This window comes from Polaribacter sp., assembly GCF_965660385.1.
Taxonomy (GTDB): domain Bacteria; phylum Bacteroidota; class Bacteroidia; order Flavobacteriales; family Flavobacteriaceae; genus Polaribacter.
The window spans coordinates 1-57,671 of the sequence record NZ_CBFHZT010000016.1; the positions used below are offsets into that span (position 1 = coordinate 1).

52 protein-coding genes (1 of these 52 running past the window's edge) are annotated in these 57,671 nt (G+C 30.8%); 24 read left to right on the plus strand and 28 right to left on the minus strand.

The window, feature by feature from the left end; translation table 11 throughout:
• The first annotated feature begins 193 nt into the window (after positions 1–193).
• The 3 genes from purN (at position 194) to ACTG3V_RS06695 (ending at position 2,173) form a co-directional block, all read left to right on the plus strand.
• Entirely contained in the window at positions 194–766 is a 573-nt protein-coding gene (gene purN, locus ACTG3V_RS06685) for a phosphoribosylglycinamide formyltransferase (RefSeq protein ID WP_439131373.1), read from the plus strand.
• Positions 759–1,394, plus strand: a complete 636-nt coding sequence (locus ACTG3V_RS06690; protein ID WP_439131374.1) for a ribonuclease H1 domain-containing protein — start codon at positions 759–761, stop codon at positions 1,392–1,394. Before purN ends, ACTG3V_RS06690 begins: the two co-directional genes overlap by 8 nt.
• Positions 1,395–1,513: 119 nt before the next feature.
• Positions 1,514–2,173, plus strand: a complete 660-nt coding sequence (locus ACTG3V_RS06695) for a hypothetical protein (RefSeq protein WP_439131375.1) — start codon at positions 1,514–1,516, stop codon at positions 2,171–2,173.
• A 121-nt stretch (positions 2,174–2,294) separates the two neighbouring features.
• Here ACTG3V_RS06695 and mgtE read toward each other — a convergent pair whose 3' ends face one another.
• The 5 genes from mgtE to ACTG3V_RS06720 all read right to left on the minus strand — a co-directional run bounded on the left by mgtE (position 2,295) and on the right by ACTG3V_RS06720 (position 7,838).
• Positions 2,295–3,644 carry a magnesium transporter gene (gene mgtE, locus ACTG3V_RS06700; RefSeq protein ID WP_439131376.1) on the minus strand — a complete coding sequence of 450 codons (1,350 nt, stop codon included), beginning with the start codon at positions 3,642–3,644 and terminating at the stop codon, positions 2,295–2,297.
• Positions 3,634–4,437 (minus strand): 16S rRNA (adenine(1518)-N(6)/adenine(1519)-N(6))-dimethyltransferase RsmA, encoded by an 804-nt coding sequence (gene rsmA / locus ACTG3V_RS06705; RefSeq protein ID WP_439131377.1) that lies wholly within the window; start codon positions 4,435–4,437, stop codon positions 3,634–3,636. The genes mgtE and rsmA overlap by 11 nt, the downstream gene beginning before the upstream one ends.
• Positions 4,438–4,441: 4 nt before the next feature.
• On the minus strand, positions 4,442–5,566 hold the full coding sequence (locus tag ACTG3V_RS06710) for a tetratricopeptide repeat protein (protein WP_439131378.1): 1,125 nt from the start codon (positions 5,564–5,566) through the stop codon (positions 4,442–4,444).
• A gap of 12 nt (positions 5,567–5,578) precedes the next feature.
• Positions 5,579–5,908, minus strand: coding sequence for a DUF4286 family protein (locus ACTG3V_RS06715; protein WP_439131379.1), 330 nt, complete (start codon positions 5,906–5,908; stop codon positions 5,579–5,581).
• 109 nt (positions 5,909–6,017) lie between these two features.
• Positions 6,018–7,838: a tetratricopeptide repeat protein gene (locus tag ACTG3V_RS06720; protein ID WP_439131380.1), complete on the minus strand. Its 1,821-nt coding sequence runs from the start codon at positions 7,836–7,838 to the stop codon at positions 6,018–6,020.
• 124 nt (positions 7,839–7,962) lie between these two features.
• Between ACTG3V_RS06720 and ACTG3V_RS06725 the strand changes: the two genes are divergently transcribed.
• Positions 7,963–8,106, plus strand: a complete 144-nt coding sequence (locus ACTG3V_RS06725) for a hypothetical protein (protein ID WP_439131381.1) — start codon at positions 7,963–7,965, stop codon at positions 8,104–8,106.
• A 65-nt stretch (positions 8,107–8,171) separates the two neighbouring features.
• Here the strand turns inward: ACTG3V_RS06725 and serS are convergent, their stop codons facing one another.
• Positions 8,172–9,446, minus strand: a complete 1,275-nt coding sequence (gene serS, locus ACTG3V_RS06730; protein ID WP_439131382.1) for a serine--tRNA ligase — start codon at positions 9,444–9,446, stop codon at positions 8,172–8,174.
• 109 nt (positions 9,447–9,555) lie between these two features.
• The gene (locus ACTG3V_RS06735) at positions 9,556–10,494 is read right to left on the minus strand and encodes a bifunctional riboflavin kinase/FAD synthetase (protein WP_439131383.1); all 939 of its coding nucleotides are present in this window, start codon (positions 10,492–10,494) and stop codon (positions 9,556–9,558) included.
• Between the two features lie 190 nt (positions 10,495–10,684).
• Here ACTG3V_RS06735 and ACTG3V_RS06740 point away from each other — a divergent pair, with 190 nt between their 5' ends.
• From ACTG3V_RS06740 to ACTG3V_RS06750, 3 genes are read left to right on the plus strand one after another with little or no spacing between them, the layout of a single operon-like run.
• Positions 10,685–13,552: a TonB-dependent receptor gene (locus ACTG3V_RS06740; RefSeq protein WP_439131384.1), complete on the plus strand. Its 2,868-nt coding sequence runs from the start codon at positions 10,685–10,687 to the stop codon at positions 13,550–13,552.
• A gap of 18 nt (positions 13,553–13,570) precedes the next feature.
• On the plus strand, positions 13,571–14,185 hold the full coding sequence (locus ACTG3V_RS06745; protein ID WP_439131385.1) for a hypothetical protein: 615 nt from the start codon (positions 13,571–13,573) through the stop codon (positions 14,183–14,185).
• A 14-nt stretch (positions 14,186–14,199) separates the two neighbouring features.
• Positions 14,200–15,102, plus strand: a complete 903-nt coding sequence (locus ACTG3V_RS06750; protein ID WP_439131386.1) for a hypothetical protein — start codon at positions 14,200–14,202, stop codon at positions 15,100–15,102.
• Positions 15,103–15,187: 85 nt separating this feature from the next.
• Here ACTG3V_RS06750 and ACTG3V_RS06755 read toward each other — a convergent pair whose 3' ends face one another.
• Positions 15,188–16,402 carry an aminotransferase class V-fold PLP-dependent enzyme gene (locus tag ACTG3V_RS06755; RefSeq protein ID WP_439131387.1) on the minus strand — a complete coding sequence of 405 codons (1,215 nt, stop codon included), beginning with the start codon at positions 16,400–16,402 and terminating at the stop codon, positions 15,188–15,190.
• 98 nt (positions 16,403–16,500) lie between these two features.
• Between ACTG3V_RS06755 and ACTG3V_RS06760 the strand changes: the two genes are divergently transcribed.
• Positions 16,501–17,820, plus strand: coding sequence for a serine hydrolase domain-containing protein (locus ACTG3V_RS06760; protein ID WP_439131388.1), 1,320 nt, complete (start codon positions 16,501–16,503; stop codon positions 17,818–17,820).
• Between the two features lie 95 nt (positions 17,821–17,915).
• Positions 17,916–18,263 (plus strand): phage holin family protein, encoded by a 348-nt coding sequence (locus ACTG3V_RS06765; RefSeq protein WP_439131389.1) that lies wholly within the window; start codon positions 17,916–17,918, stop codon positions 18,261–18,263.
• Here ACTG3V_RS06765 and ACTG3V_RS06770 read toward each other — a convergent pair whose 3' ends face one another.
• Complete coding sequence (locus tag ACTG3V_RS06770) at positions 18,264–19,226, minus strand: L-threonylcarbamoyladenylate synthase (protein WP_439131390.1); 963 nt, start codon at positions 19,224–19,226, stop codon at positions 18,264–18,266.
• 41 nt (positions 19,227–19,267) lie between these two features.
• The gene (locus tag ACTG3V_RS06775; RefSeq protein WP_439131391.1) at positions 19,268–20,944 is read right to left on the minus strand and encodes an RluA family pseudouridine synthase; all 1,677 of its coding nucleotides are present in this window, start codon (positions 20,942–20,944) and stop codon (positions 19,268–19,270) included.
• 428 nt (positions 20,945–21,372) lie between these two features.
• Between ACTG3V_RS06775 and ACTG3V_RS06780 the strand changes: the two genes are divergently transcribed.
• Positions 21,373–23,028: a glycosyl hydrolase 53 family protein gene (locus ACTG3V_RS06780; protein ID WP_439131392.1), complete on the plus strand. Its 1,656-nt coding sequence runs from the start codon at positions 21,373–21,375 to the stop codon at positions 23,026–23,028.
• A gap of 56 nt (positions 23,029–23,084) precedes the next feature.
• On the opposite strand, the gene ACTG3V_RS06785 is transcribed toward ACTG3V_RS06780, so the two are convergent.
• The 3 genes from ACTG3V_RS06785 to ACTG3V_RS06795 form a co-directional block, all read right to left on the minus strand.
• Positions 23,085–24,215: a PepSY-associated TM helix domain-containing protein gene (locus ACTG3V_RS06785; protein ID WP_439131393.1), complete on the minus strand. Its 1,131-nt coding sequence runs from the start codon at positions 24,213–24,215 to the stop codon at positions 23,085–23,087.
• A gap of 57 nt (positions 24,216–24,272) precedes the next feature.
• A complete protein-coding gene (locus ACTG3V_RS06790) occupies positions 24,273–26,696 on the minus strand; it encodes a TonB-dependent siderophore receptor (protein ID WP_439131394.1) in 2,424 nt (807 codons plus the stop codon).
• 494 nt (positions 26,697–27,190) lie between these two features.
• Entirely contained in the window at positions 27,191–28,039 is an 849-nt protein-coding gene (locus ACTG3V_RS06795; RefSeq protein WP_439131395.1) for an OmpA/MotB family protein, read from the minus strand.
• A 112-nt stretch (positions 28,040–28,151) separates the two neighbouring features.
• Here ACTG3V_RS06795 and ACTG3V_RS06800 point away from each other — a divergent pair, with 112 nt between their 5' ends.
• Together ACTG3V_RS06800 and ACTG3V_RS06805 are read left to right on the plus strand one after the other, a co-directional pair.
• Positions 28,152–29,135 carry an FAD:protein FMN transferase gene (locus ACTG3V_RS06800; RefSeq protein WP_439131396.1) on the plus strand — a complete coding sequence of 328 codons (984 nt, stop codon included), beginning with the start codon at positions 28,152–28,154 and terminating at the stop codon, positions 29,133–29,135.
• Positions 29,136–29,194: 59 nt separating this feature from the next.
• The gene (locus ACTG3V_RS06805) at positions 29,195–29,620 is read left to right on the plus strand and encodes a hypothetical protein (protein ID WP_439131397.1); all 426 of its coding nucleotides are present in this window, start codon (positions 29,195–29,197) and stop codon (positions 29,618–29,620) included.
• A 10-nt stretch (positions 29,621–29,630) separates the two neighbouring features.
• Here ACTG3V_RS06805 and ACTG3V_RS06810 read toward each other — a convergent pair whose 3' ends face one another.
• The 8 genes from ACTG3V_RS06810 to ACTG3V_RS06845 all read right to left on the minus strand — a co-directional run bounded on the left by ACTG3V_RS06810 (position 29,631) and on the right by ACTG3V_RS06845 (position 36,344).
• A complete protein-coding gene (locus tag ACTG3V_RS06810; RefSeq protein WP_439131398.1) occupies positions 29,631–30,401 on the minus strand; it encodes a class I SAM-dependent methyltransferase in 771 nt (256 codons plus the stop codon).
• A 5-nt stretch (positions 30,402–30,406) separates the two neighbouring features.
• Complete coding sequence (locus tag ACTG3V_RS06815) at positions 30,407–30,718, minus strand: cupin domain-containing protein (protein ID WP_439131399.1); 312 nt, start codon at positions 30,716–30,718, stop codon at positions 30,407–30,409.
• Between the two features lie 2 nt (positions 30,719–30,720).
• On the minus strand, positions 30,721–31,530 hold the full coding sequence (map, locus tag ACTG3V_RS06820; protein ID WP_439131400.1) for a type I methionyl aminopeptidase: 810 nt from the start codon (positions 31,528–31,530) through the stop codon (positions 30,721–30,723).
• A gap of 162 nt (positions 31,531–31,692) precedes the next feature.
• Positions 31,693–32,241: a thioredoxin family protein gene (locus ACTG3V_RS06825; RefSeq protein WP_439131401.1), complete on the minus strand. Its 549-nt coding sequence runs from the start codon at positions 32,239–32,241 to the stop codon at positions 31,693–31,695.
• A gap of 43 nt (positions 32,242–32,284) precedes the next feature.
• Positions 32,285–33,802: a 2,3-bisphosphoglycerate-independent phosphoglycerate mutase gene (gene gpmI / locus ACTG3V_RS06830; RefSeq protein ID WP_439131402.1), complete on the minus strand. Its 1,518-nt coding sequence runs from the start codon at positions 33,800–33,802 to the stop codon at positions 32,285–32,287.
• Between the two features lie 88 nt (positions 33,803–33,890).
• Positions 33,891–34,115, minus strand: coding sequence for a hypothetical protein (locus ACTG3V_RS06835; RefSeq protein WP_439131403.1), 225 nt, complete (start codon positions 34,113–34,115; stop codon positions 33,891–33,893).
• A 49-nt stretch (positions 34,116–34,164) separates the two neighbouring features.
• Positions 34,165–35,253, minus strand: a complete 1,089-nt coding sequence (locus ACTG3V_RS06840; protein ID WP_439131404.1) for a family 10 glycosylhydrolase — start codon at positions 35,251–35,253, stop codon at positions 34,165–34,167.
• 5 nt (positions 35,254–35,258) lie between these two features.
• Entirely contained in the window at positions 35,259–36,344 is a 1,086-nt protein-coding gene (locus ACTG3V_RS06845; protein ID WP_439131405.1) for a carbohydrate-binding family 9-like protein, read from the minus strand.
• 111 nt (positions 36,345–36,455) lie between these two features.
• Here ACTG3V_RS06845 and ACTG3V_RS06850 point away from each other — a divergent pair, with 111 nt between their 5' ends.
• Positions 36,456–38,201 (plus strand): aromatic amino acid hydroxylase, encoded by a 1,746-nt coding sequence (locus ACTG3V_RS06850; RefSeq protein WP_439131406.1) that lies wholly within the window; start codon positions 36,456–36,458, stop codon positions 38,199–38,201.
• A gap of 43 nt (positions 38,202–38,244) precedes the next feature.
• Positions 38,245–38,526 carry a rhodanese-like domain-containing protein gene (locus ACTG3V_RS06855; RefSeq protein WP_439131407.1) on the plus strand — a complete coding sequence of 94 codons (282 nt, stop codon included), beginning with the start codon at positions 38,245–38,247 and terminating at the stop codon, positions 38,524–38,526.
• Between the two features lie 6 nt (positions 38,527–38,532).
• Here ACTG3V_RS06855 and ACTG3V_RS06860 read toward each other — a convergent pair whose 3' ends face one another.
• The gene (locus ACTG3V_RS06860) at positions 38,533–39,483 is read right to left on the minus strand and encodes a GSCFA domain-containing protein (protein ID WP_439131408.1); all 951 of its coding nucleotides are present in this window, start codon (positions 39,481–39,483) and stop codon (positions 38,533–38,535) included.
• A 155-nt stretch (positions 39,484–39,638) separates the two neighbouring features.
• On the minus strand, positions 39,639–42,257 hold the full coding sequence (alaS, locus tag ACTG3V_RS06865; RefSeq protein ID WP_439131409.1) for an alanine--tRNA ligase: 2,619 nt from the start codon (positions 42,255–42,257) through the stop codon (positions 39,639–39,641).
• A gap of 160 nt (positions 42,258–42,417) precedes the next feature.
• Here alaS and ACTG3V_RS06870 point away from each other — a divergent pair, with 160 nt between their 5' ends.
• The 10 genes from ACTG3V_RS06870 (at position 42,418) to ACTG3V_RS06915 (ending at position 51,113) form a co-directional block, all read left to right on the plus strand.
• Positions 42,418–43,380, plus strand: a complete 963-nt coding sequence (locus tag ACTG3V_RS06870; RefSeq protein ID WP_439131410.1) for a M23 family metallopeptidase — start codon at positions 42,418–42,420, stop codon at positions 43,378–43,380.
• A gap of 115 nt (positions 43,381–43,495) precedes the next feature.
• On the plus strand, positions 43,496–43,825 hold the full coding sequence (locus ACTG3V_RS06875) for a MerR family transcriptional regulator (RefSeq protein WP_439131411.1): 330 nt from the start codon (positions 43,496–43,498) through the stop codon (positions 43,823–43,825).
• A gap of 136 nt (positions 43,826–43,961) precedes the next feature.
• Positions 43,962–45,776 (plus strand): acyl-CoA dehydrogenase, encoded by a 1,815-nt coding sequence (locus tag ACTG3V_RS06880; protein WP_439131412.1) that lies wholly within the window; start codon positions 43,962–43,964, stop codon positions 45,774–45,776.
• Complete coding sequence (locus ACTG3V_RS06885; protein WP_439131413.1) at positions 45,776–46,549, plus strand: SDR family NAD(P)-dependent oxidoreductase; 774 nt, start codon at positions 45,776–45,778, stop codon at positions 46,547–46,549. Before ACTG3V_RS06880 ends, ACTG3V_RS06885 begins: the two co-directional genes overlap by 1 nt.
• A gap of 28 nt (positions 46,550–46,577) precedes the next feature.
• The gene (locus tag ACTG3V_RS06890; RefSeq protein ID WP_439131414.1) at positions 46,578–47,294 is read left to right on the plus strand and encodes a VIT1/CCC1 transporter family protein; all 717 of its coding nucleotides are present in this window, start codon (positions 46,578–46,580) and stop codon (positions 47,292–47,294) included.
• Between the two features lie 285 nt (positions 47,295–47,579).
• A complete protein-coding gene (locus ACTG3V_RS06895; protein ID WP_439131415.1) occupies positions 47,580–48,332 on the plus strand; it encodes an SDR family NAD(P)-dependent oxidoreductase in 753 nt (250 codons plus the stop codon).
• 64 nt (positions 48,333–48,396) lie between these two features.
• A complete protein-coding gene (locus tag ACTG3V_RS06900) occupies positions 48,397–48,996 on the plus strand; it encodes a LemA family protein (RefSeq protein WP_439131416.1) in 600 nt (199 codons plus the stop codon).
• A 2-nt stretch (positions 48,997–48,998) separates the two neighbouring features.
• On the plus strand, positions 48,999–49,433 hold the full coding sequence (locus ACTG3V_RS06905) for a TPM domain-containing protein (protein ID WP_439131417.1): 435 nt from the start codon (positions 48,999–49,001) through the stop codon (positions 49,431–49,433).
• Between the two features lie 3 nt (positions 49,434–49,436).
• Entirely contained in the window at positions 49,437–50,243 is an 807-nt protein-coding gene (locus ACTG3V_RS06910) for a TPM domain-containing protein (RefSeq protein WP_439131418.1), read from the plus strand.
• Between the two features lie 18 nt (positions 50,244–50,261).
• Complete coding sequence (locus ACTG3V_RS06915; protein ID WP_439131419.1) at positions 50,262–51,113, plus strand: hypothetical protein; 852 nt, start codon at positions 50,262–50,264, stop codon at positions 51,111–51,113.
• Here the strand turns inward: ACTG3V_RS06915 and ACTG3V_RS06920 are convergent.
• The 5 genes in view from ACTG3V_RS06920 to ACTG3V_RS06940 are tightly spaced (at most 10 nt apart) and all read right to left on the minus strand, a layout consistent with a single transcriptional unit that may run on beyond the window.
• A complete protein-coding gene (locus ACTG3V_RS06920) occupies positions 51,099–51,479 on the minus strand; it encodes a DUF423 domain-containing protein (RefSeq protein WP_439131420.1) in 381 nt (126 codons plus the stop codon). The two genes, ACTG3V_RS06915 and ACTG3V_RS06920, sit on opposite strands and share 15 nt — an antisense overlap.
• Before the next feature lie 5 nt (positions 51,480–51,484).
• Positions 51,485–55,201 (minus strand): metallophosphoesterase, encoded by a 3,717-nt coding sequence (locus ACTG3V_RS06925; protein ID WP_439131421.1) that lies wholly within the window; start codon positions 55,199–55,201, stop codon positions 51,485–51,487.
• 10 nt (positions 55,202–55,211) lie between these two features.
• Complete coding sequence (locus ACTG3V_RS06930; RefSeq protein ID WP_439131422.1) at positions 55,212–55,802, minus strand: nucleotidyltransferase family protein; 591 nt, start codon at positions 55,800–55,802, stop codon at positions 55,212–55,214.
• Positions 55,803–56,825 carry an XdhC family protein gene (locus tag ACTG3V_RS06935; protein ID WP_439131423.1) on the minus strand — a complete coding sequence of 341 codons (1,023 nt, stop codon included), beginning with the start codon at positions 56,823–56,825 and terminating at the stop codon, positions 55,803–55,805.
• Between the two features lie 3 nt (positions 56,826–56,828).
• Positions 56,829–57,671: the 3' portion of a molybdopterin cofactor-binding domain-containing protein gene (locus ACTG3V_RS06940; RefSeq protein ID WP_439131424.1), read on the minus strand. 1,308 nt of this gene lie beyond the right edge of the window; 843 of the gene's 2,151 nt are visible here — the last part of the coding sequence; the start codon falls outside the window, past its right edge; its stop codon occupies positions 56,829–56,831.

Consider the following 57,671-nt stretch of genomic DNA (forward strand, 5'->3'; position numbering starts at 1 on the left):
TCTTGATGCAATGTCTGACATAATTTTGTGTTTTTTAAAATTTTAATCGGCGCAAAAATACGAATCTTTATAATTATAACTAATTTTTGTCCAAAAAATGATTACTAAAAGTAAATAAAAAAAATTAATCTCCCTTCAAAAATCATCAATTTGTTAATATTTATTCTTTTTTTTGTAGCTTAGAAATGTAGTTATGAAGCGTATTGTTGTTTTTGCTTCTGGTTCTGGATCGAACGCAGAAAACATTATAAATTTTTTTAATCATACTAAAACCGCTAAGGTTACTAAAGTATTGTGTAACAATGAACGTGCCAAGGTTTTTGATCGATGTAAAAGGTTAAATATTAGTGCTTTATTGTTTAATAAAGTAGATTTTGTTGCTTCGGATGTTGTACTTAATATCCTAAAAAAAGAAGCAGATTTTATAATTTTGGCAGGTTTTTTATGGAAAATACCTATTAAAATTATTGAAGCTTTTCCTGATAAAATTATTAATATTCACCCAGCATTATTGCCAAAATATGGTGGAAAAGGAATGTATGGGATGCATGTTCATAAAGCGGTTGCTGCAAATAAAGAATCAGAAACAGGTATCACAATTCATTATGTAAATGAAAATTATGATGAAGGTGCTATCATTTTTCAGGCAAAAACAACCCTAAATAATGATGATACACCTCAAACTATTGCTGATAAAATTCATAATTTAGAGCAGCAATACTTTCCTAAAGTTATTGAAGAAGTTATTTTATCTAAAAATGCCTAAAAAAAAGTTTTACGTAGTTTGGAAAGGGAGAAAAACAGGTGTTTTCACTTCTTGGAATGCTTGTAAACGTCAAGTTGATGGTTTTGAAGGTGCAGAATATAAGTCTTTTACTAGTTTAGACGAAGCAGAAATTGCATCAACAAAATTGTATAAAGATTACAAAGGTAAAAACACAAAACAACCGGTATTATCAAGTTCTGATAAAGCCAAATATGGAAAACCAATATTAGAAAGCATTGCTGTAGATGCTGCTTGTGCTGGAAATCCTGGGCAACTAGAATATAGAGGTGTTTTTACACACAACAAAAAAGAAATTTTCAGAAAAGGACCTTACCCAAAAGGTACCAATAATATTGGTGAGTTTTTAGCTTTAGTACACGGAATTGCGCTTTTAAAAAGTAAAAACAAAGAAAATATTCCTATTTATTCTGATTCTAAAATTGCCATGAGTTGGATTCGTCAAAAAAGATGCAAAACAAATATTACTTTTGATTCCTCAAATAAAGACTTGCAAGACCTTGTTAAAAGGGCAGAAACTTGGCTAAAAAATAATTCCTTTAAAAACCCCATTTTAAAATGGGAAACCAAAGCTTGGGGAGAAATACCTGCTGATTTTGGTAGAAAATAAAGCTAAACCTAACACTTGAAATTATCCTTTTTTACTATAGAGCAAAGATCTACATGATATGCGTTAAGTAACACTTTATTAGTTTTTTAACTTAGAGTTGAACTTAAAATAGAAATATTATGAAAACTATAAATTTAAATGCTATAAAGACGATTGTAATTTTATTAGCACTATCAACTTTGACCTTACTGTCTTGTAACAATATAAAAAAGAAAACAAATATAAAAGTAAAAGAAGGAATTGCAGATGCAGTAGAGAAAGAACAAGATAATACTGATATTGAAGCAAAGGATGAAAATATAAATGAAAATGTAGTAAAAACACGCAGTTATACAATGAAAGACAGAACCACACCTATTGTATATGATTTAGATATAAATGGAGTTGTAGGTTTTAAAGATTGGACAGATTTTACAGTAGTAAATTATGAATTACAAAATTTAAGAAATACGAATGTTGACACCACAAAAGTAAGACTTGAAGATTTAAATTACAGAATGGCTAACTTAAGAACTACAATTCCAGATTGGCTACAAACTGAGGAAGTTATGGAAGATGTTGCAGCTATTCAGAAAGAATATTTAAAGCTAATTTCAGATAAAGATGCCTCTGATGACGAAATGAAAGAAAATTTAGAAGAGGTTTTTGAAAAGTTTGACGATTTAAGAAAAGAATTAGACGAAACTGTAACGCAATACATGAAAATTCATGAACATGCAATTGAGGAGTTTAATGAAGAAATAAAAAATATGGATGAGATTATTGAAGATTATCAATAACCCCAATAATAAACATCTAAAGAAAAAGAATTGATAACAAGGTAGGCATAAAGTGTCTACTTTTTTTTATGTGTTTAATAGAAGTTAATTGCAGTAATACATTTGCTGAAACAAAATGCATTTAGATTCCTAAAATCATTTTAGCAATTAAAAAGTAGATTAAAATTCCGAAAATATCATTAGATGTGGTTATAAATGGACCTGTTGCAATGGCAGGATCAATACCTCTTTTATTTAAAAATAAAGGCACAAATGTACCAATTAAACCTGCAACAATAATAACTACAACTAGCGATGATGAAATTGCCAACGCTGTATTTACTTTACCTTCGTAAGCCCACACAAATAAGAATAAAAACAGTGCTAAAATAATACCATTTAAAGCAGCTAAAAGCATTTCTTTTATCAACCTACTGTTTATACTTCCTTTAACGTCGTCATTTGCTAAACCTTGTACAATAATTGCAGAAGACTGTACACCAACATTACCAGCCATTGCTGCAATTAGTGGCGTAAAGAAAAATAATGCTGCATATTTTGCAAAAACCCCTTGAAAACCTTCCATAATTAAAAAAGCACCAACACCACCAATTAAGCCTAAAAACAACCAAGGCAAGCGAGCTCTTGTGAGTTGTAAAATACTGTCATCAGAATCTACATCTTCTGTTAAACCAGCAGCTAATTGATAATCTCTTTCAGCTTCATCTTTCAATACATCAACAATATCATCAATAGTAATTCTACCCAATAATACATTATTGTCATCTACAACAGGTATGGCTTCTAAATCGTATTTTGCCATAATTTTTGCGACTTCTTCATCATCTTCGTTTACATTTACAGCATCAACCTTAGTTTTTAAAATGTCTGCTATTTGATGTTCAGATTTTGCAATAATTAAATCTTTTAAAGACAATCTACCTACTAATTTATCTTCTTTATCTACAACATAAATGGAGTGTACTCTTGTAACATCTTTGGCTTGCCCTCTAATTCTACGCATGCAACCTGCAACTGTCCAAGTTTCATATACTTTTACCAATTCTTTTGCCATTAATGCACCAGCAGTATTATCATCATAAGACAATAGTTCTTTGATATCTGCTGCTAATTCATCGTCTTCTAAAGCATTAATTACATTTGCTTGGCGTTCATCAGATAGTTCTCCAATAATATCTGCAGCATCATCACTATCCATTTCGCCAATTTCATCTGCAATTTCTTGAGCTGATAAGTTTTCAAGAATTTTTTCGCGAATATCATCTTCTAACTCCGTAAGAATTTCTGATGTTTTTTCGCTATCTAAAAGTTTAATAATGTAAATGGCTTCATCAAAATTTACCTCATCTAAAACCTCAGCAATATCTGCATAGTGAACTTCTTTAAACAATTTAGTAATGGCTACTTCGTTGTTGGCTTCTATGAGTTCACTAAGTTTTTCTAAAAAATCATCTGTAATTTCAAAAGTCATTTTCTGAGAGTTTTTTGGTGAGTGAAATAAATTCCAGAACCGATAATTGTTCAGGTCTTTTCGCAAAGATAGGGTCTTCTTTTAAAGAATCCGAAAGATTGAAGGACTTTAAGCTAGAACGTAACATTTTTCTGCGTTGATTAAAGGCGGTTTTTACTACACGAAAAAACAATTTTTCATCTACAGGTAAAGAGTAATCTTTTTTTCTGATGAACCGAATTACACCAGAATCTACTTTTGGTGGCGGATTAAATACAGTTGGTGGTACTGTGAACAAATACTCAACATCAAAAAAAGCTTGGGTTAAGACCGATAAAATTCCGTATACTTTGCTGCCCTCTTTTTCTGCAATTCTTAAAGCAACTTCTTTTTGAAACATTCCAGCAAATTCTGGCACAAGATCTCTGTTTTCTATTGCTTTAAAAACAATTTGAGAAGAAATATTATATGGAAAATTACCAATAATGGCCACTTGTTGTTGATTGAAAATTTGTTTGAGATTACTTTTTAAAAAATCGCCCTCAATAATTTCAAATTTTCCTTTGGATGTGTTTACTTGAATTTGTTCTACAGGAAAAACTTCTTTGAGGTATGTAACGGATTCAGTATCAATTTCAAAAACAGTAACTTTTGGTTTTTTTTGTAATAGGTATTTGGTTAAAACGCCCATTCCTGGTCCTATTTCTAAAATATTTCCATAACCATTTTCGGTTAAAGCATCAGCAATATTTTTCGCAATACTTTCATCAGTCAAAAAATGCTGACCTAAATGTTTTTTTGCTTTAACACTCATTTTATTATTTTAATTTTAAAATTATTTTTTGAGCCACCTCATTTTTTGGATTCAATTCTAACGATTTTTTATATGCTTTTACGGCATTTAAAGTATCTCCTATTTTTAACAAACCTTCTCCATAGCTATCATATGTGTTCCAAGCTTTTGGGTACAATTCTATGTTTAGTTTAAACACTTTTAATGCTTTTTCTGTTTGGTTTATATTAAGAAATGCATAACCTAAAGAGTTAATATAATTTTCTGAAATAGTATATGTTGAATTGTTAAGATCTTCATTTTTTACAATTTCAATAACTTCGTCTAAAGATTTACCCTCTTTTATCAGTTTCTCTAACTTTATTTTTTTATCAATTACGCTATCAATTGAAGAATAAGGGTTTTCAAGTTTGCTATTTATCAAGTTAAATAAAACATCAATTTCTTTTAACATGGCTTCAAAACCTCTTGATTGATCAATTTCTGTAATGTTTTTTAAACCATATGCAGCGTTTACAATTAAAGCAATTTCATCTAAATTAGCCTCAACATTTAAATTATTAAAAATATCTTTCTGCTCGTTTTTTTTATCATTTTTAGCTAAAATTACATTGGGTGTAAAGCCTAATTTTGTAGCTTCTATTAGCCCTTTTGCAAAATTATCGTAATTACCAGAGGTAATGCTTATAAAAACATTTTGTTCGTTCTTTAAATCTATTAATTTATTTCTAATTTTTTCTGGCATTAATTTAATATCTCCTGTAGATTGCAGGGTTTCAATGGTGTTGGTATTAAATTTTAGATAAGGATAATAGTAATTTAGCTTAAGCTGACTAAGAACGAGTGCTTTTAAATTTTTTTGTTGGGCAAAATTTGTTCTATACGTTTTGTATAGCTCAATATTGATGTTTAAATTTTTTATTTCTGTTTTTAAATATTGATAATCTTTGCTTAAATCTTGCAGAATTTGATGATAATAGGTTTTTCTTACTTCATCTTTTTTGCTGTTTTCATTTATATTATTGATTTGTAATGCAATTAAAATACCAATAACTACCAATATAATTTCTCCTAAAGCATAAAAGAAATAGTTTTTAAATTTATTTTCTTTTAAGAGTCTTTTTCGAATTTTTCTAAAAAACTTAATCATAGCCTAAATTAACTAATTGCTAACATTTGTAGGATAAAACTCTTTTATCAACTTTAATTCTGTTCTAAAAGCTAGCATTTTATCGCCAAATTTTTTTGCACTTTGTATTCTTAAAGATTCAGCATCATTTTTATAATAGTCTTCTAAATCTTCTTTAGAGTTTGCTGTATATTGAACAGAATAGGTTTTACCACCCATATCTTCATCAACCAAAACCTGTGTAAATTTTGCTGAAATAAATTTACCTGTATTTAATACATCTAAAATGTGTGTTTCCATCCAAGTTAGCCATTCTTCATGAACGGCATCATCAATATTTATAGTTACGTTATATATGTACATATTATGCTGAACTTGTTTCAGTATCTGTTAAATTAAACTTCTAAATTATGTTATTTTTCTTTTTTTTTGATTTATTTGATAGCTTTAAATCAAGAAAATTAACTAAAAACTAAATGGTATCTCCTCTTAACTTTCGGAATTTTTTTCGAGCATCAACTAAGTAGATGCTAGAAGGATGCTCAAAGATAATTTTTTGATAGTATTCTTTGGCTTTTTCCACATCATTTATATTAAAATTATAGAGTTCTGCCATCATAAAATACACATCATCTGTTAAAAAACCTTGATTATCTGCTGCAATAATTTTTTCTAAACTTGTAATTGCATCTAAATATTTTTGTTGTTTTGTAAGTAGTTTTGCTTGTAAAAACAGCACATCGTCATAAATAACTTCACCTGGTTTTGCACCAGAGAATAAGGTTGTTTCTGTTTGTTTTTTAGGCGATAATAAAGCGTCTAACTCTTGTAAGGCTTCTTCATCTTTATTTTGATACGCTAACAATTCAGCTTTGGCAAATTGCTTTAAACCAGAGGGTATAGAATCTACAGGTTCGTTGTCTGTAATCTTTAAAAATAAAGCTACAGCATCATTGGCAATTAGTTGTGTTGTAGAACTTTTAAGAACTTTTAGTTGTGCTTTTGCCCAATCAAAATCGCCTTTAAAGTAGCTAGTTTGTGCCACTTTAAAACGGGCTTCTTGTGCGAGTTCAGAGCCTTTTAACTGTGTTTGAATTTGTGAAAAGTAAATCAAAGCTTTGTTAAATTTTCCTCTAAATACTAAAACATCTCCAAGTTTTAATTTTATTCTGGCTTTTTTAAATTTTGATAATGAATAGGTTAATGCTTCTTCTAAAACAGCTGTTGCTTTTTCGGGTTCGCTTTTGCTAAACGTTAAATAATCTGCGTATTCTATTTGTAAATTAATGGTCTCTTGATTTTTACCAAATTCATTAAATAAGTTTTGAAATATAGATGCTGTTTCGTTGTTGTTTGTAGCCACTGCAATTTTAGCGATGTATAAATTGGCTTCGATTTTTTCTTGTTTCGAGGTCGATTTTTCATCAATAAAACTAAAACATTGTTGGGCAGCTTCATAATCTTTATTATCAAAAGAAAGTTTTCCTAAGCTAAAAATTTCAGATAAATCTGTTGGATTTCTTTGGTACAAAGCCTTTTCTTGAATCAAAGCTTTACTGTAGTTTTTTTGCTGTGCAAATAGCCAACTTAACAACATGTTCCATTCTTCTTTGGGCTTGCTTATGGATTTTCTTAATAAGGTTTTTCTGAATAAAATGTTGGTTTCATTTTCGGCATCATCTGTAATAAATCTGCTAGCATATCTTTGTACTAAGTTTAAATAACTACCGTTTTTATCGATTAAATTAATGTAGTATTCAAACATTTGCTTAAAATCGCCTTTTTCTCCATAAATCTGTGCAATTTGAAAATTATAATTCGCATTTGCATTTTGCTGCATAGCTTTTTGGTATGCTAAAATAGCTAAATCTAGTTTGTTATAATCTTTAAAAAGTCTACCTATAATTCCTCCATACGCAGCAGAAACATCTAAAGAATTTATAGCTTTATCGTAATTAATTTTGGCAAGTTCCTTACGTTGTTGCTTTTCAAAATTATATCCTAAAAATACATAGAGGTAATTTTGTGTTGGATTTTTTTTGATTTTTTCTGACAGTAAATTTTCAGCAATTAAAAATTGATCTGTTTGTTGATAGCAGGTAATTAATCGATTTAAATAAGTGGTATTAAAAGAGCTTTTATCATATAATTTTTTATAAATCTGAGTTGCTTTTTCGTATTCTCCTTGTCTAAAATAACTTTCTGCTAAGAAAAAATCATTTTGATTGTTATTTTCTTGGCATAAAGAAATAGTGGTATAACCTAGTAATATGATGAGAATAAATTGCTTCATAAAAATCAAAGATAATTAACATAAACGTTAAAATTTTATTAAACCAACCTTAATTCGTGCAAATCTTTGTAACGTTTTGGCACGGAAGTTGTCTATAGGATAAATAACCAATCAAAACACTATTATGAAAGAATTAACTAACAAGTACGAAAACGCAAAGCAAAACTCGATAGAGTTTATGAAAAACGGACAAATTAGTGCGTATTTAAACTCACTTTTAGAGATGAATAAATACAAAAGATTATTGGTTGCTGTTGTAGCAAATTAGTTTTTAGTTGATGGTTTTTGGTTCTTGTTTAAAACGATTGACTAAAAGCCCATAACTAATATCTATCAACCAATAAAATCAAATCCAGTATAAGGAATCAAGACTTCCGGAACTTGAATTCCATTTTCTGTTTGATAATTCTCTAAAATACCAGCTAAAACACGAGGTAAAGCCAATGAGCTACCATTTAACGTGTGTGCTAATTCACTTTTTCCTTCCTTATTTTTAAAACGCAGTTTTAATCTGTTTGCTTGAAAGGTTTCAAAGTTAGAGGCAGAACTAATTTCTAGCCATCTATTTTGGGCTGTAGAAAACAATTCAAAATCAAAGGTTAAAGCTGATGTAAACCCAGTATCACCACCACACAAACGCAAAATTCTGTAGGGTAATTTAAGTTCTCTTAAAATATTTTTTATGTGTTCTACCATTCCGTCTAAAGCCTTGTAAGAATTTTCAGGATGCTCCACACGCACAATTTCTACTTTATCAAATTGATGCAATCTATTTAAACCACGCACATGCGCACCATAACTACCAGCCTCACGTCTAAAACAAGGAGTGTAACCAGTTAAAGTAATAGGAAAATCTGTTTCTTGTATTAAATTACCACGAAACATATTGGTAATTGGCACTTCTGCTGTTGGTATTAAATACAAATCGTCAATTGTAGCATGATACATTTGCCCATCTTTATCTGGCAATTGCCCAGTAGCAGTTGCAGATTCTGTATTTACCAAATGGGGTACTTGAACTTCTGTGTAGCCTGCAGCTGTATTTTTATCTAAAAAATAGTTGATTAAAGCACGTTGTAAGCGAGCACCTTTTCCTTTATAAACAGGAAAACCAGCACCAGTAATTTTTGTGCCTAGTTCAAAATCAATAATATCATATTTTTTAGCCAACTCCCAATGAGGTAAAGCATTTTCTCCTAAATCAGGAATGGTACCTTCTTTAAAAATCTCTTCATTATCTTCTTCAGAAGTTCCTGCAACTACAGAGGCATGAGGAACATTTGGAATTTGGTATAACAAAGCCTGTAATTCATCAGAATAACCATTTAATTTTTCTGACAATTCTTTTCCACTTTCTTTTAACTGCCCTGTTTTTTCTTTTAAAACATTTGCTTTTTGTACTTGCCCAGTTTTGTACAAGTTTCCAATTTCTTTGGATATTTTATTAGATTCAGCCAAAGTATTGTCTAAGGCAACTTGAGTTGCTCTTCTGTTTTCATCAACAGTTAAAACGTTTTGAATAATAGCATCTGCATTGGCAAAATTACGTTTTGCTAATCCTTTTAAAACTGTTTCTTTATGCTCTCTAATAAATTGTACTTGTAACATTTTTGTAGAAATTTTAAGACTGCAAATATATAATTTAATTGCGATGAATGCACGAATAAAAAATCATCTTAAAAGCTAATTTTATTCTATTTTTTTAAGCTTTATAAAACTAGTGCAGCTTATTGTTTTTAATGTAATTTCTAGCAATTTGTTCATCTTTTTTAAGTTGAAGAATCAGTAATTCTAAAGTATCAAATTTTTCTTCATCACGTAAAAAATAAATCAGTTCAATGGTGAGATTTTGGTTGTATAAATTTAGATTAACATCGAAAAAATGCACTTCAATAGTTTGGTGATTTCCATTTACTGTTGGTCTGTTGCCAATGTTCATCATGCCAAATATCTCTTTTTTATTGATGGTTGATTTTACCACATAAACCCCTGTTTTTGGGATAAGTTTGTACGATTCTTTAACATCAATATTTGCTGTTGGGTAGCCAATTTTGCCACCCAATTTTTTTCCATTTACAACTGTTCCATTTAGCATATAATAATACCCTAAATAGTTGTTAGCTGTTTTTAGATTTCCAGCATGTAAAGCACGTCTAATTTTGGTAGAACTTACAGAAACATCGTCAATATCTTGTGCAGGAATTTCTTCTACAGTAAAACCGTATAAATGGCTATATTCTGTAAGTTGTGTGATATTACCTTCTCTGTTTTTTCCAAAATGATGATCATAACCAATAATTAATTTTGAAATATTAAATTGATTTACCAAAATATCACGAACAAACTCTAAAGCAGTAGTTCTAGAAAATTTTCTGCTAAAAGGATGAATAATTAAATAATCTAAGCCCGTTTTTTCTAGTAAAAATGCACGTTCATTGATGGTATTTATCAACTCTATAGAGGCATCTTTTTGCAATACCATTCTAGGATGTGGAAAAAAAGTTAACAAAACAGATTTTTTATTTGCTTTTTTGGCTTCTTTAACTAATTTTTCAATGATTTTTTGATGCCCATAATGTACCCCATCAAAGGTGCCAATGGTTACAAAAGTCTGATTATTAGAGGAAAATTCAGAAATGTTATGTACTATTTTCAACAACCCAATATTTTATATTACAAAGGTACAATAAAGGCTTTTTAAAAAGAACATTAACATTTACTTTTAAGGTATCTATATGATAAATTAGCTCTAGTTAATTTATTATAATCACAAATTAATAGATGATTTATTTAGAAATTCAAAAAAAGTCGTATTTTGCACTAACGTTAACAAATTAATTCAAATTATGATAAAAAAGATTTTATTAATTGCGTTTGTTGCTTTCAGTAGTATAGCAATGGTTGGGCAAACCACTGTTACTGGTACAGTTAAAGATGCAAATACAGGAGAAACGCTTCCTGGAGCAAACATTAAAATTTCAGGAAAGTCAGTAGGTACAACAACAGATTTTGATGGTAATTTTATACTAAAAGTTACAGATAATCCACCTTTTACCATCGAGGTTTCTATGTTAGGATTTCAAACAGCAATGATTGAAATTACCAAAAACAATCAAAAAATAGATGTAAAACTTAATGAAAACGAAACCTCTTTAGATGAAATTGTAGTTTCTGCATCAAGAACTCCTGAACGAATTATGGAGTCTCCAGTAACTGTTGAAAGAATGGATACCAGAGCCATTAAAAACACTTCTTCACCATCTTTTTATGACGGTTTAGAAAATTTAAAAGGAGTAGATGTTAATACGAACAGTTTAACATTTAAATCTGTGAATACTCGTGGTTTTGCTACATTCGCAAATACGCGTTTTATGCAGTTGGTAGATGGTATGGATAACTCTTCACCAGCCTTAAATTTTGCGTTAGGTAATTTATTAGGAATGTCTGAACTAGATGTAAAAACGGTTGAATTATTACCTGGAGCATCTTCTGCACTATATGGAGCAAATGCTTTTAACGGTATTATGTTTATGACTAGTAAAAACCCTTTTGAAGATCAAGGAATTAGCGTTTCAATTAAAGGAGGAGCTACCACCCAACAAGCTGCTGGAAACAATTTATATACAGATGTTAATTTAAGAATGGCTTATGCATTTTCAGAAAAGTTTGCTGCGAAAGCAACAGTAGCTTTTTTAGATGGTACAGAATGGTTTGCAACCGACTACAGAAATAATAGAGAGGGTACTGCTTTAGATGGTGATTATATTCCAGGAGATAGAAATTCTGATAGAAACTACGATGGTTTAAATGTATATGGAGATGAAGTTTCTACAAATATTAAAGGTGTTGCAGAAACCTTAGAGGGTTTAGGAATAATTCCAAATGGCGCTTCTGCTTTAATTCCAAGTGAGAATATTAGTAGAACTGGTTATGATGAAAGAGATTTGATGAACTATGAAGCAAAAAGTGTAAAATTTGGTGGTTCTTTAAACTATCGTCCTTTTGGTGATGATCGTTTAGAAGTAATATGGAACTCTAAATTTGGGGTTGGTAATACCATTTATCAAGGAACGAATAGATATAATATTCAAGACTTTTTTATGGAGCAACACAAATTAGAGTTTAGAGGAAAAAATTTCTTTGTAAGAGGATATTTAACAAGTGAAGATGCAGGTAATTCTTATGATACTCGTTTCGCTGCAATTAATATTAACAGAGCATGGAAAGATGATAATACATGGTTTGGGCAGTATGTTGGTGCGTATCTACAAAGTACGTTAGCTGGTGCCAATTCAGATCAAGCTCATGCTGTAGCAAGACAAACAGCGGAGTCAGGAAGATTTTTACCAGGTTCACCAGAATTTCAAGAGGCGTTTGATAGAGTTACTGCTGATCCAGATTTAATTACAGGATCAAAATTTCAAGATAACACAAAATTGTATCATGCAGATGCAAATTATAATTTACAAGATCATATAGATTGGGCAGAATTTCAAGTAGGTGGTTCTTACAGATTGTATTCATTAAATTCTAATGGAAGTATTTTTACAGATTATGATGGCCCAATTAATTATGATGAATTTGGAATATATACCCAAATGCAAAAGAAGTTTTTAGAAGACGATCGCTTAAAGTTAACAGCTTCTGTTCGTTATGATAAAGCGCAAAATTTTGATGGTAATTTTTCACCAAGAGTATCTTTGGCTTATGCCGCTGGCGAAGATAAAAATCAAAATTTTAGAATGTCTTTTCAAACAGGTTTTAGAAACCCAACCACACAAGATCAGTATATTGGATTAAATGCAGGTAGAGCATACTTAGTAGGTTCTGCTCCAGATAATTTAGATAGATATCAAACACAACCATTAATTGTTAGTGGTAATGGTCAGAACTTTACAGGGTCACCAACTATTGCAGTTTCTGGTAGAGATGCTTACGAAAATGCATTTTCAGCATCATCTGTAACTGCTTTTGCTGCTGGGCAAATAGCAGCACCAGAAGCCGTAAATGTAGATTTAGTAAGACCAGAAAGAGTAACTGCTGCAGAAATAGGATATAGAGGTTTGGTAAATGCTGGAGATCAAAGAATAACAATTGATTTAAGTGTATATTATAATAATTATGAAGATTTTATCGCAAATAAAAATGTAATTGTTCCTTTTTATGGACAGACTGATTTATCAGATACAGCACCTATTGGTCCTGGAGGTGCTCCAGTTCCTTTGGCATTGGCAGCATTAGCAAGCGATGATTTTACAGTTTTTCAAACCTATACAAACTCAGCTGCTGATATCAATTCTTATGGAGCATCAATTGGTGTTAATACAAAAATATTCAATGGTTTTAACTTAGGCTTAAACTATACATATGCTAAATTCGACTTTGATCAAGCTACAGATCCAGATTTTGAAGCAGGTTTCAATACTCCAGAGCATAAAGTGAAAATTCAGTTTGGTAAAGCAGATTTATTCGAAAACTTCGGATTTAATATTAATGCAAGATGGCAAGATGAATATCTATGGGAGTCTACATTTATGGATGCAACTATTGACGCTAGAACTGTTATTGATGCTCAAATTAATTATGCAGTACCAAGTATTAAATCTGTATTTAAATTGGGAGGAGCTAACTTAACAGGACAAGAATATTTAAGTGCACCTGGAGTAGGAGCAATCGGTTCTCAGTATTATTTAGCTTGGACAATTAATAACTAATAAAAATTAAAGTATTTTATGAAAAATTATAAATATATAGGTTTATTTATTTTATCATTAGGCATTATTTCTTGTGATGTTAATAATGATTTAGATGAAATCGAAGCAGAAATTGTACCTGTAGTTGAACTCAATACAAATGGTTTAGACTTTTCTAGTTATGTAGCTATTGGAGCTTCATTTACAGCAGGTTATACAGATGGTGCAATGTTTGCAGCAGCGCAAGAAAATTCTTTTCCGAATATTTTAGCGTCTAAATTTGGTACAGATTTTAGCCAACCTTTAATGAATGATAATATTGGAGGCTTGGTATTTAATGGAACTGTAGTACAAGAACCAAGATTTTTCTTTGACGGTGCAGGGCCAGCAAGATTACCAGCAACGCCTACAACACAATTAGGAGCACCTGCTTCAGGTGGACCATTTAACAACTTTGGTGCTCCTGGTGCAAAAAGCTTTCATTTAGGTGTATCTGGTTATGGACAGTTGAATCCTTATTTTGGTAGAATGGCGTCAAGCCCAACAGCCACTGTTATGGGTGATGCTTTAGCACAAAACCCAACTTTTTTTACATTATCAGAAATAGGTGGTAATGATGTTTTAGGATATGCGTTGTCAGGTGTTCTGGAGTAGATAGAAGTCCAAATGTGCCAGAAAATTTAGATCCTGCCAATTATGGTGTAAATGATATTACAAATCCTGGAGTTTTTGCTCAAGTCTTTAGTGGTATGGTTACAGCATTAACAGCTAATGGCGCTAAAGGAGTTGTGGCAAACGTACCTTATATTACAGATTTAGCTAATTTTACAACAGTACCTTATAATGCAGTTCCTCTTGATGCAGCAACTGCAGGACAATTAAATGCTGCATTTGCAGCATATAATGGAGGTTTGCAACAAGTATTAGATTTAAAAAACGCAAATCAACTACCACCACAAGTTTTACCTTTATTAGCTAATTATGACCAAGCTGAGGTAAATAGAAGACAGATTAATTTTGTAGCAGGGCAAAATGCGGTATTAATCTTAGATGAAGATTTATCTAACTTAACACCAATAAATGCTGCACTAACCAATATGAGACAGGCGACTGCAGATGATTTATTATTATTAGCTAGTTCTGCTCTATTAGGAACCACTGTTGGCGGAAACGCACAGCTAATTAATGGCGTTTCTGTACCTTTAGCAGATCAATGGGTATTAACTCCAGAAGAACAAACAGCAATTAAGAATGCAACAGATGCTTACAATACTACAATTTCTTCAATTGCTTCTTCAAACCCAAATATTGCTTTAGTAGATTTTAAAGGGGTTTTAGCAGAAGCTTCATCTGGAATTGTTTTCGATAATTATACCTTAACAACAAGTTTAGTTACAGGAGGTTTGGTAAGTTTAGATGGTGTGCATTTAACAGCTAGAGGTTATGCTTTAATGGCGAATAAAATTTTAGAGGCAATGGATGCTGAATTCGGTTCTAACTTTACTTCAGCTACAAACGGACTAGCAAAAGCTGGAGATTTTCCAACAAACTACTCTCCAACATTGAGATAGAGGTATTTAATAATAAGACACAAAAAAGGTTGAGAAAATTTTCTCAACCTTTTTTTATTTTGATGTAATTTCCTTTAAATTCTATTTACGATAACATCATTTTAGCGCGTTTAACACCTGCAATAAAAACATCAATTTCATCTTTTGTATTGTAAAAAGAAAATGAAGCTCTTACTGTACCCGGAATTTGGTAGTAATCCATAATTGGTTGTGCACAATGATGGCCAGTTCTAACAGCAATACCTAATTTATCTAAAATAGCACCAATATCGTAAGGATGAATTCCATCAATATTAAAAGATATTACAGCCGTTTTTTTAGAAGTTGTTCCGAATATTTTAAGTCCTTCAATTTTTAACAATTCTTGGGTTCCATATTGTAAAAGTTCATCTTCATAAGATGCAATATTATCAAAACCAATAGCATTCATATAATCAATTGCAGCACCAAAAGCAATTCCTCCACAAATATTTGGGGTTCCAGCCTCAAACTTATGAGGCAAACCAGCATAGGTTGTTTTTTCGAAAGAAACAGTTGCAATCATTTCTCCACCACCTTGATAAGGAGGTAATTTCTCTAACCATTCTTGTTTTCCATAAAGCATGCCAACACCTGTTGGCCCACATAATTTATGTGCAGAAGCTACGTAAAAATCAACATTTAAAGCTTGTACATCTGGCTTTATGTGGGGTGTAGCTTGAGCACCATCTATTAAGACAGCAGCATCAACTTTATGAGCAGCTTCAATAATTTCTTCAATTGGGTTTAGAGTTCCTAAGGCATTTGAAACATGATTACAGAAAACCAATTTCGTTTTATCATTTAATAAATTATGATAAACTTCCATATTTAAGGCACCCTCATCAGTCATCGGAATTACCTTTAAAACAGCACCCGTTTTTTCACATAACATTTGCCAAGGCACAATATTAGAATGGTGTTCTAAAGCAGATACAATAATTTCATCATCTTTATGTAAAAGTGATGCAAATCCGGATGCTACCCTGTTTATTGAATCTGTAGTACCAGATGTTAAAATGATTTCGTAAGCTTGTTTTGCATTAAAATGTTGTTGAATTTTAATACGTGCTTCTTCATATTTATCAGTTGCTTCTTGACTCAATGTATGCACACCTCTATGAATATTTGCATTGTAGTTACTATAATAATCAACAATGGTATCTATAACAACTTGTGGAGTTTGTGAAGTTGCTGCGTTATCAAAATACACTAAAGGTTTTCCGTGAACAGTTCTTTTTAAAATAGGAAAATCTGCTCTAATTTTATCAACATTAATCATACAAATCATTTTAAGATACAAAGATAAAACTTGATTTCTGAAACCCATAAGAAAGCTAATATGATTTTCTTATTTTTACATCACTAAAACTTTTTTTAATGAAGATTTTTAAACGAATATTACTTTTACTTTTGGCGATAATTATTTTAGTAGTTATTTACAATTACCCAAAATTGAATATTTTAGCGGGTTATTCTGCAAAAAATACAGCTTCTTCTGTTTTTGTGGCCAATAGAACTTTAGCGTTTACAGACACTACTGATAATAATTTTTCTCCTGTTAATTTAGCTTCAGATGAAATTAATGCTGATAAAAAAACGGCAACCGCTTCCGTTTATGGGTTGTTAACCAGAAAGGCCATTATTAGAGAAGGTCTAGGATCTGTTTTAACTTTAGACGAAAGTGATGAAACTGCGCCTTATTTATCACCAAAAAGAGCAGAGCCAGATAATACCACTCCCTTTCCATATGGAAATGCAACCCAAAAAGATACCGTTTTTGCAAATGTAGCTTATAATAAGCTCAACGAAACTGTAGATGCTGTTTTTGGTAAAAATAAATCGAGAGCAGTGGTTGTTATTTATAAAGATCACATCATAGCAGAGAAATATGCTGATGGTTTTAACAAAGATTCTAAAATTTTAGGATGGTCTATGACCAAAAGTGTTTTAAGTACGGTTTTTGGGGTGATGCAATATCAACAAAAATTAAAAGTAACGGATGAAGCACCAATAGAATCTTGGCAAGATGACGAACGTAAAAATATTACCATACATAATCTTTTACAAATGAATTCTGGTTTAGAATGGGATGAAAACTATGATGAAATTTCTGACGCTACAAAAATGTTGTTTTTAGAAAGAGATATGACCAAAATGCAAGAAAACAAGCCATTAACAGGGAAAATTAATGCATCTTGGAACTACTCTTCAGGAACATCAAATTTGTTATCGGGTATTGTTCGCAATCAGTTTAAAACACATCAAGACTATTTAGATTATTGGTATACCGATTTAATTGATAAAATAGGCATGAATTCAATGGTTTTAGAAGCAGATTTATCAGGTAATTATGTAGCTTCTTCTTACGCTTGGGCAACTCCAAGAGATTGGGGGAAATTCGGACTTTTATATTTACATAGAGGAAATTGGAATGGGCAACAGATTTTTGCTGAAGATTGGGTAAATTATGTATCAACACCAACACCAACTTCAAACGGAACCTATGGTGCTCAATTTTGGTTAAATACAAAAGGACAGTTTAAAGATGTGCCTAAAAATATGTTTTTTGCTGATGGGTATCAGGGACAAAGAGTGTATATTTTACCAGATCAAGATTTGGTAATTGTAAGAATGGCATTGTCTTGGATGGATGAAAATAAGTTTTTAAAGGGGATTTTGGAATCAATAGAACAGTAATTTTAAATCAACTCTTAAAATGACTGAAACCTGCCAAAACTTCCGAAATTCATTTTGGTACAATTTTGGCAATCAATAGGTTAAAACCAAAAAATATGAAAACCTTTTTAAAAATTTTATTAACGGCAGTTGCTGTGGTTGTTTTGGCTAATATTTTACCAGGTGTAGCTGTTACAGGTTATGGAGCTGCTATTATTGTAGCCATAGTAATTTCTTTATTGAATCTCTTTGTTAGGCCTCTTTTAATCTTTTTTACGTTGCCAGCAACCATTGTAACGTTTGGGTTGTTCTTGTTTGTAATTAATGCAATAATTATTCTTTTGGCAGATAAATTGGTTGATGGTTTTGCAGTATCTGGCTTTTTAGCAGCGTTCTTTTTTAGTATTTTACTATCCATTTTTAGATCTTTCCTTTTTTCGCTATTAAAAGAAGAAAAGCGATAATTACTCTTGAAAAGCTGCTCTTTCTAAACGATCGTTCATAGATTTTCCTAAGCCAACATCAGGCATTTTTTCAACAATAATGATGTCTAATTTTTGATGATCTAATTGATGTAAAGCGTCGTATAATTTTGAAGCAGCTTCTTGCAAATCGTTGTTTTTTGAGAGTACAATTTCTGATTTTATACCTTTATTTTTATACGAACTACTTAAAGTTAACACGCCAATTTTTTTATTAGCATACAGTTGTATGTCATTTAAAACAGTAGAAGTTAATATGGTTTTTGTTAAAGGCGAGTAATGTTTTTGTAACATTCCTGGAGCATCTGGATTTTGTTCTTTTTTATTTTTCACAGTAACTTTTCCAACAACAGCTTCAATATCTTCTAAAGCCAAAGCACCTAATCTATAAATAATTGGTTCTCCATTTTCAAAACCAATAATGGTAGATTCTATTCCGTTTTTACAAGCGCCACCATCTAAAACCATTTTAATATCGTCTTTAAAATAATGTGCTACATGTTCTGGTTTTGTTGGGCTTATGTTGTTAAACGGATTCGCACTTGGTGCAGCCAATGGAAAACGCAATTGCGTTAATAGTTGCAAAGTTGTTGTATGATTGGGAATACGAACAGCTACAGTATCTTTTCCAGCAGTAATTAAATCAGGTATGTTTTTATGCTTTTTTAAAACTAAAGTCATAGCACCTGGCCAAAAAGTTTCGGCTAACAATTTTGCTTTTTCTGGAACTTCTGCAACAATATCTTGTAAAGCTGCTATAGTTGCAATATGAACAATTAAAGGATTAAAAAAAGGACGTTTTTTAGTTTCAAAAATTCGTTTAATTGCTTTTTCGCTAAAAATATTTCCGGCTAAACCATACACAGTTTCTGTGGGTATGGCTACCAACTCTTCGTTGTTTAAAAGTACAACTGCTTTTTGTATGTCTTTAGAAATGATACTCATCTTTTGCGATTGCAAAATTACACATTAAAATGAATAGTTTTTTAAAAATCAGCAGGAACTCTAAAACTCATTTTCTTTAAAGTTGATGGATGTAAAAACTCAATATATTCTGCATGTAAATGCAATCGGTTTGTTTTTTTACCATACAAATCATCGCCTAAAATTGGTGTATTTAAACCGTTTTTATGGGCAGCATGCACTCTTAATTGATGCGTTCTGCCAGTAACAGGATAAAAATAAACGCGTGTTTTACCATCTTTAGCAGCAATCTTTTCCCAATGTGTTTCTGCATTTTTACCATATTTAAAATCTACCAATTGCTTGGGTCTATCATCTAAATCTACACGTAAAGGCAGTTGAATAGTTCCTTTTTTCTCAGTTAAAATGCCATCTAATACAGCAACATATCGCTTTTTTACAGTTCTTTTTATAAACTGACTTTGTAAAACAGCATTCGCTTCTTTTGTTTTTGTTAATACTAAAATACCAGAAGTAGACATGTCTAATCGATGTACAATTAAAGGACCAGTTGCCTTTGGGTATTTCTTTTTAATTCTAGTATAAACAGAGTCTTTAACTGCTTTTCCAGGAACAGATAAAAACTCAGCAGGTTTTAGAACTACAACTAAAACATCATCTTCGTAAACAATTTTTAGTGCTTGGTTTTTTGCTAGGTTTTCTAGTAATACATTTTTATCCATTTCAATGCCTTTAAGCATATGGGCTAAAATGGGTTTACATCTACTTTGGCAAGCAGGATAATAATTTTTATGTTTTCTAACAGTTGAGTTTGGTGATATTCCCCACCAAAATTCTGCCATGGTAATGGGTTTTAAATCATTAGCAAAAGCATATTGTAGCAATTTAGGTGCAGCACATTCGCCAGAACCAGCAGGTGGTTTTATGTTAGGATCAGTAAAAATATCTAACAAATGTTTTTGTTCTTTTTGTTGATTTAAGAAAGCGTAATTTTCAAATAAGGTTTGCTGTAAATAGTTTGAAATCTCTTTTCGTTGCTTTTTTAAAGCCTTTATTTTATCTTCAAAAACAGAAAGTTGCTTTTGTATTTTATCAATTTTAAACTGATAATACTCTTGCAATTCTTTGTAAAAAAATTGCTGATTGTAACTTTCTTGTTGTAGTTGTAACAGTAATTTTTTAAAAGCTGTTTCATGTAAAGAAGCAAGTCCCTTTTTTTTTCTAGCTTTTCTATCAGCTTTGGCAAGTTTCATTTTTTTTCTTTGAAACGCTAAATCTTTTTCTATTGTGGTATGTAAACTGTTAAATTGTTCTTTTAATTGTAGATAGTTATTTTGTTGCTCTAAAAGACCAATTTTAGTATTTATGGTATTAATTTCAGCTTCTCCTTTTGTGTAAAAACTACCATCAGTTCTCATGTTAAAAACGGGTGGTACAAATTTTTTAGGTAAACTATTATCTTCTAATTTTCCTGAAAAAGCAGCCAAATATCCTAATTCTTTTTCTTGGGTTTGCACTACCAAAACTCCAAACATTTTACCAATTCCTTTATTTAGATTTGGGTTTTGTAAGCCAAAGTTGTGATTGAAATCCGTTTGATGTTCTAAATAATGTTGAATTTCTTCTGCAGCAATTTTGGCTAGTGGATGAGGTTCGTAGTAAAACGGAAAGGTGAATTTTTCAGGAAGTTGAATACCTAACACATTTGTTTTAAAATGTAAAAAGTGATTTAATTTCATTCAAAAAAAGTATACATACTTATTGATTATTGAAAGAGTTTACTAAAACAATGCTTAAACTTTTCTATAAATTACGCAACAAAGATATGTAAAACACCTGTTGTACTTTTTAAAAACGCCTAAATTTAATCATTGTCTTGTTGCTACTAACACTGCTTTTTATCACATAGATGATAAAATACCTTTTGTTGAGAAGTTTAAAGTAGGGGTTTATCAGTTTATAAACATCATTTTTTCTTTTATATAAGTAAAACACTATTTTACTGAAATATTATTTAGTATAGGTATGTTCTAAATTATCATATTTAACAAAAAATCTGTTAACTTTGAAAAGTTAAGTTGGGTAAAGTTAAAAACTATGCAAAATAATCATCCAAAATTAGGCTTAGACTGATTAACAATTTATACTGCCATAAAAAACATATCAAATGAAAAAAATAATCTTTTCAATTCTTATACTGTTTCCTAGTTTTTTGATATCACAATCTATAGAAATTATTTCTTACGGAGAAAATCCTTTAGTTGTAAACCCTATAACTGGGAGTGATTTAACGGTTAATTACAAATATACAAGTGAAGCTGGTTCAACCGGAAATCACATTTTTATTGGTTTAGAAGTGTTAGATGAAAACAATAATTATGTTTCTTATGTAAATGGAAAAACTTTAGAAAACCAAACCCCTGGCACTAATAAAACAGGTAGTGTTTCTTTTTTTGTAGGTAGTATTCATAAAAATTCTTCAGATTTACCCACTGGTCATTATTACCAAGTTAAAGCAACTTTATACGCAACTGGTAGTTGGACAGAAAATGCTTGGGCAGGTTATTGGAATTCACCAAAATTAACAATAGAAATCGATACTAACCAACAATTCAGTACAACTAAAATTGCAAAAGGTGCAGATATTAGTTGGATGACAGAAATGGAAGATCAAGGTTACACATGGAAAGATAATAATGGAAATACAAAAGAGTTAATGCCTTTGTTAAAAGAATATGACTTAGATGCTGTAAGGTTAAGAGTTTGGGTAAATCCAGAAAATTCTGGTGCAAATGGTTGGTGTGATATTGACGATTTAGTAGTAAAAGCAGAAATAGCAAAAGCAAACAACTTAGATATTATGCTTACAATTCATTATAGTGATTGGTGGGCAGATCCTGGAAAACAAAACAAACCATCTGCTTGGGCTAACTATTCAGTTTCACAATTAGAAACCGCTGTTACAAACCATACAACAGATATACTTAATGCCTTAAAATCAAAAGGGATAACTCCTAAATGGGTTCAGATAGGGAATGAAACTAATGATGGAATGTTATGGACAACTGGTAAAGCATCTACAGGTGGTTTTGCGAATTATGCCAAATTCTTAAATGCTGGTGCAAATGCTGTTAAAACGTTTAATAATGATATTAAAACCATCTTACACTTAGCAGAAGGTAATAATAATGCTTTGTTTAAATGGAACATTGGTGGATTAATTAATAATGGTTTTCAACTCAATAATTTTGATATTATTGGAATGTCTTTATATCCTAATGAAAACAACTGGAAAACTTATGTAGATGATACTTATACTAATATGATTGATTTAAAATCAAGATATAATAAAGAAGTAATGATGGTAGAAATAGGTTTTGCTTACAATCGCCAAGATATAAGTTATCAATTTATTACCTATATGATTGAAAAAACAAAGCAAGCAAATGGATTGGGTGTATTTTATTGGGAGCCTATTGCAAGAAGCCCTTTTACCTCATACGAAAAAGGCGCTTGGGACTCTGATGGAAGCCCTTCTATTGCAATGGATGCCTTCTCAAATCAATCAACATTACGTATAGAAAATGTTAAAAATGTTGTAGAAAATTTTAGTATTTATCCAAATCCAATAAAAAATAGTATTACAGTTAACACATCCAAAAAAATAATTTACAGCCTAAAACTTTATGATATTAAAGGGTATTTGGTAAAGGATAAAAAAGGAAATAAAAGCAGTTTAGAGGTAGATATTTCTAAACTAACACCAGGTATTTATTTCTTAAATATAAATAATAAGGCTGTAAAAAAAATAGTTAAACTTTAATATCATAAGAAAATTATAACTTCAAAATAATACAGTTGTTATTGTACCTAAGGTTATTAAGAACCTACTCTTTTTTGCTTTTTATAATTTCTTCCATACCACAATAAAACACCAGTTACAGGTAAACTTGCAGTTAACAAACTAATTACAAATGCAATTATTTTACCAGCAATTCCACCAATTGCACCTATGTGTATGTCATAATTCATACGTTGAATTTTGTCTGCTACATTCGCATTTTTATATTTTCCATATATACTTGGAGTTTCAATTTCTTCTAGCGTATTTTGATCAAAAAACCTAAAATCAGAGTCATAATACAAGCCTTTACTGTTTGAAACTTCTACATAAATACTCTCATCTTTTGTTTTAGGATAATGCAGTTCAAAACTTTCAGCATTTGGGTTTTCTTTAGATAATTTTTCGATAAGATAATCCATAGGAATTTTAGCATCTTTATCACTGATTTTTCTTTTGTTTTCTGGTATAATAAAACGAGCCGCTTTTTCTCCACCTGTTGCTTTATAAACCACATATTTCAACCAATTGTAAGACATCATTGAGCCTGTAAAAGCCAAAACTAAGGCTAAAGAACAAATATAAAAGCCAACTACTGTGTGCAAATCAAAGTTTTTACGCTTCCAACGTGTGTTTTTTTTCCAATCAAACGTTAAACGTTGTTTGAGGTTTTTACGTTTTTTTGGCAGCCACAAAATAAATCCTGAAATGATGATGAAAATGAACATTAATATGGAAACTCCAACCACTTGTTCACCAATTTCTTTTGGCAACCAAAGTCGCATATGACCTTTTAATATGAATGCAAAAAATCCAGAAAGATGATTATCTACTTGAATAAGCTCTCCAGAATATGGATTTAAGAATACACTTTGGTAAAATTCTGGCTTAGCATCATAGAATATTACTTCAATGGCATCATCATCTTTTTTAAATAACGTTCCATGAACTGTGTTGTTAGGAAAAACATTTTTTGCCAGTTCTTTAGCTTTTGTGGGTGTTAAAATAGGCTCGTTTTTTGGAACTACTTTTTTGTAGTCATCATAAAGGCTTTCAATTTCGTCTTTAAAAGTCCAGCAACAACCAGTAATTGCAACTACAAAAACCACCAAGCCTGTTGTTAATCCCAATATTTTATGAAGCTGAAGTATGAATTTTTTAAAGTTCATTTGTAAAAAATTTAAAAGAGCAAGACCTTTAAAGTCCTGCTCTTTTTTTTTGATTTATTAAAATTGATATGAAATGTTTGCCAATAAAGCTCTAGGCATTTGTGGATTTATGGTAGTCCAACCTTTATAATATTCTTTATTGAAAGCATTATTTAGCTTTAATCCAAGTCTGTATTTATCTGCTTGGTAAAAAACGGAAGCATTAGCAATGGTGTAACTTGGTAAAATAAATTCGCCAGTTGATTGGTAGTTAATTGCAAAACGATCGCTTGCACCGTTAAATCCAAAACCAAGTCCAAAACCATCTAAAGTTCCGTTTTGAAATTCGTAATTCGCCCAAAAGTTATACAAAGTTTCTGGACCTGCTTCAAGTGGTCTTCTATTTAGGATTTCTGTATTGTCAGATTCTGTAGTCTCACTATCATTATTACTAAAACCAGCTCTAATATTTAATCCTTTTATAGGGTTTGCGTTAATTTCAATTTCAAAACCTTTGCTTACCACTTTTCCTCCTTGTATTTTATTAAAAGGGGATGAAGGATCAGTAATTACGCGATCTTTCACATGAATATCATAATAACTTATAGTTGCATTTAATCTATTATTAAAAAGATTTGTTTTGATACCAAATTCTAACTGATTGGCTTGTTCAGGGTCAAAAGTTTGTAAGGTTTGAGGACCATTATTTGGATCGCCAACTAATTGAGGTGCTACATTAGTAAACCCATTTTGATAATTTCCAAACACAGAAAGTTTATCTTTTATAGGTTGATATACTATTCCAAATTTTGGAGATAATGTGGTTTGATTAAAATCATCTTCAAGATTTGTTAAATTTCCTTCATTATCAAAATGATCTAATCTTAAACCTATCATAGCAGAAAATTGATCTGTGAAATTGATAACATCAGAAGCATACAAACTATAAATATGATATTTTGACTTTACGTTACTAACGCCTTGTGAAGCTAAAGCTTCATCAACTCCTGAAGTTGAAAGTGGAAATAAATCTGTTTCTACATCAGCTGTAAAAGGATTATCACCATTTGAACCTCCATTTGGTGTTATATTTCCATAAAAAGCATATCCAGTACTATTGTTTGTTTGCGTTTCATTAAAATAATCGATACCAATAACTATTCTATTTCTAAGTGAAGCGATTTTGAAATCACCAATAAAGTTTTGTTGAATATCAGTGGTTAGTGTGTTCGCATTTTGTTTATTAATAAAACGTGTAAACGTATTATTACCTAAAATACCATAGTCGAACAAATACGAATAATAGCCTTTTGTTGATGTAGAACTTTTTGAAAGTAAGGTTTGTGACTGCCAATTATCAGACATTTTATAATCCATTTCAATTCTGTAATTCTGGGTTGGGTTTTGCAACGTTAAATCGTTACTTGTAAACGAAAGTTTATTATTGTAACCCAATTCTTCAAGATTATTAGCTTCTGTTGGGGCGCTTCTATTTAAGAATAAAAAGGTTGGGTTGGTTTGTTCTGCCTGTGTAATTTCTCCATAAAAAGAAAACGAAAGTTTGTTATTTACTTTATAAGATAAAGAAGGGGCTATAAAAAAGGATTTTCTAAAACCTGCATCTTGAAAACTTTGCGCTGTGCTGTAAGCTGTATTTAATCTAAAATACAAATTGTCTTCTTTACTTAAAGGCGTATTAAAATCACCTACTATTTGATTTAGGCCATAAGTTCCAGAAGTAAAAGATAATTCTCCTCCAGTTCCAACATAGGGCTTTTTAGTAACAACATTTATAAGTCCACCATAAGAACTTACTGCATTTCCAAACAAGGTTGCAGAAGGTCCTTTTAAAACCTCAATACGTTCAATATTTGCAGGATTTATGGTTCCATTGGTTAAACCAGGCAATCCATTTACTAATTGGGGTTGTAAAGAAAAGCCACGTAACGAAAAATATCCTGCTCCATCTCCACCACGTCCTGTTGAAGTCCATAGTTGTTCTACACCAGTTGCATTTTTTAAAGCATCATCAAAATTTGTTACTATTTGCGATTTTAAAATTTCGTTAGTAACTGTGCTGTATACTTGCGTGTTTTCGATGTCTTTTAAAGGAAGTTTTGAAACATAAGCCGTTTTTTTTCTTGAAAATTTGTTACGACGCTCTCCATTAACAACTATTTCGCTTAAAATTTCATTTCCCTCATAAAGTGTTATTGATTTTAAAGTTGTGTTTTGATTATTAGCAATTGAAAATGAAATTTCCCTCGTTTTAAAACCTAAATAAGAAATTAAAAGTGTGTAATTGCCATTTTCTAAATTTGAGATTTTAAAACTTCCATTTTCATTAGTTTGTGTGCCTTTAGTTGTGTTTTTTAAAGATACGTTCACACCAAAAAGAGGGGTTTGTGTGTGGTCTTTTATTGTTCCAGTTACTGATCCACTTTGTGAAAAAGATAAATTTGTTACTAGAAATAAGGTTAAGATTGATAATAGATCTTTCATTGTTTTTATTTAGATTTAATATAAATAATATTTTTTTGGCAAATATATCTACCCATTTTAAATTGACCAAATTATTTATAATAAATCTAAATAATAATTTTTTGATGCGATGATGCTATCTAATTATTTTGCTTTAAGACTATAATAGTTTTTGCAAAAAAATTAATTCAAGGTGATTTTTAACTTTATTATCGAAGTTATTTTAAGTTTATGGCTATAGATTAAGTAATGATTATTATAAACTAGCTATTGCTTTTATTTCTGTTTTTCAATTTTAATTTGCATCTCAAACAGAAAATTATCTTAATCGCATATAATAAGTTTTTTGATGTTTATCCAAGCTCAAAAATTGTATGTGTTTTTAGAGGTTTAGCAGTTGTAATTAGCTTTAGAAATGTCCATTCAAAAATTTATGTTTCTTTACAATAGTAAGTTGTTTAAACAAAAAAAACCAACTTTTTCAAGTTGGTTTTCAATAACAATTAAAACTAAAATTATTCAGCATCTTGCTCTAATAAATCAAAAAATTGATTTAATTTAGGCATAATAATAATTTTGGTTCTTCTATTTTTTGCTTTATTTTCTTTAGTATCATTAGGTACTAAAGGTATATACTGACTTCTACCAGCCGCAATTAAACGCTGTGGTTGTACTCCATACTTATACTGTAAAATACGCGTAATTGAAGTTGCACGTAGTGCAGATAAATCCCAGTTATCTTGAATAAGGTTTCTTTTAATTGGTGTAGAATCTGTATGCCCTTCAATCATCACTTCCATTTCAGGCTGTCCCTTAATTACTTTTGCAATTTTTTCTAATACTGTATAGGCTTTATCAGTTACATTATAACTTCCTGTTTTAAATAATAATTTATCAGAAATAGAGATAAAAACCACTGTTTTTTCAACGTTAACTTCAATATCTTCATCTTGTATACCATCCGTTAAATTCTTAGTTAAATGGTATTTAATCGCTAAATTCAAAGAATCTTTTTGAGTCATAGCTCTTCGAATTCCGTTGATATATTTATCTTTTTCACTCAATTGAGAAATTACATTGTTAATTCCTTCTGATGATGACTTTGATAAAACCGTTAAATTTTCAACCTGTTTTAAAGCGTTTTTCTTATCTTCTTTTAAAGACGCAACTTGATTGCTAAGTGAAGATACTTGAGTGATTTGTTTTTCTTTTTCAATAAGGCATTTTTGCAAAGTGGTTTCCACTTTTAATAATTCATCTTTTGTTTTTGCATGATTCAACTCTAATTCTGCGTATTGTTTTTTAGATACACAAGAACTTATTAAAATTACAGACAATGCTACTAATGCTGTTGTTTTTTTCATAATTTAAAATTAAATTTAGGTTACAAATTTAACAAAATCGAGAGATAATAAATGCTTTAAACAAGATTTTGTGAAAATTTTATATACTATTTTTGTAGAAATATTTTTTTAAATGAAAACTACGCAAACTGTGCTCTTTTTATTAACGCTAATTATTTTTACAAATTGTAAAAAAGAAATAGTAAAAGAAGATTATGTGTTACAAGGTGGCGTTTTTGGTACTTCGTATAAGATTACTTATTTAAATGCAACTAAAAACTATCAAAAATCGTTAGATAGTTTATTCTTAAAAATCAACAATTCAGTATCTACATACATACCAAATTCAGCGATTTCAAAAATAAATAACGGAGAAGAAGGAGTTGTTCTTGATACTATTTTTAAAGAGGTAATGCAAAAGGCCAAGCGTATATATAAAGAGACCAATGGTTATTTTGATCCAACAGTAGGAAACTTAGTAAATGCTTATGGATTTGGCCCCAAAAACGAGAAAAAAAATCTTACTAATGCAGAAATTAAAGACTATATGCAATTTGTAGGATTAAATAAAGTTATATTAAAAGATGGTGAAATTGTAAAAGAACACCCAAAGGTTTATTTAGATTTTAACTCTATTGCTAAAGGTTTTGGAATTGATATTGTTGCTCGATTTTTAGAAACTAAAAAAATAGAAAATTATTTAATTGAAATTGGAGGTGAAATACGCGCTAAAGGTACAAAAGCAAATCAAAAACCATGGTTAATTAAATTGGTAAACCCTGTAAAAGCTGACGATAATGATGGGTTTAAGGTGATTGATTTAACTAATAAATCTATGGCAACCTCTGGAAATTACAGAAAGTATAGAATTACTGATGATGGTAAAAAGTATGTGCACACCATAAACCCTAAAACAGGGTTTGCTACTGAGAGTAACTTGTTAAGTGCTTCTGTAATTGGCAAAATGGACTGTGCAGATGTAGATGCCTACGCAACTGCTTTTATGGCCATGGGTTTAGAGAAAACAAAAATATTTTTAAAATCTAGAAAAGATTTAAAAGTAATTTTAATTTACACAGATGCTGATGGCGCTTTGTTAGAATTTTCTACCTATTAATTGTAATGGTTATCAAATACTCTTTAAATTCGCCACTTTTAAGGATGAAAATTTTGAATATGAAAAAAATTATATCAATTTTAATGTTAGTTTTTGGCTTGTTGCAAATCAATGCACAAACCAATACAAAATTAGCTTATAGCTATATTAGAAAAGCAAATAGAGCCATCGAAAAAAGTATCGATTACTCAGAAGCTTTTATCAATTTTAATAAAGCTGTTAAATTGCTAGGTGTTATTAAAGACAAAAATATAGCGAGTTTAGGAGCTAGAACTTATTTTGAGGTACATCACAAACAGAAAACAATTCAAAAACAAATAAAGTTTTTAGAAATATCTCATATTTATTCTAGGCAGTACTTTTTATTGGCGACAAATAAAAATACAAATGATTATAGGCAAAATGTTGAACTATACACCTTATCTAGAAAAACACTCAAAAAGTTACAATACAAATTACGAAGTAGGGGAATGGCTAAATTCTAAATTTAAGCTATCATTTCTTATAACAAACAGGTAAAATTTCACCTTTCATCAAACAAAATTGTTCTAGTTTCTCTGGAGCGATTTTTTTTGTATAATCAATTTCATCAACTTTAAAACCTATGTTTCTTAATTTGTCAAAATAATCACGACCATACACTCTTACATGATCGTATTGACCAAAAATTTTAGCCCGTTCTTTTTTGTCTGTTATTGAATTGTCTTCGAAAGTTTTTTCTCGAGATAAATCTTGTGGAATTTGAAAAATACCAAATCCGCCTTTTATCATCACTCTAAACAATTCTTGCATGGCTTTGGTATCATCTGTAATATGTTCTAAAACATGATTGCAAAATACAACATCAAACTCATTATCTTTAAAAGGTAAATTGCAAATATCTGCTTTTACATCTGCTATAGGGCTTTCTAAATCAGCAGTAATGTAGTCTAAATTTTTTTGTTTTCTAAAGATGTCTAAAAAGCATTGTTCTGGTGCAATATGTAAAACTTTTAGTTTTTTGGGTGATGAAAAAAAATTAGTTTCATCTTGTAAAAAAAGCCACATTAAACGATGTCTTTCTAAAGATAAAGTGGATGGCGAAAGTGCATTTTCGCGCTGTTTTCCATATCCATAAGGTAAAAACTTACGAAAAGATTTTCCATCTATAGGATCCGTGAATTTATCACCTTTTAAACTTAACGCAATTACTGGACGAACAATATAACTTAGTTTTATCAACCAAGGTCTAGGAATTGTATTTAATATCGATTTGAATACAGACATCAACTTTATTTATAATCTTCTCTAACAGGAGAAAAAATATCTGTTATTTTGCAGTTAGTTATGGCTTTTCCTTGATGTTCTGCATTAGATGGTATTGAAAGTATTGTTCCAGGTGTGTATCTTTTAGTTTCACCATTAAGAGTCATTTCAAACTCACCTTCAATAACTTGTGTTGTTTGCTCATGAATATGAGAGTGTAATGGAAGTATTGAACCAGCGTCAATTTCCCAAAAAGCAATAGTAAAAGATGCCGTATGCAAAAAACGACCTTTAAAACCTTTAATTATTTCTTTTTGTTCAATTTCAGATATCTTCATTACTATAAATTTTGTCGAAATTCATCTTCTTCATGAGTAACTATGCCAAGCGCTTCATTTACATATTTAAAGGTTGATAATAGTTCTGGTTTTCCATTAACAATAGCAACATCGTGCTCAAAATGTGCAGAAGGTTTGTTGTCTAAAGTAGTAATAGTCCATCCATCTGAATGCTGTTTGATTTGGTGTGTTCCCATATTTGTCATAGGCTCTATGGCTACTACCATACCTTCAGTAAATTTTTTACCTCTTCCTCTTCTACCATAATTTGGCATTTCTGGGTCTTCGTGCATTTTGCGACCTAAACCATGGCCAACCAATTCTCTAACAACGCCATAACCATGTTTTTCGGTAAAATTCTGAATTGCAAAACCAACATCTCCAACTCTGTTTCCTGCCTTAAATTCGCGGATTCCAACGTATAAACTTTCTTTGGTAACTTCTAATAGTTTTTTGGTTTCAGCATCAATTTCACCAACAGCAAACGTATAAGCATGATCACCATAAAAACCATTTTTTAAAGCACCACAATCAATAGAGATGATATCTCCTTCTTTTAGTGGCTCTTTGGTAGGGAAACCATGTACAACTTGTGAATTTGGACTCATACATAGTGTATTTGGAAAATCATACAAGCCTAAAAAACCAGGAATTGCACCTTGTTCTCTTATAAAATCTTCTGCAAGTTTATCTAAATATAAAGTAGAAACACCTGGTTTTACTTCTTTAGCAAGCATTCCTAAAGTTTTAGAAACGATTAATGCACTTTCGCGCATAATTTCTATTTCTTCTCTAGTTTTAATCTTTATCATCTTAAAAAAATTGAGCCACAAAGTTACTATATTTATTAGGAATTATTTAAAAACTATGCTTGATACTATTGAAAATTAAAAAGACACCAATTTCACAAATTCATTCGAATAAAATTCGTTAGAATCTGTGAAATAGGTGTCTTAAAAAAGATTAATTATTAGTTACTCATTCTTATCATAAGCATGTTTATAAGGCGCTCCTGTAACAATTTTTAAAATATCTTTTTCCATGGTTTCTCTTGGTCTTTCTACAAAACGCCCAATTTCTTTACCGTCTTTAAAAAAGATAAAGGTTGGCACTCTTACCAAATCAAAACCATCTTGTAAATTATCTGGTGTTTTTTTATTTCTGCCTACAGTAACCAACTCAAAATAGTCTTGGTCAAAACCAGTTTGTTCTAAAATTTTATAAAAACGCGGTACACCTCTTTTGCTGTCTCCACACCAAGTGCCCATAAAACCTTTAATAGTATAGTTGTTTATTATTGGTTTAAGTTTTTCAATAACTTCGGTATCTGTTTTGTATTCAGCATATCTGCTGTCAAACCATGGCTTGTATTTTACATCATCAAAAGAGGCTTTGTTGGCAATACCTATTAAATAACCTCTATCATTTTTTGTAGCTGTTGCTTCTTTTGCTTTTTTTCTAACAATTTTTTGAGTGGCTTCTTTTTTATTTTCAACTGCAGATTTATTAGCATTGCATGCCATAAAGATAAGAGTTGAAAAAAGTAGGATTAGATTTTTCATAGTTTTATAATAGTGAATGTTGTGTCATTTCTTTTGGTTGTGCTACCCCAATTAATTCTAAAATAGTTGGAGCAACATCACCTAAAATACCACTTTTAATTGATTTAATTTCATCATCAATTAAAATAAACGGAACTGGATTCGTAGTGTGCGCTGTATGAGGTGAGCCATCTGGGTTCATCATCGTTTCGCAATTTCCATGATCTGCAATTAATAAAGTACTGTATCCATTAGCTAAACCTGTTTCAATAACCTCTTTTGCACAAATATCTACAGCTTCACAAGCTTTTATAGCGGCTTCCATAATTCCTGTATGGCCTACCATATCTCCGTTTGCGAAGTTTAAACAAACAAAATCTGCTTCACCTTTTTTTAAGTCTTCACAAAGGGCATCCTTTAATTCGTAGGCAGACATTTCTGGTTTTAAATCGTAAGTGGCTACTTTTGGTGAGTTTCTTAAAATTCTACTTTCTCCATCAAAAGGAGTTTCTTGTCCGCCAGAAAAGAAAAAGGTAACATGTGGATATTTTTCTGTTTCCGCAATTCTAATCTGCTTTTTACCAGCTGCTGATAATACTTCTCCTAAAGTGTTTTTAATGTTGTCGTTATTGTAAATTACATTAAGTCCTTTAAAAGATGCATCATATAAAGTAATCGTTGTGTAATAAAGATTTAACTTTTTAGTATTTTGCTCTGGGAAATCATTTTGCGATAACATGTTTGTTAATTCACGGCCTCTATCTGTTCTGTAATTAAAGAAAATTATTGCATCTCCTTCTTCAATCTGTGCTTTTGGAGCACCATTTTCATCGGTTACAATAATTGGCTTATGAAATTCATCTGTTAAACCATCTTCATAGTTATGGTTTAGGGTTGCAATAACATCAGTAGTTTTTGTGCCAATACCGTTTACAACACCATCATAAGCTTCTTTAACACGTTCCCAGCGATTATCTCTATCCATAGCATAATAACGACCTGTAACTGAAGCCAGTTCTCCAGTACTTTCTTTCATGTATTCTTGAATGTCATTGATGAAAAAAGTACCCGATTTTGGATCACAATCACGACCATCTGTAAATGCATGTAAGAACACATTATCCACTTCGTTTTCTTTGGCAACATCTAAAATTCCTTTTAAGTGGTTAATGTGAGCATGAATTCCACCATTAGAAACCAGGCCTAATAAATGTACTTTTTTGTTGTTTTCTTTGGCGTATTTAAACGTATCTAACAATACTTTTTCTTTGCCTAACGTTTTTTCTTTTACAGCTTTATTTATTCTTGCTAAATTTTGGTACACAATTCTACCTGCGCCTAAATTCATGTGTCCCACTTCAGAATTTCCCATTTGTCCTTCTGGTAAACCTACATGTTCTCCATCCGTTCTTAGTTGTGCATTTGGGTATTTATCATACAAAGAATTAATGTAAGGTGTTTTTGCATTGTATATGGCAGATACTTTTGGGTCTTGTGTAATTCCCCAGCCATCTAAAATCATTAAAATTACTTTCTTGTTCATTTGTGTAGGTTTGAAGTGTAAAAATAAGAAAGATTTTGATGATATTTTTAAAATTTCACGAAACCGATAACGTAAATGACGATTAATATTAAAACACTAAAAATAATAAGGTTTTTTCTGAATTGTTTCCTGTTTTCTTGTGTGAGTTTTCTTTAATTTTTAAAAGTTCTTCTGATGTAGCTTCTTTATTAAAATGGAGTTTAATTTTACTTTTAGTGGTGTTGTTTTTGATTTTATCAAAAGCAGAAACACGTGTTCTCTTGTTGTTTTTTAAACTTGTAATCATTGCAGAAACTGCACCACCAAAACTCATAACTTTATCTTTTGATTATAAGTAGTTAAAAATCAACAAATGTTACCATTTATCTATGGTTAAATTCTGATTTTAGTTTAACAAAAACAGCTTTTTGTGCATTCGTTAAATCATCAGCAGTAAAAATTGAAATTCCTTTTGCCCCATTTTCTTTAGCAATTTTTATGGCTTTTTCTAAATCTTTAGGTTTTCTTAAGGCAGGTGAATATAAGCCAGCAATAATTGGAAAATCAACATCAGCAACACCTTGTTTTGTTGCAAAACCAATCCAATTGATATTTTCTCTGTAAAAATTTTGATATAACATTGGGTAAGCTTTATCTAAATTCCAATCGTTCCAAGCTTGCCTTACCATTTGTCTAGACATGGTTGGGAATGGAAAAACGGCAGCTGTCACTTTTTTGTTTTTTTGATGTGCAATATCAATGATTTCATTCACCAAAGAGGTAATTGCATTTAACCTGAACTGACGCCATTCAGTAGATAATTCAGGATGAATAAAGTCAATAGGATCTTTATCAAAAATCGCTTTGAACTGTTTTCTTGCAATTGGGTGATAATCATAATCAAACTCAGGCATTTCTGTGTCTTGCACTAAATTGTATTTTGGTTGTAAATCTGCCCCTAAAATTACATCGGGATAACGCACATAGTCTAAATGAACAGAAGCTAAACCCTCAACTTCCATTAGTTTTTTAGCATTCTCAATCACATAGTTTCTAGCTTCTGGATGAAAAGGGCTCAGCCATTGATAATAATCTACGTACGCTCTATATTTTAAAGAATTTTGTCCATTTTTATTTACAGCATACCATTCTGGATGTTGCATGGCTAAGGAATCGTTTGGTCTGTTTAATGTCCATAACCAACCATGGACTTTTATGCTTTTTGTTTGGGCAACTTTTACAATTTTGCTCAAAATTTCTGGAGAACCACCCACTAAAATCTCGCTAATTCCTAAGGAATCGTAATAGCTTATTTTTTGTTGCCATTTAGGTAAATTAAATGAGTTGTCAGCAGAAGTCCAAGTAGAAAAGGTGAATTTTTCTTTTTTTATGATACCAATATCTTTTTTTTGGTTGGTGCAACTGTGTAAAAATGCTACCATCAAAATACTTCTTAAAACTTTTTTAAACATATTTTTTAATTTCTTTGTAATAAACCATCTTCTCGAATACTATATTTTTGTTGTAGTTTTTTATTTTTAGTGATGATGTTAAACCCACTATAAGTTTTTAAAAATGTAGCATCTATTTTGGTATTTTTATAATCAATAGTTTCAAAATTAATGATAAAACCAGCAGGCTTATCTTTTAAATATTGAAGTTTGCCGAAGTTAATTTTTCGATACAAAGCATAACTTATTTGTTCTGAAATAATAGATGTTTTGGGTGTGAATACCACGTTTTTAGAAGCATTTTTTGTTGAAAATTGTAAATAACCCCAGTTTTCAGGAAGGTGCATATTTATTGCTCCTTGATTGCTCCATACCCAATTGTATTCTGGTAAAAAATTATCATCTACCTTTTTTCTTTGGTAGGTTTTATGAATGATATCAAAATCCCATTCTACTCTAGAAAAGTTTATGCGCCACTGTTCACCATCTATAGGTATTGATTTTGGGTTATTTTTTAAAGCGATGAGTGGTTTTAAGGGAATTGCCATTTCTACTGCCCAAAATTCATCTTCATCAGAAAAATCATTTAAAGAACCTTTTATAAAAATTGCAGATTGTAATTGAGTTAAATTCCATGTATTTATAGGTTTTCCACCTACGTTGTACGGTTTATTTAGCAATAAATCCCAAACAGTATTTAGCGGGTTTATTTCAATTTCTCCATACATGTGGGTATCATTTGACGGATTTATAAAAACCTCAAAATCATTATTGTAAAAAATAACTTCATCTCTTTTTGTAATATCTCCCCAAATGTGTTTTTCTTTTAATTTAGCATACACATATAAAAAAGTATCATCCCAAAGCATTTTAACTTTTGTGTCTTGTTTAGGAATTTTTACACCTTCAATATCTATAAAAGAATCCGTAAATTTTGCGTTTTTCCAATCTTTTTCATCTGGTTTGCCATCAATTATAATTTCTGATGTTACTTTATGAACCACATAATTTTTAGGTATTATGATGTGATCAGCAACAGTTACCCGAATTTTTTCTTTGGATGAGCAAGAAATAAGTACAGTGAGGACGCCAATTTGGAACAATTTTTTCATCAGTTTAAAGCCTTTGAAAGCTAATTTAAGAAAAAATCAATGATAAATATATTGTATTGAAGTTAATGTAGAAATCCGTAAATTTACAACAACAAAATTACGATATTCATAATGAAAACGCATTTTAAGCTCAATGAAGTCACCAAAAAACTCCCTAAACATTTGCATAAGTTTGTGGTAAAACAGCCTTATGATGAATATACAGCTCAAAATCAGTCTGTTTGGAGGTATGTTATGCGAATGAATATTGACTTTTTAAGCAAAGTTGCACACAAATCTTACATACCAGGACTAAAAAAAACTGGAATTTCAACAGAATCTATTCCACATATGGAAGGAATGAATAGAATTTTAAAAGAAATTGGTTGGGCTGCAGTTTCTGTAGATGGCTTTATTCCGCCAAATGCTTTTATGGAGTTTCAGGCTTATAATGTTTTAGTGATTGCATCAGAAATGAGAACAATAAATCATATAGAATATACACCTGCACCAGATATTATTCATGAGGCAGCAGGGCATGCACCCATTATTGCAAACCCAGAATATTCCGAGTATTTAAGACGTTTTGGAGAAATTGGAAGCAAAGCCATTTCATCTGCCAAAGATTATGAAATGTATGAGGCAATTCGCCTTTTATCAATTTTAAAAGAAAATCCAAATTCTGCAGAAAAAGAAATTCAAGAGGCACAAGAAAAAGTAGAATGGTTACAAGAAAATATGGGAGAATTGTCTGAAATGGCAATGATTAGAAATTTACATTGGTGGACTGTAGAATATGGGTTGATTGGCACTTTAGAAAAACCTAAAATTTATGGAGCAGGTTTGCTTTCATCAATTGGCGAGAGTGCTTGGTGTTTGCAAGATAAAGTTAAAAAAATACCGTATTCTATAGATGCTGCTACCGTTAATTTTGATATCACCAAACCACAACCTCAATTATTTGTAACACCAGATTTTGCGTATTTAAGCTTGGTTTTAGATGAATTTGCAAACACAATGGCCTTGAGAAAAGGTGGTTTAAATGGTGTTAAAAAATTAATAGATTCTAAAGGTTTAGGAACTATTGAGTTAACAACAGGAATTCAGATTTCTGGAAACTTTGACAAAGTAATTCCGTTTAAAAATAACAAAGTTGCTTATTTTCAAACTATTGGAGAAACTGCACTAGCCAATAGAGATAAAGAATTAATTGGCCATGGAATTGCAAGGCATAAAAATGGTTTTGGAAGCCCAATTGGAAAGTTAAAAGGAATTAATTTACCTATTGAAGATATGAGCCCAAGAGATTTAAAAGCTTATGGTATTTATGAAGGCGAATTTATGACCTTAGAGTTTGAAAGTGGTATTATTTTAAAAGGCAAAGCCATTACTGGAACACGAGATTTACGAGGTAAAATTTTAATCATCACTTTTGATGAATGCACAGTAACATACAAAGATGAAATATTGTTTCAACCAGAGTGGGGTTTGTATGATATGGCAGTTGGTAAAGAAGTAATATCTGCTTACGCAGGTGCTGCTGACGTAGATTCTTTTACAGATGCTACCAAAGTATCTGAAGTAAAAACACATAAAATATCATATACCAATAAAGAGAAAGAATTGTACGCTTTATACGATAAAGTTCGTAAAATGAGAGTAACAAATTCAGCAACAGAAGAAGAGCTAACCTTGTTATTTCATCAATTAAAAAAAGACTTTGCTAAAGATTGGTTGCTGTTTTTAGAAATTTATGAACTGGCAAAAACGAATAGTTACGCTTTACAAACCGAGGTTTTAGGTGTTTTAAATGATTTAAAAAGTAATAAAAGTTACACAAACCTTATTGAAAATGGTTTAAATTTGCTGCAAGTTTAATCATAATAGAATGGGATTATTTGACATTTTTAAAAGAAAAGATATGAGTGCAGAAATTAAAGAATATTTAGAAAAGGGAGCAGTTGTTTTAGATGTAAGAACACAACAAGAATGGAATGAAGGCCACATTGATGGTGCAAAACATGTTGTTTTACAAACAATACCTGATAATATTGAAGCCATTAAAGCTTGGGAAAAACCAGTAATTGCAGTTTGTAGAAGTGGTGCAAGAAGTGGACAAGCTACACAATTCTTAAAACAAAATGGAGTTGATATTATTAATGGTGGACCTTGGCAAAACGTTGCACAACATATAGAGGGATAAGCAGATTTAAAATTTTATAAAAGGATACTTAGCCGTAATTCTTTCTTTTTTTTCTGATAAATTTTTTAAAAATAATTGATGCTTTTCTGACTTTTCATTAAAAGGTCTGTGCATCATTCCTTTTTGAATTGTTTCAATTTCTTTAAGAGTTGGTAGTGTTGTTTCTGAAAACCAGCTGTATACAAATCTTTCCCAGATATAGTTAATGGCAGTGGTATTTGGATGAATCATATCTTCCGCATAAAAACGGTAATCTCTTAATTCATCCATCATAATTTCATAAGATGGAAAGTAATGGGTGTTATTTCTTTTATCAACTACACTATGAATGCCTGCAATTAAGTGACTTTTGCTTAGTGTGTTTTCTATAAAACCGTCTTTTAAATGTCTTACAGGAGATACTGTAAAAATAATATTTATATGATTATTAATGGATTTTAGGAGGCTAATTATAGCTTCGAGACTTTCAGTAATTTCATCAACAGTTAATAATTCTTTTAAGAACTTTTTCTGTGGAATTTTATGACAATTAGCAACGATTTCATCACTTTCTATAAAACGATATATCCAAGAGGTTCCTAAAGTGATGATGATGTGCGAAGCTTCTTTTATATCTATATGAGTTTTTGAAACGGCTAGATTTAAGTTTTCTAAAAGCTGTTCTTTATCGTGAGAACTTAAGCTTGAATGCGCATCAAAGCAATGCCAACGTTCGTTTTGATATATTAAATTATCCTCTGAATATATCTTTTCGTTTATTGAATTTATAATTAAGTTTTCTATCGCTTTTGGGTGAAATAAAATTCCAAAAGGATTTTGTTGTGATTGAAATTTATAATAGTTGAATTTAGTTCCAATGTTTTCAGAAAAACAAGATCCTAAAAGTAAAACTTTTGAATTGTAGTCAATTTGATTTCTGGTTTCTTTTTGTATTGAGATGTTGGTTTGGAATTTCATGTAAAGAATGTATAGCTAAATGTCAATTATTTATAAAACAAAAAAGAGCTCACATACCAAATCCCAAATCCTAATAAAATTAAAATCACGATAATAATTGATAGAATAAATAGAAATATTGATTTGTTTTTTACGTTCTTCAAAATAAATCATGTTTACACCAAATACTCTTTTGCCTTTTCTAAAGCTTTAGGAATTCCACCTGGATTTCTTCCTCCAGCAGTAGCAAAGAAAGGTTGTCCTCCACCACCTCCGTGAATTAATTTCCCTAATTCACGAACAACTTTACCAGCATTATAACCACGTTCATTTGCCAATTTTTTAGAGATATAACAGGTTAATAAAGCCTTGTCTTTTGTTGGTGAAGATGCAAATAATAAAAATAGGTTTTGGTATTCTTTACCTAAAGCAAACGCTAAGTTTTTAATTCCGTTTGCATCCAAATCCACTTCAGTGGCTAAAAACTGTACACCATTAACCTCTTGCAATTGATTTTTAATTTCGCCAGATAAGTTTTGTGCTTTATCTTTTAACAATTGCTCTATTTGTTTTTTGAGAGATGTATTTTCGTCTTGTAAAGTTTTAATCGCTTTTACAGGGTCTTTGGTGTTATTCAATGCATCTTTTACTTCAAATAAAACTCTATTATTTTCAAAGTAAAAATCTTTAACAGCATCATTGGTTATTGCTTCTATTCTTCGAATTCCAGCTGCAACAGCACTTTCCGATTTTATTTTAAAATGCCAAATATCACCTGTATTTTTTACATGTGTTCCTCCACATAATTCAATAGATTTTCCAAATTTTATAGCTCTAACAGTATCTCCATATTTTTCTCCAAATAAAGCCACTGCACCTTCGTCTATTGCTTGTTGCATAGGGATGTTTCTTTTTTCTTCTAAAGGGAGGTTGCCAGAAATACGTGCATTAACAAAGTTTTCTACATCTTGCAATTCTTCATTGGTGATTTTAGAAAAATGTGAAAAGTCGAAACGTAAATAAGTAGGTTTTACTAAAGACCCTTTTTGTTGCACATGCGTTCCTAAAACTTCTCTTAATGCTTGATGAAGTAGGTGTGTAGCTGTATGATTACTAGCAGATAAATTTCGATGTTTTTTATCTACAATAGCCTTAAAGTTTTCGTTTAAATGATTAGGTAAACTTTTGGTAAAATGAATAATTACATTATTTTCTTTTTTGGTATCTAGAATATAAATTACATCACCATGAATATCTTCTAAATACCCATTATCACCAACTTGCCCACCACCTTCTGGATAAAATGGTGTTAAATTAAACACCAACTGATACATTTCACCATCTTTTTTAGAGGTTACTTTTCTATATCTTGTAATTTTTACATCAGCTTTTAAAGTGTCATAACCAACAAATTCTTCTACTGCATCATCAACTAAAATAGTCCAATCATCTGTAGACATTTCACTAGCAGCTCTAGACCTGTTTTTTTGTTTTTGTAATTCTGCTTCAAAACCTTTTTCATCTAAGGTATATCCTTTTTCAGATAAAATTAAAGCTGTTAAATCTATTGGAAATCCAAATGTATCATACAACTCAAAAACTTTATCTCCAGAAATTTCTTTTGTTTTTGAGGATGCTATAATACCATCTAACAAAACTAAGCCTTGATCTAAAGTACGTAAAAAAGATGTTTCCTCTTCTTTAATTACGTTTTCAATTAACTGTTTTTGTGCTTTAATTTCTGGAAAAGCTTTTCCCATTTTATTACTTAAAACAGTAACTAATCTGTAAATAAAAGGTTCTTTTTTATCTAAAAAAGTAAAGCCATAACGAACTGCTCTTCTTAAAATTCTACGAATTACATAACCAGCACCTGTATTGCTTGGTAACTGACCATCTGCAATTGAAAAAGCAACCGCTCTTACATGATCAGAAATTACTCGAATAGCAATATCTTGTTGATTATTTTTACCATAAATGGTATTAGTAATCGTTTCGATTTCTCTTATTATAGGTGTAAAAACATCTGTATCGTAATTTGATTGTACGTTTTGTAAAACCATACACAAACGTTCAAAACCCATACCAGTATCAATATGTTTGTTGGGTAAATCTACCAAAGAACCATCCGCTTTTCTGTTGTATTGCATAAAAACCAAGTTCCAAATTTCTACAACCTGAGGATGATCTTCATTGACTAAAGTTTTACCATCTATTTTTGCTTTTTCTTCGGCAGAACGAATATCAACATGAATTTCAGAACACGGACCACAAGGGCCTTGTTCTCCCATTTCCCAAAAGTTATCTTTTTTGTTTCCTTTTAAAATTCGGTCTTCTGCAATGTATTGTTTCCAAATATCATAAGCTTCAGTATCCATTTTTAAATTATCGGCATCGTCACTTCCTTCAAAAACAGTTACATATAAAATATCTTTATCAATTTTATACACTTCTGTTAACAATTCCCAAGCCCAAGCAATCGCCTCTTTTTTAAAATAATCACCAAAAGACCAATTCCCTAACATTTCAAATAACGTATGATGATAGGTATCATAACCAACTTCTTCTAAATCGTTGTGTTTTCCAGAAACTCGCAAACACTTTTGCGAATCTGTAATTCTGTTGTTTTTCGGAGTTCCATTTCCTAAGAAATATTCTTTAAAAGGAACCATACCAGCATTGGTAAATAGTAATGTTGGGTCATCTTTTGTAACCATTGGTGCAGATGGCACTATCAAGTGTTTTTTATCTTGAAAAAAGTTTAAAAAAGTAGCACGAATGTCTTGTGATTTCATAAAAAATAAGTTTCCAACGAGTTGGATTATGTTAATTTATTTTTAAAAAAAACTGCTCTAAAATAGCAGTTGTAAAACATTTTGTAGATTTGTGTGTTATTTATAGTAAATTGTAATGAAAAATCTATAAAACGTACACAAAAATACTATATTTAGTAATATGGCAAAAGTAAAATATTATTATGATGAGAATACCCTTTCTTACAGAAAAATTACTGTAAAAAAAGGCGATTATTATCGTAAAATACTATTTATCTTTTTAGGCGTAATTTTAATAGCATTTTTTGGTTTTATTGGTTTTAGCCAAATTATAATGTCGCCCACTGAGCGAGCTCAAGAAAGAGAGCTAGAAAATTTAAAGTTTCATTACGAGCTATTGAATAAAAGAATGGAAGAAAGTTCTATGATTTTATCGCAATTACAAGAAAGAGACAATAATATTTACAGAAGTTATTTTGAAGCAAACCCAATTCCAGAAGAACAACGTAAGGCAGGTTTTGGTGGGGTTAATCGTTATAAAAATTTACAAGGTTTTGAGAATTCAGACTTAATTACCAAACTCACTAAAGAGGTAGATGTATTATCAAAACAAATGGTAGTACAATCAAAATCTTTAGACGAAATTGTTGCTTTAGCAAAAGAAAAAAAAGAAATGTTGGCATCAATCCCAGCAATTATTCCAATAAAGAAAGGCGATTTTTATGTAGCATCTGGGTATAAAATGAGAATGCATCCTATTTTAAAAATCAATAAATTTCATAAAGGTATGGATTTTACGGCACCAAAAGGTACACCAATTTATGCCTCTGGAGATGGTACTGTAAGTCTCGCACAAAGAAGTACAACTTTTGGTAAAGTAGTTTTTATTGAGCATGGTTATGGGTATAAAACCGTATACGCTCACATGAGTAAAATGGCTGTGAAAAGACGAGATAAAGTAAAAAGGGGCGATTTAATTGGTTATGTTGGTAACACAGGTTTATCTGTAGCACCACACTTGCATTACGAAGTACATAAAGATGGTAGAGCAGTAAATCCTATTAATTTTTATTATGGAGATTTGTCTTTAGATGAATTTGCAACTTTACAAAAAACTTCAGAAGAAAGCGAATCTTATGATTAATCTATAATAGTTTCTAAAAACTATTTCACTCAACTTTTGTTGTTCAACGAAGATTTTTATTTAGTTTTGATTACTGATTACTGATTACTGATTACTGATTACTGATTACTGAACAATGCACATAGATTTACCCGAAAAACGATATTACAAAATTGGTGAAGTGGCCAAAGCTTTTAAGGTAAATACCTCTCATATTCGTTTTTGGGAAAAAGAGTTTGATATAATACAGCCCAAAAAAAACGCAAAAGGGAATCGACTTTTTACTGCAAATGATATCAAAAACTTTAAACTAATCTATAACCTTGTTAAAGAAAGAGGTTTTACTTTAGAAGGCGCCAAACAAAAGTTGAAGAAAAATCCTGATGGGATTTATAAAAATCATGAAATTATTAGTAGGCTTGAGGCTGTTAAAGCGGAACTTCTTAAAATAAAAAACGCACTCTAATTTTTGTTTTAGTACCCATTTGGCACTTAATTGAGTAGTTATTTACTATGCATGCATAGCTTATTTTTGTTATATTTGATAAAGTGATCAAGACGTATTGTAGTGTTGATTAAAAATTCACCTTAAAATTTAAGAAATGTCAAAAAAGTATGTAGATATTGAAACCTTAAAATACATACTTTATGATATCCATAAATTAGAAAATGTTTTATCAAAAGAAAGATTTAAAGATCATGATTTAGAATCTTTAAATCTTTTTATAGACGCTGTTAAAGATTTTTCTGATAGAGAATTACATCCGTATTTTAAAGAGATGGATGAAAATCCTGCATATCATAAAGATGGAACTGTAATTGTTCACAAACAAGTTCAAAAAGTGATGTATCAATCTGGAGAAATGGGCATAATTGCTGCTTGTTTTGATTATAAGGATGGTGGATTGCAAATTCCTTTTTCAGTGTTACAAGCAGCAGTTTATATTATGGATGCTGCCAACAATCATTTACCTGGTTACCCAAGTTTAACCCAAGGAGCTGCAGAATTAATTGTAGAATTTGGCAAACAAGAATTAAAAGACCTATTTGTACCAAAAATGCTTACTGGAGTTTGGGGAGGAACCATGTGTTTAACAGAACCACAAGCAGGTAGTTCATTATCTGATATTGTTACCAAAGCTACGCCTACCAAAAATGAATATTATAAAATTTCTGGGCAGAAAATATTTATTTCTGGTGGAGATCATCAATTTGCAGAAAACATTGTGCATTTAGTTTTAGCTAGAATTAATGGTGCTCCTAAAGGCACTAAAGGGATTTCACTTTTTGTAGTACCAAAGAACAGGCCAAAAGCTAATGGAACTTTAGAATACAATGATGTAACAACAGTTGCCGATTTTCAAAAAATGGGTCAAAGAGGATATTGTACAACTCATTTAGGTTTTGGAGATAATAATGATTGTAGAGGATGGCTCTTAGGAGAAGAACATAAAGGTTTAGCACAAATGTTTTTAATGATGAATGGTGCAAGAATTGCAGTAGGTAGAGGAGCAGCAGCTATTGCAATGGCAGCTTACAGAACATCTTTACAGTATGCAAATGAACGCCCACAAGGAAGAAAATTATCTACAGATGGAAAGAAAAATCCAACAGAAAAACAGAGTTTAATTATTGAACATCCTGATGTAAGAAGAATGCTACTGTTGCAAAAAGCAATTGTAGAAGGTGCTTTAAGCTTGGTATTGTTGGCTTCTAAATATCAAGATATACTAACTACAACAACATCAAAAGAAGAAAAAGAAAAGTATCATTTATTGTTAGAAATGATAATTCCTATTGTAAAAACATATCCATCTGAAGCAGGTGCAGTATCTGTAGATAATGGCTTACAGGTTTTAGGAGGTTATGGTTTCTGTACCGATTTTACATTGCAACAATATTATAGAGACATTCGTATTTCAGCTTTATATGAAGGTACAACAGGTATTCAATCCCAAGATTTGTTGGGTAGAAAAGTAACCTTGCAAAATGGTAAAGGTTTGGAGTTGTTATCTGCAGAAATTGTAAAAACAATTATAGCTGCTAGTAATGATAACGATTTAAAAACCTATGCAAAAACTTTAGGAAATCAATTAGAACTTTCTCAAAAAATACTGGGGCACTTAATCCCTTTTGCAATGAAGGGCAACTACGAACGCTACTTATCTGATGCCAATTTGTTTATGGAATTTATGAGTATTGTTGTTGTAGGTTGGTTATGGTTAGAAATGGCTGTAGATGCTAAAAAAAAATTGGCAAAATCTAACAGAAAATATTCAGAAACTTTTTATGAAAGTAAAATTCATACTATGAAATTTTATTTCAAATATGAGGTTCCAAAAACAAATGCTTTGGCAGAATCTTTAATGAGTGATGAAGTACTTACCATTAAAAAGGATAAAGAATTTATTATATAATGAATATAAATAATCAATTTAATCTCAAAGGAAAAGTAGCCATTATAACTGGTTCTAGTAAGGGAATTGGAAAAGCAATTGCAACAGGTTTAGCAGAAAATGGAGCACAAGTTGTTATTTCTAGCAGAAACCAAGAAGCATGTAATGAGGTTGCCAAACAATTTACTGAAATAGGTTTAAAAGCAGTGGGTATAGCTTGTCATATTGGTAAAGAAGACCAACGTAAAAATTTAATTAATAAAACAATTAAATCTTTTAAACGGATTGATATTTTGGTAAATAATGCTGCTATTAATCCTGTTTTTGGACCTATTGAAGAGGTAGACCCAGTTGTTTTTGATAAAATTATGGATATTAATGTAAAAGCACCTTGGTCTCTATCTAACTTGGTTTTACCGTATTTTAAAACCAATACAAACGGAAGTATTATAAATATAGCATCAGTAGAAGCCTTAACACCAGGTTTTGGTTTAGGGTTGTATAGCACAAGTAAAGCAGCTATTTTAATGTTAACAAAAAATCAAGCTAAAGAATGGGGAAGATATGGTGTAAGAGCTAATGCAATTTGCCCGGGTTTAATTAAAACAAAATTTAGTGCTGCACTTTGGACCAATGAAAAAATGTTGCATAAATTAGAAAAATCAATACCAAGTGGAAGAATGGGAATGCCAGAAGAAATGGTTGGTTTGGCTTGTTTGTTAGCATCTGATGCAGGAAATTATATGACTGGTGGTGTATATACTGCAGATGGGGGTTATATGATTGCAAGGTAAAATCTTAATTTTTTAAAAGATATTTTTTATGAATGATTCTGAAGTTGAATTAGAGAGTTATTTAAACAATCACTACATACATAGAAGTAATTGGTTGCGTGCAGCTGTTTTAGGTGCAAATGATGGAATTTTATCAACGGCTAGTATAGCAATTGGAGTTGCTGCAGCAAGTTCAACAAGAGAACCTATTGTATTGGCAACTTTAGCAGGTCTTGTTGCTGGTGCTCTCTCAATGGCAGCAGGCGAATATGTTTCTGTAAGCTCTCAAACAGATATAGAAAATGCAGATATTGAAAGAGAAAGAAAAGAGCTAGAAGAAATGCCTGTATTAGAACAACAACGATTGGCTGATATCTATGAAAAAAGAGGCTTAAAAAAAGAAACAGCTTTAAAAGTTGCAGCAGAATTAACAGCCCATGATGCTTTAGGTTCTCATGTTAGAGATGAACTAGGTATTAACGAAATAAGTCAGGCAAATCCAGTACAGGCTGCATTGGCTTCTGGAGCTGCGTTTACTGCAGGAGGTGTACTTCCTTTTCTCATTGTATTATTTTTTCCTCTTAAAAGTATGGAGTATTTTCTATATGGTTCAACAATTATATTTTTAATGATTTTAGGCGGTTTAGCTGCAAAAACAGGAGGTGCAAATATTTTAAAACCAGTTATTAGAATAACATTTTGGGGCACAGTCGCTATGGGATTAACTGCGCTAGTAGGCTATGTTTTCGGAGTAAATTTATCGTAATTTTATTTCAAAATAATTAATTATGAGCTTCGATTATTCAAAAAGGTCACCAGAAATTAAGCAAAAACTGAATAATTTTATTGAAAAGCATAGCAATCCAATAGAAAATCAATATTGGGCTTTTTAAAGTGATGCAAAAAATAGATGGAAATGTTTCTAAAAAATTGAAGAGCTGAAACAATAAGCAAGTGTAATTAGGAAAGATTTATAAATTTTAAATCGAACATTTTATGCAATTTTAACGCAAAAAATATCCAACACACCAAATAAAAAGTAACTAAAAATATGGATGTAAAAGACAAAGTAGTTATAATAACAGGATCAGGTTCAGGTATTGGCAAAGCTACAGCTATTCATTTTGCAAATCATGGAGCAATTGTAGTGGTTGCTGATATTAATTTTGATAAAGTAGAAAAAGTTGCTCACGAAATTGTAACAAATAACGGAAAAGCGCTACCTATAAAAGCAAACGTAGCGAATTATAAAGATGTAGAGCATTTAATTGCTACAACTGTTAACGAATATGGAAAGTTAGATGTAATTGTAAACAATGCTGGTATTGGTCCTCATTTTTTAAAAACACACGAATCTACTTTACGAGATTGGAATCGTGTAATTTCGGTAAATCAAACTGGTGTATATTATGGCATGAAAGTCGCTTTGAATCAATTTTTAAAACAAGGATATGGTAATATTGTAAATATTGCCTCATTAGCAGGTTTAAAAGCGTTACCCAACAACATTAGTTATAGTGCAAGTAAATTTGCAGTAGTTGGTATGACAAAATCAGTAGCTATGGAATATGCTACAAAAAACATTAGAGTAAATGCAGTTTGTCCTGGATATACAGAATCTGCTTTATTAAATCAGTTAAGAAATGCAAAACCAGAAATGGATGAAATTTTAAAAAGTGCAATCCCAATGAAACGTTATGGAAAAGCACAAGAAATTGCAGAAGCTGTAGTTTGGTTAGCTTCAGATAATACAAAATTTATTACTGGGCAAACTATTACTTTAGATGGAGGAACATCACTTTAATAGCTAATTATTCTTTAAATTTGAACAAACAAAAAATCAACATAAAAATTAAAATTTAGAAATTATGAAAAAATGGTTAATTCCGGTTATTATTATTTTTGTTCTTGGTTACGCTTTTTACAGCTTTGCTAAAGGATTTAACAATACCGCAGTTAAATTAAATGAAGATATATCAGAATCTTGGGCTAATGTAGAAACAGCATATCAACGTAGAAATGATTTAATTGGAAACTTAGTAAAAACAGTACAAGGAGCTGCTGATTTTGAAAGAGGAACGTTAACGGATGTAATAAATGCAAGAGCTAAAGCAACCTCTATCAATATAGATCCTTCAAAAGTTAGCCCTCAGCAATTAGCAGAATTCAATAAAGTACAAGGAGGTTTAAGTGGAGCATTAAAAAGCCTTTTGGTAACAGTTGAAAGATATCCAGATTTAAAAACGAATCAAAATTTTTTAAAATTACAAGACGAACTTGCAAGCACAGAAAATCAGATTTTAACAGCCAGAACTCGTTTTAACGAAAACGTTAAACCGTATAATAATCACGTTAAAACTTTTCCGAATTCCATCTTAGCAGGTTGGTTTAATTTTGAAGGTAAACCATATTTTCAATCGGAGGCTGGAGCAGAAAAACCTGTTGAAGTTGATTTTAGTAAAAAATAACAATGTCCAAGGTAGAAGAATTTCTTACACAAGAAGAAGAACAAGAAATAATAGAAGCAATTCGAGTCGCAGAACAAAATACATCTGGCGAAATTCGGGTACATATTGAGGCTTCATCGGATAAAGAGCATTTTGAAAGAGCTTTAGAAGTGTTTCATTTTTTAAAAATGTACAATACTAAAGATGAAAATGGAGTGCTGATTTATGTAGCTGTAAATGACCATAAATTTGTGATTTATGGTGATAAAGGAATCAATAAAGTTGTACCCAAAGATTTTTGGAATACTACAAAAGACACAATGCAGAATCATTTTAAAAAAGGCAATTTTAAACAAGGTATTGTTGATGGTATCCTAAAAGCGGGTGAAGAATTAAAAGTGCATTTTCCTTGGCAAATTGATGATGAAAATGAACTGTCTAACGAAATTTCGAGATAATTAATGAATTTTATAAAGTTATTAAAAACCTTAACTTTTATTGTAGCATTTTTTTGTGCTCAATCAAATTTTGGGCAATTTACAATACCAGAAAAACCGAAATTTCAAACGAGTGTTTATGATTATGCAGCATTACTTTCTAAAAGTCAAAAGCTAAGTTTAGAAAATAAATTAGTTCGTTATTCAGATTCTACATCAACTCAAATTGTGGTTATTGTTATTGAAACCACAAAAAATGAAAGTATTGGAATTCTTACTCCAAGATGGGCTCAAAAATGGGGTATAGGACAAGAAAAAGAAGATAATGGAATCTTAATTTTATTAGCAGAGAATGATCGAAAAATATGGATTTCTCCTGGTTATGGAATTGAACCAATACTAACTGCTGGTATTTTAGGTGATATTACAAGAAATATTATTATTCCTGAATTTAAAAAACAAGACTATTATAAAGGTTTAGATAAAGGTGTTGATTACATTTTTAAAACTTTAAATGGTGAGTTTAAAGGTACTCGTAAAAGAGAGGCTAAAGGTTCTGATTCAAGTGGAGTAATTATTTTTATAATAATGATTATTATTTTTTTCATCATAATTTCTAGAGGGAATAAAAATAACAGAGGTGGAGGTAGAGGTTATAGAAGACGTTCTACAGGAGCATCAATTTTAGAAGCCATTATTTTAAGTAATGCTGGTAGAGGTGGAGGAAGTTTTGGAGGTGGTTCATCTGGAGGAGGTTCTTTTGGTGGTGGTTTTGGTGGCGGATTTGGAGGTGGAGGCTTCAGTGGAGGTGGAGCAGGTGGTAGCTGGTAAGAAAACTCATATAAGATAATGAAAAAGAAAATACTTTTTATTTGTAGTTTAATGACGCTTGTAAGTTGTCAAAACTTTGGGCAATTAAAAATGGTAGGCGATTTATCTAAAAATTTAAAAGAAGTTTCTGGAAATGAGTTTATAAAAAGTACCAACTCTATTTGGATGATCAATGACAGTGGTAACAAATCGAAAATCTACGAAGTATCTAATAAAAAAGGAAAAATTAAAAACGTTATTGATGTAGATGCAAAAAATAAAGATTGGGAAGATATTACTTCTGACGATGATGGTAATCTTTATATTGGCGATTTTGGAAATAATGATAACGATAGAAAAAATTTGAGAATTTTAAAAATTAAAAAAAAATATTTATCAAAAAAAGAAGCAGATATAGAGGTTATTGAGTTTGAATACGAAAATCAAGATAAATTTCCACCAAAAAAAGATGAACGTTTTTTTGATGCTGAGGCTTTTTTTTACTTCAATAAAAATTTTTACATCTTTACAAAGAGCCGAGTTGATGATGAGTATGGTAAAACCTTTTTATATAAAGTGCCTGCAGAAAAGGGTAGTCATAAAGCAAAACTTTTAGGAAGTTATAATAATGGTGATAAAAATTACAGTTGGTTTACAGCTGCAGACATTTCAAACAACAAGAAAAAAGTAGCCTTATTATCTCAAAAAAACATTATTATTTTTTCTGATTTTGAAGGAGATAATTTTTTTTCAGGAAAAGTGCAAAAAATAAAATTAAAACATCATTCGCAGAAAGAAGGTATCTGTTTTAAAAACAATAGAACACTTTACATAACCGATGAAAAAAATGGCGGAGATGGTTGTAATTTATACAAATTAAAAATTGATTAGTTTAATCAACAACAGCATCCATCCTATAATTAAAAATAAACCACCTAAAGGGGTTATTGGTCCTAAAAACCGTAGTTTTTTATGGTTTGCTGATGACAATACCAAACCGTAAATAGAAAAGGAGAAGAGTATAGTGCCTAGAATAAAACTATAAATAATATAAGCATTCATAGTTGCTGAGTTTTGAAACTCAAAACCCAATATTAGTAAAACAATGGCATGGTACATTTGATATTTTACACCAGTTTCAAAGCTTTGCAATTGCGCTACATTTAATTTTTTCTTTAAAATATGGGCACCAAATGCACCAAATACTACAGATAATAATCCAAAAATTGTTCCTGAAATTAACGCTAATTGACTCATAATTTTTAAAAATCGAAACCTAAACTAAATTCAAGTCGTGGACCATCCACGCTATTAAAATATCCTACACTACCGCCAAAAAGTCCGGCTGCATTAAAAAAGAAACCAGCACCATAAGAAGTATTAAAGGCAGTAGAATTATTAAAAGGCATTAATTTTTCTGGAGTGCCCCAAACCTTTCCGTAATCAAAACCACCATATAAACCGATATTTAAAGGTAGTAGTTCTGTTCTTACTTTTCTAATATTCCATCTTAAATCTGTTGTTTGATAAAAAGAATTTTTACCAATAAAACGTTCGTTTCTAAATCCGCGTAAACCCTCATTACCTCCAATATTTGCAGCTTGGTAAAACTCAAAGTCATCACCAAATATAAAATGAGCTTTTACTTTTGATGCCAATACTAGTTTTCCATTAGGAATTAATTTGTGGCTAATTCCTAGAGAAGTTGAACTAAAACCAAAACTTTTGTTTTCGTTTAAACCAGCTGTGTAGCCTAATTTAGCACCTAATTCTAAAGCTAATGTTGGAAAAGCTTTGTTATCTGAATGTTTATAAAAATAAGATGTTTCTGCTGTTAAGTAGTGCTGTTCAGAGAAGAGTTTGCTATTTGTATTAAATGGAGGAGTATCTAAAATTCTACCAGGTGTTTTTTGTACATTAAAACTCTCAAAATTTAAACCTGCTTTAATTTTAGCACCTAAATGTCCTCGCCATTTTAAATAGGTTCCAAAATTATACTGACGTATTCTTACCCTATTAAAATCTCTGTTTTCTTCCTCTTTCTGTGCTTCTGGGTTTGGGCTATCATTACCAAACCCAAAAAAATTTCTTGCAAAATTAGGACTGTTGTAATTGGCTTCGATAGCAAAGTTCCATTTTTTAATAAAGTTGGCAAATTCACCAGAATAATTAAGTTCATACCCCTTTGTAGCAAAATAATAGAAGCCAGCTATTACGTGTTTGGCTGTAAAAGGATTTCTTTCGAAACCATTAACAAGGGTTGTGCTTTTTAAACCTAATTTTATACCATCATCAGGGTTTAAACCAATAGTTGGCGATAATGTTTTAGACGTACTTTTAAGTTTGGTGTAATCGTAAGTATTTGTATCGTAATCATTGGTTAACTTTTTATTGACATCTTGTTTTTTCTTAAATTTATTTTTTTTCTTTTTTTGATCAAATACTTTAAGGTTTCTTGTGTTTTCAATATCGTACGTATCGTTATCTAAGCCACCTATAATTTTTAATTCTATGTGTCTAATCTTATTTTTACCTTTTACAACAAATTTGTCTTCATCATCTAAACCATATACCCAAATTTCTTTAGTAATTGCAAAATCAAAAGTTCTATCTAATACAATATCCGATTTTTCGCCATCTTTTATCCTGTAAATAGTAATATGAGTATTGCCATTATCAAGACGATTAATTTCAAAATAATCATCTTTATGGGTACCCATTACTACTTGAAAGCTGTTTAGATACTTATAATATCTATCAGCAATTTTTTGTAAATTGTTTTTTCTTCCTTTAAGTTTTTTCTTAATTTCAGTAACACTTTCGTCTTGTAATTCTTTAGGTATTTTATTTAAAGCAGCTTCAATTACTTCATCTGTAATTTTATTTTGAATTATCGCTACTTGTTTATCCCAAACATTTTTATCAGATTTGGTAATCAACATCATATCTAAAGGATAAGCAGAATAGCTAAACCATTTGGGTGCTTTTAAATTTTTGCTATAAGAACGCATTCCTTTTAAAGCGGGTAAACTATTGGTTAAAAACCCGAGAAGAAAACCATCACCAAAAATAGAAAAAGCTTGGTCTCTATCTCTTGGTACAGGTCTATAAATCACCTGATCATCCTTTTCAATTTCTGCCCATCTCCATTGGTCTTGATGTCTGTCCCAATCACCAATTAACATATCAAAAAGTCTAGCTCTAATATAGCTTGGTTCATCTAAGACATATTTTTCGTCTTTGGCTAAATTTTTTCGTAAATCATCTGTACTTATTAAATTGTTTGAATATCCGAAGTTTTTTTTATCTCCATGACCTTCGTCTGCTCTCTCTTCAATCATATACAATTCATCACCATAATCTTTATTAAATTCTGCTAATGCCTTTTGTTTTGGCACGAAATATAAAACAGGTTTAGTGTGATAAATATCTATGGCTTCGGCTAATTTATCAATAGTAAAAGGGGCATAAGGATGAGAACCTGTAAATACATCCATCAGTAATTCTTGTGTTAACGATTCTTGAAACTGTCCTTCTATATACTGATCTTTAAATACCACAGATTGTAAATATTGAATGGCATTTTTTCTCAAAGCTCTCATTACATATTCTCTACCCTGCTTGTCTACCAACCTTAAAGATTTTGATTGATGTCCCCCACCTCTTCTTACTGGGGTTAACCCACCAAATAAGGTGTCTAAGCCTATAGTAGGTGCAGTTATTTTTGCACCAAAATATTTTCGATATCGATCACCCCACAAAAACTTATAAAAGTTACTTTTATCAACCTCTTCATCATTATAAACGGAAGCTTTTTTTGCTTTTAGTTTAGTGTTCGGAAATTCATCCATTTTAAATTCGTTTTCAGTACTAAAAACATTAGCTTCAAAAACTATTTTTTTATCTTTTGCTGTATAATAATGTACTGTACATTCTCCATTTTTATACACATCAAGTCTTGCAAATCCTTGTGTTCCATAACCAAAAACACCTCCGTTTACATTTTTAACAGCTGTATTTTTAGATCCTGAGCCACTAACAATTTGAGGAATATTATCTTTTACAAGGTACTGTAAACTGTGTTCGTGACCAGAAACAAAGAGTACTCTTTCATTTGCTTGAGCAATAGTAATAATGCGTTTTCTTAGTTCGTTGTATTTTTCGTTTTGTTGATCTGTATTGATGGATCCTGAAGTTTTTCGCAAAATATTTATAGCAGTTCCTAATAAAGGAGCTGGTTTAATATGACTTTTAAAAGAGTAGTAGCCTCCATGAGGTCCGTTAGTAAACATAGGATGATGCAAGGCTATAAGCGTAGTTTTTCCTTGCGATTTTTTTATCATTCCCTCAAATTCATCAAAGAATTTTTGCCTTGTTTTAATTTCGCATTTATCATTTATAGTAGGATGCTTATTCCAATTGGTTACAAACCAATGTGTATCAACAACAATAACGTTAATTTCGTCATTAATTTCTATTTTTTCAAGTGGGCAACCATTTTCGGGCTGAAACCTATTTTTTCCTAAAGCGTCTTCAACCAATTCTTCTTGTCTTTTTAGGCCATCTAAACCACTATACCAATCGTGATTACCAGGAATAAAAATCGTGTTTCCGGCAAATTTCTTACCAATATCATATTGTACTTCTAAGCGATGTTTGGCAAGTTTATACCTTTTTCGTTTCTTCTTCTTTTTCTTTTTTACTTTTTTTGGTATTCCTTTTTGGTATACATTATCACCCAAAAAAATTAAAGTAGCATTTTCATTTGCGTTTTCTATTTCTTTTTCAAGATATCTTAAGGCAGGATCTTTTTCTTTGAGTTTAGAGTTTCCAGCATCACCAATTAAATAAAATGTATGTAGAATTTCTGAGTTAGGTTTTTTATAGGTGTGATTTTCTACCACTTGCATTTTAGTAGTTGCACAAGCGTACATTAAAATTACAAATGATATGAATAATAAGAATCTAAAAAATTTCATAGTTGTAAAATTAACTATTTATAAATTGTTTTAGTTGCTCTTGAGTATCAATATCAATAAGATTTGTATTTTTTTTGGGTGATAAAATTGAGCATTGATTACTGTTTAAAAATGTTTTTGCGCCTTTATCTCCCTTTATTTTTAGTAAATCATTAAAATAAAGTGAAGGAATTAAAGCAGGAACGCCATACGTTTTGCGATATGTTGAGGCTATAATTTTAGACGGATTTTTAGAGGATAAGTCAACCATTTCCTCCAAATACGATTCTTGAATTGCGGGTTGATCTGCCAATAAAATTAAAACACGATTTATATTGGTATGTTTTTCTCTTAAATAATGAATGCCTTGAATCATACTTGTGCTTAAGCCTTCTTCAAAATTTGTATTAATGATGATTTGTATACCATTAAAATTAACTTGATTTTTAATGGTCTCAGCATTTGCACCTAAAACACAAATGGTGTTTTTTAAACCTATTTTTTTTGCTTTTTCTAATGTGATTTCTAAAAGATATTTCTCATCAATTTTAGCAAGCTGTTTTATGCTTTGCATTCTCGATGATTGTCCAGCAGCCAAAACTAAAACAGCAATTGTACTCATTTATGATGTATGAATTTTACCATTTATTTTTCGAAGCGAAAAAGGTTCTTTTTCTCTGATAACAGCTAAAATTTCTGCCACAATAGAAACTGCAATTTCTTCTGGAGTTTGTGCACCAATATGTAAGCCAGCAGGCGTGTAAATTGTTTCTAAAAATACATCAGATATATCAGGCACAAATTCAAACAATTCATTAAATAAACGTTCTCTTCTTTTTGGTGCGCCTAAAATACCAATGTATTTTGGCATGTATTCAGCTAATTTTACAACGTATTTTAAGTCTTGCACATAACTATGATTCATAATTACAATGGCTGTGTTTTCTTCAATATCAGTAAATTGAATTGTTTCAGGACTTTCTCCAATAACAGAGGTTGCTCCTGGAAAATCTGAAATTTGTTTGGGGTCTTTTACAGAAGTAATTACAGCTACTTCCCAACCCAAATTTGCTCCAATTTTACACAATTTTACAGCATCATGTTCACCTCCAATAATGATAAGTTTAAATGCTGGTTTCAAAATTTGAGTAAATATTTCAACATCATTTTTTTTATTTGTATCAAACGATTTTGAAAAAGTAAATTGTTGCTGATTTTCAAATGTAATTGCAGAACCAAAATTGCCATAAACTTCATCTTCTTTTACAAAGTAACTGTCAACCTTTAAAGATTCTCGATTTGAATTTGCCAATAAAAATGCTTTTATAAATTCATCAGTAATAAAAAGAGGCTCAATTAAAATATAAAGAATTCCTTCACAACCTAATCTGTATCGTCCATCATAAGTAATAATTTTTGCTTTATCATCTTTAAAAACAGTTTTGGCTCTTTGAATAATTTCCTTTTCTACACAACCCCCAGAAACAGCACCAACTGAATTTAAATCTTCAGAAATTAACATTTTAACTCCTGGTTTTCTATAGGATGAACCTTCTAAATAAACTACAGAAGCCAATACATTTTTCAATCCTTTTTTTTGGTTAATAACAGCTTGATTTATGATTTCTTTGAGTTCGTGTATCAAAATTTATGAGAGTTTTAAGGGCATTTCTGTTAGTCTTTTTCCTGTTAATCTTCTAACTGCATTTCCAATAGCAGCAGCAATTGGTCCTAAAGGAGGTTCACCAACAGGTAAAGGTTTATCAACTCCTTGTAATAAGTGAACGTTTATTTCTTTTGGTGTGTGTTTTAACAATGCCATATCATAAGGACCAAAAATAGTAGGTTGTAATTGTCCATCATCTATATACATTTTTTCATGCATAGCTGCACTCATTGCCATAATCATAGCACCTTCACATTGTGCTTTTACTTGATCTGGATTTACTGCAATTCCACAATCCATAACACAGGTTACTTTATGTACTTTAATTTCATTGTCTACAATTGATACTTCTACGACTTGTGCGCAAGGTGTTCCTGCATCTGTAGAGGAAGCAAAACCCATTGCTTTTTCATCAACAATAGCATCAGAATAATTAGAAGCTGTCTGTGCTTTTTTGATGACATTTTTTAAACGATTTCCTTCTTCATTGTCCTTTATTTGTGCTAAACGCAGTTCTATAGGATTTTTATTGGCTTTTAAAGCCAATTCATCTACAAAACTTTCAATAGCAAAAGTATTGGCTAATAAACCTAAACTACGCCACCAACTTGTAGCAAATGGTAATGTTTTATGCCACTGAATGGCTCTGATGTTTTTAATAGCACTATAATGAATACTAGCTCCACGAATCGCACCTAAATCTGCTCCTAAAATTCCATGAGTAATGTCTGGCATTAATACTGAACCAATAGCTACGTTTCCACTTGCAAAATGATGTTCTAAGTTTTCAATTAAACCCTCATCATTTAATTTTCCTTTCATAAT

Excerpts from the sequence above, each read along its gene's own strand:
- ACTG3V_RS06805 (WP_439131397.1), top strand. The coding sequence starts at position 29,195 with ATGAAAAAAATTATATCAATTTTAATGTTAGTTTTTGGCTTGTTGCAA.
- ACTG3V_RS06795 (WP_439131395.1), bottom strand. The coding sequence starts at position 28,039 with ATGAAAAAAACAACAGCATTAGTAGCATTGTCTGTAATTTTAATAAGT.
- ACTG3V_RS06920 (WP_439131420.1), bottom strand. The coding sequence starts at position 51,479 with ATGAGTCAATTAGCGTTAATTTCAGGAACAATTTTTGGATTATTATCT.
- ACTG3V_RS06880 (WP_439131412.1), top strand. The coding sequence starts at position 43,962 with ATGTCAAAAAAGTATGTAGATATTGAAACCTTAAAATACATACTTTAT.
- ACTG3V_RS06915 (WP_439131419.1), top strand. The coding sequence starts at position 50,262 with ATGAAAAAGAAAATACTTTTTATTTGTAGTTTAATGACGCTTGTAAGT.
- rsmA (WP_439131377.1), bottom strand. The coding sequence starts at position 4,437 with ATGAGTGTTAAAGCAAAAAAACATTTAGGTCAGCATTTTTTGACTGAT.
- ACTG3V_RS06770 (WP_439131390.1), bottom strand. The coding sequence starts at position 19,226 with ATGAGTATCATTTCTAAAGACATACAAAAAGCAGTTGTACTTTTAAAC.
- ACTG3V_RS06870 (WP_439131410.1), top strand. The coding sequence starts at position 42,418 with ATGGCAAAAGTAAAATATTATTATGATGAGAATACCCTTTCTTACAGA.
- ACTG3V_RS06785 (WP_439131393.1), bottom strand. The coding sequence starts at position 24,215 with ATGAACTTTAAAAAATTCATACTTCAGCTTCATAAAATATTGGGATTA.
- purN (WP_439131373.1), top strand. The coding sequence starts at position 194 with ATGAAGCGTATTGTTGTTTTTGCTTCTGGTTCTGGATCGAACGCAGAA.
- ACTG3V_RS06850 (WP_439131406.1), top strand. The coding sequence starts at position 36,456 with ATGAAAACGCATTTTAAGCTCAATGAAGTCACCAAAAAACTCCCTAAA.
- map (WP_439131400.1), bottom strand. The coding sequence starts at position 31,530 with ATGATAAAGATTAAAACTAGAGAAGAAATAGAAATTATGCGCGAAAGT.
- ACTG3V_RS06900 (WP_439131416.1), top strand. The coding sequence starts at position 48,397 with ATGAAAAAATGGTTAATTCCGGTTATTATTATTTTTGTTCTTGGTTAC.
- ACTG3V_RS06885 (WP_439131413.1), top strand. The coding sequence starts at position 45,776 with ATGAATATAAATAATCAATTTAATCTCAAAGGAAAAGTAGCCATTATA.
- ACTG3V_RS06780 (WP_439131392.1), top strand. The coding sequence starts at position 21,373 with ATGAAAAAAATAATCTTTTCAATTCTTATACTGTTTCCTAGTTTTTTG.
- ACTG3V_RS06810 (WP_439131398.1), bottom strand. The coding sequence starts at position 30,401 with ATGTCTGTATTCAAATCGATATTAAATACAATTCCTAGACCTTGGTTG.
- ACTG3V_RS06765 (WP_439131389.1), top strand. The coding sequence starts at position 17,916 with ATGAAAACCTTTTTAAAAATTTTATTAACGGCAGTTGCTGTGGTTGTT.
- ACTG3V_RS06740 (WP_439131384.1), top strand. The coding sequence starts at position 10,685 with ATGATAAAAAAGATTTTATTAATTGCGTTTGTTGCTTTCAGTAGTATA.
- ACTG3V_RS06710 (WP_439131378.1), bottom strand. The coding sequence starts at position 5,566 with ATGATTAAGTTTTTTAGAAAAATTCGAAAAAGACTCTTAAAAGAAAAT.
- ACTG3V_RS06835 (WP_439131403.1), bottom strand. The coding sequence starts at position 34,115 with ATGAGTTTTGGTGGTGCAGTTTCTGCAATGATTACAAGTTTAAAAAAC.
- ACTG3V_RS06760 (WP_439131388.1), top strand. The coding sequence starts at position 16,501 with ATGAAGATTTTTAAACGAATATTACTTTTACTTTTGGCGATAATTATT.
- ACTG3V_RS06845 (WP_439131405.1), bottom strand. The coding sequence starts at position 36,344 with ATGAAAAAATTGTTCCAAATTGGCGTCCTCACTGTACTTATTTCTTGC.
- ACTG3V_RS06815 (WP_439131399.1), bottom strand. The coding sequence starts at position 30,718 with ATGAAGATATCTGAAATTGAACAAAAAGAAATAATTAAAGGTTTTAAA.
- ACTG3V_RS06860 (WP_439131408.1), bottom strand. The coding sequence starts at position 39,483 with ATGAAATTCCAAACCAACATCTCAATACAAAAAGAAACCAGAAATCAA.
- ACTG3V_RS06895 (WP_439131415.1), top strand. The coding sequence starts at position 47,580 with ATGGATGTAAAAGACAAAGTAGTTATAATAACAGGATCAGGTTCAGGT.
- ACTG3V_RS06910 (WP_439131418.1), top strand. The coding sequence starts at position 49,437 with ATGAATTTTATAAAGTTATTAAAAACCTTAACTTTTATTGTAGCATTT.
- ACTG3V_RS06790 (WP_439131394.1), bottom strand. The coding sequence starts at position 26,696 with ATGAAAGATCTATTATCAATCTTAACCTTATTTCTAGTAACAAATTTA.
- alaS (WP_439131409.1), bottom strand. The coding sequence starts at position 42,257 with ATGAAATCACAAGACATTCGTGCTACTTTTTTAAACTTTTTTCAAGAT.
- ACTG3V_RS06840 (WP_439131404.1), bottom strand. The coding sequence starts at position 35,253 with ATGTTTAAAAAAGTTTTAAGAAGTATTTTGATGGTAGCATTTTTACAC.
- ACTG3V_RS06905 (WP_439131417.1), top strand. The coding sequence starts at position 48,999 with ATGTCCAAGGTAGAAGAATTTCTTACACAAGAAGAAGAACAAGAAATA.
- serS (WP_439131382.1), bottom strand. The coding sequence starts at position 9,446 with ATGTTACAAGTACAATTTATTAGAGAGCATAAAGAAACAGTTTTAAAA.
- ACTG3V_RS06825 (WP_439131401.1), bottom strand. The coding sequence starts at position 32,241 with ATGGCATGCAATGCTAATAAATCTGCAGTTGAAAATAAAAAAGAAGCC.
- ACTG3V_RS06875 (WP_439131411.1), top strand. The coding sequence starts at position 43,496 with ATGCACATAGATTTACCCGAAAAACGATATTACAAAATTGGTGAAGTG.
- ACTG3V_RS06745 (WP_439131385.1), top strand. The coding sequence starts at position 13,571 with ATGAAAAATTATAAATATATAGGTTTATTTATTTTATCATTAGGCATT.
- ACTG3V_RS06715 (WP_439131379.1), bottom strand. The coding sequence starts at position 5,908 with ATGTACATATATAACGTAACTATAAATATTGATGATGCCGTTCATGAA.
- ACTG3V_RS06775 (WP_439131391.1), bottom strand. The coding sequence starts at position 20,944 with ATGAAATTAAATCACTTTTTACATTTTAAAACAAATGTGTTAGGTATT.
- mgtE (WP_439131376.1), bottom strand. The coding sequence starts at position 3,644 with ATGACTTTTGAAATTACAGATGATTTTTTAGAAAAACTTAGTGAACTC.
- ACTG3V_RS06755 (WP_439131387.1), bottom strand. The coding sequence starts at position 16,402 with ATGATTAATGTTGATAAAATTAGAGCAGATTTTCCTATTTTAAAAAGA.
- ACTG3V_RS06690 (WP_439131374.1), top strand. The coding sequence starts at position 759 with ATGCCTAAAAAAAAGTTTTACGTAGTTTGGAAAGGGAGAAAAACAGGT.
- gpmI (WP_439131402.1), bottom strand. The coding sequence starts at position 33,802 with ATGAACAAGAAAGTAATTTTAATGATTTTAGATGGCTGGGGAATTACA.
- ACTG3V_RS06890 (WP_439131414.1), top strand. The coding sequence starts at position 46,578 with ATGAATGATTCTGAAGTTGAATTAGAGAGTTATTTAAACAATCACTAC.
- ACTG3V_RS06925 (WP_439131421.1), bottom strand. The coding sequence starts at position 55,201 with ATGAAATTTTTTAGATTCTTATTATTCATATCATTTGTAATTTTAATG.
- ACTG3V_RS06800 (WP_439131396.1), top strand. The coding sequence starts at position 28,152 with ATGAAAACTACGCAAACTGTGCTCTTTTTATTAACGCTAATTATTTTT.
- ACTG3V_RS06930 (WP_439131422.1), bottom strand. The coding sequence starts at position 55,802 with ATGAGTACAATTGCTGTTTTAGTTTTGGCTGCTGGACAATCATCGAGA.
- ACTG3V_RS06855 (WP_439131407.1), top strand. The coding sequence starts at position 38,245 with ATGAGTGCAGAAATTAAAGAATATTTAGAAAAGGGAGCAGTTGTTTTA.
- ACTG3V_RS06695 (WP_439131375.1), top strand. The coding sequence starts at position 1,514 with ATGAAAACTATAAATTTAAATGCTATAAAGACGATTGTAATTTTATTA.
- ACTG3V_RS06720 (WP_439131380.1), bottom strand. The coding sequence starts at position 7,838 with ATGAAGCAATTTATTCTCATCATATTACTAGGTTATACCACTATTTCT.
- ACTG3V_RS06725 (WP_439131381.1), top strand. The coding sequence starts at position 7,963 with ATGAAAGAATTAACTAACAAGTACGAAAACGCAAAGCAAAACTCGATA.